The sequence below is a fragment of the Bacillus sp. FSL K6-2944 genome (assembly GCF_038005385.1).
GTDB classification, from domain to species: domain Bacteria; phylum Bacillota; class Bacilli; order Bacillales; family Bacillaceae_G; genus Bacillus_A; species Bacillus_A cereus.
Window position 1 is genome coordinate 288,357 of sequence record NZ_JBBOTE010000003.1, and the last position, 57,671, is coordinate 346,027.

The following is a 57,671-nucleotide window of genomic DNA, read 5'->3' on the forward strand; positions in this document are numbered from 1 at the left end:
GATTGCACAACTTAGAGCTGTCGTCCCTCCAAGCATATAACGGTGAATAACAGCAATTGATCCTACCCCAATTCCGACGATAGGACCACCAAGCAATCCACTAATTCCAACACCCATAATACGTGTATTTGCAATGGTACTCGATGATGAAACACCTTGTAACCAATTTTCATTCATAATCGTATTTCCTGCTATTTCAATCCCAGTGTAATTGCTTACAATTGTAAATACCGAAAAAATACAAATAAGCTTAAGCTTATCTACATAGCCATCCTGTTTATGAAGGAGGCGTCTGAAAGTTTTAATATGAGAGAGTAAAAATCCTAAAATAACTATAAGTCCGACTCGTTCAATCATCATGAGTACTAAATTTAGCATCTTTGATTCATTCCTTTTTATTTAGTTAGTTTTATTATGGGAAAATAATGAAGTCGGCGTCAAGAAGAACGAAATGTTTTTTGAAATATTTTACACATAATAACTTCCTCTTTATTTGACAATACATATAGAAGAGTGCTAAAAATAAAGTAATATAATACAGTCCTTTAACCCAACCCCGTGAGGTTGAGAAGGAAGTCGGAATACAATATACGTATGTTCTTTTCTTGGGGATACGTATGCTTTTTTGGCCTTCTCATCATATCAGGTGAGAAGGCCTTTTGTTATTCTTCCATAGCGACTGTAGAAAATAAGGAGGAGTAATAATGAACGTCACTACTGATGTACAACAAACAACAGAGGAGACAAAAGCGAAAAGATATAAAACATTATTTGGTTCTGCGCTAGGATATGCAGCAGAAGGTTTAGATATGTTGCTATTATCTTTCGTACTTGTCTATATTTTAAAAGAGTTTCACTTAAGTCCTGTTGAAGGTGGAAACTTAACTTTAGCTACCACAATAGGAATGTTAATTGGTTCTTATTTATTTGGATTTATTGCTGATTTATTTGGCCGTATTCGTACAATGGCCTTCACAATCTTACTGTTTTCACTAGCAACCGCACTCATTTATTTCGCAACAGACTACTGGCAATTATTAATTCTGCGCTTTTTAGTTGGAATGGGAGTTGGTGGTGAATTCGGAATCGGAATGGCCATCGTAACAGAAACATGGTCTAAAGAAATGCGCGCTAAAGCGACATCTGTTGTTGCACTTGGATGGCAATTTGGTGTACTGATTGCTTCACTCCTTCCAGCATTTATTGTCCCACACTTTGGATGGAGAGCCGTTTTCTTATTTGGATTAATTCCAGCTTTACTAGCTGTCTATGTCCGTAAAAGTTTAAGTGAACCGAAAATATGGGAGCAAAAACAACGCTACAAAAAGGAACTATTGCAAAAAGAAGCTGCAGGTAAATTAACAACTACTGAAGCAGAACAACTAAAACATATAAAAAAATTTCCACTTCGAAAGTTATTTACCAATAAAAAAGTAACAATTACAACAATTGGTCTTATTATTATGTCGTTCATCCAAAACTTCGGATATTACGGAATCTTCACATGGATGCCCACTATTTTAGCAAATAAATATAACTATACATTAGCAAAAGCAAGTGGCTGGATGTTCATTTCTACCATCGGTATGCTAATTGGAATTGCAATCTTTGGTATTCTAGCTGATAAAATTGGTCGCCGTAAAACTTTTGCAATCTATTATATTGGCGGTACAGTATACTGTCTCATTTACTTCTTCTTATTCACAGATTCAACATTATTATTATGGGGAAGTGCATTGCTTGGATTCTTTGCAAATGGAATGATGGGAGGATTTGGAGCAATTTTAGCTGAAAACTATCCTGCTGAAGCTCGCTCTACCGCCGAAAACTTTATTTTCGGTACAGGACGTGGGTTAGCTGGATTTGGGCCTGTTATTATTGGCTTACTTGCTACAGCTGGCAACCTACTTGGAGCATTGTCCTTGATTTTTATCATCTACCCAATCGGGTTAATTACAATGCTACTATGTGTACCAGAAACAAAGGGAAAAGTATTAGATTAAACGTAAAAGAGGAAGCATCTCATTTAAGATGCTTCCTCTTTTACGTTTTTATTTATTTTGATTTACTAGCCTTCTGAAATAAGAATGCAGTTTTATCTTCTTCTTTTACAATACCTTGTTTTAATGCTAATTCTCCCGCAACTTTAGGCGCTAACCATAGCATTGGGAATAACAAAATTGATACCGGAACTGCCGTCACCACGATAAACGATTGTAGCGCATTAATACTTCCTTCACCCATATATAAAAGAATTGCTGCAACTGCGCCCATAATAAGCGACCAAAAAATTCGCAAACTAATTCTAGGATCTCCGTCTCCAGTCACTGCCATTGAAATAGAATACGCCATTGAATCTCCTGTTGTCACTACAAATAAAATTGTTAATAAAAGAAATGCTGGTCCAATAATATTAGAAAGTGGCAATTGCCCTGTAATTGCAATCATAGCTGCCGGCATACCAGATTCACTTAATGCGTCCGAGATAGACCCAGGATTCATCAACTCATAAAACACGCCTGATCCACCTAATATAGTAAACCAAAATGTTGTAATAATAGGTGCGATAATTCCAATTGCAACGATGATTTCTCGAATCGTTCTCCCTCTTGAAATTCGACTCACTAAAATTGCCATCATTGGTCCGTATCCAATAAACCATCCCCAGAAAAAGATTGTCCAAGATCCTAACCAACTTGTATCACCACGGTATGTGCTCATCGGTATAAACTCATTTACATAAAATCCAAACGAAGAAACAAACGAATCAATAATAAATCCACCTGGCCCAAATAGTAATATGAATGCCATTAACACAATTGCTAATCTAACATTTAAATTACTTATAATTTGAATCCCTTTATCAATACCTGTTACTGCCGATATGGTAGACACGGCCACCACACAAACAATAATTGCTAATTGAGTAGTAAACACATCAGAAACTCCAAATAATTCTTGTAATCCATAACTTGCTTGTAAACCTAAAAATCCAATTGGGCCAATTGTACCTGCAGCTACTGCAATAATTGCAGCTGCATCAATTATCGTTCCAAGCAGGCTCTTTCTTAATTTTTCCCCAAAAATAGGATATAAAAGTGTTCGAGGTTTTAGCGGCATATCTTTATGATAATGTCCATACATCATAACTACCGCACTAATTGTACCTAAAATCGTCCATGCTAAAAATCCCCAATGCATATAACTTTGTGCTAAAGCAGGCATGACTGCTTCTTTCGTTCCAGCAGATATACCATCATGTATTGGTGGCACCGTCATCAAATGATACATTGGCTCTGCTGCTGCCCAAAAAACGCCACCTCCAGCAAGTAATGTAGACATAATAATAGCAAGCCATTTTGCCGTACTAATCTCAGGTTTTTCTAATCCCCCAAGCTTAACTCTCCCATATTTGGAGAAAGCCATACACATCGCAACAATAAATGTACCTAATAATAAAACTTGCCAGAAGGCACCGAAATATTTAATTGAAAAAGCGAAACTTTTATTAATCGCACTCTCTACATAATCCTTGTTCAAAAAAACTGCAATTACAAATAATAAAAGTGAACCACCACTAATAATAAATACAGGCCAATCAGTTTTTCGACTCTTCATCCTCATTTATACTTCCTCCTTCCTCAGCAATCTAAAAAAACAACTTTATTATGTTTTATTGTTTAAACCTAAAACATAATAATTATATATGCATAACATTTTATCGACTTCCCACATACTTATGTTGTCCCTAAAAATATGCCAAATCCCTTATTAAAAAGAAAAATTCTCTTCCTCTTACATAAAAAAGCAAAACAAAAGACCTTATATTTCTATAAGGTCTTCGAAACAGAAATTTGATTATAACATAAGGTACTCCTTGGTTCAAAAAGCCTCTTCCAAAAATAACCGAGAGTAAAGGCTTCCATTTGCTACATAACAGTAATTAAAAAAAATATATTTTGCAGAAAAAAACTGCACTAAATATTATTTATGAAAGAAATTTGGCTTCAAAATTTCATTCGGATACGGTTTATGATAAATGTGAGTGGTAGCTGGAGATAATGGCGGAATAAGCCATACCCAATTACCTGTTACAACACGACCACAAGCAGCTTCTTGCTTCTCAAATTGCTGAAATTGTTGTGCAGCAGTATGGTGATCAACAATACTAACTCCTTGTTTTTTAAAGGAGTGTAGTACGGCAATATTCAACTCAATTAGCGCCTTATCTTTCCATAAGGTACCGTTTCTCGATGTATCTAAATCCATCATCTCCGCAACAGCCGGAAGTAAATTATAACGATCATGATCTGCTAAGTTGCGCGCCCCAATTTCTGTTCCCATATACCATCCATTGAACGGAGCGGCTGTATAAGAAATACCGCCAATTTCTAAACGCATATCTGAAATCATTGGAACACCATACCATTTCACTCCAAGTGATGAAATAGGGTATTCTGGGTGTTCAATTGGCACTTCTTTTACTTCTTCTCTCGGAATTTCTTTATATGTAGGTGCCTTCCCGTTTATAGAGAACACAAGTGGCAATACATCGAAATTCGTACCTTCTCCTTGCCAACCAAGCCCCTGACAAAAGTCCGTAAATGTAGCGGAATGAGAATCACCAATCACTCCCGTTTCTGTTTTATATCCTGCATATCGAATCAATTGGTGATTATAAATTCTTATATTATTTTCTTCACCTTGATATTGCTTAAAAATCGTAATGGTTGGTTTAACTTTCCCGTCGTTCGTTGCATATTTAATATGATGAATTAATGCATTATATACACCCTCTTCATCATTTACTTCGCGCGCATCTAATATGTGCATCTTACTCCAAAATAGTCTTCCAATACATCTATTACTGTTACGCCATGCCATTCGTGAACCATGAACAAGTTCTTCAAATGTATGCTCATATGTCCCTGTCTTCTCTATCTCAATTTGAATTTCTTTTATACGTTCTTCTATCAATTGTTCTTTATGAAGCTCCTTATAACAAATCGTAATAAAATTACTTGCTTCTTCTATTAATTGTTTCGTTTTACTCATAAACAATCTCCTTCTATTTCAACAAAACCCTGCTACTTTACAGTATAAGCAAAAAGGATAGGAGTCACAAATGAAAGTGAGAGTGTTACTTTTATTGTAATATTTTTCAGAAAATTAATGGACTTACTATTGACTTATATGGAAAATGGGTGTATTTTTGACTCAGGTAAAGTATTTTTACCTAGACCAACTTTTTAAATAGAAAGACCTGCGGTAGTATGTCAACTGAGAAATAACAAAGTTTAAAGTTGCCAAAGGTCAATTTGTTTAAAAAAGGCATCACGAAACTAAACCAGTAACGAATGTAATTTACTGGAAAATAATGAAAGGTAGCGATGACAAAAATTTATGTCATTCTTTCACACACCTTCCAGGCGTAAAAAGTTGGTGGCTACGTAGTAGCGCATCCACCAATCGCACAAATTTTCTTGCGGTTAGAACGAGTGCACGTTTGTGTTGATGTTTTGGTACTTCATTATATTTTTTCACGTAATACTCTTGATAATCTGATACATGCTTTCTTACTGAATTGGCGGCTTCAACTAAGTAATAACGCAAGTAATGATTACCTGTACGGGATAATGAAGTATCTTCAGCTGTAAAACGACCAGATTGGTGCTTTCGCCAGTATAATCCAGCGTATTTGGCTATTTTTGTTTCATCGTCAAATCTTTCGATTTGGCCAATTTCAGCAATGATACCGGCAGCGAAAACAGGACCTACTCCAGGAATAGATTCAAGTGTTTGGGTCAAACCAGCCATGATTTTTTTAATAGACTTTTCTAATTCCTTGATTTGCTGTTGAAACGTACGAATGACTGCGATGGATGTACCTAAGATGACATCTATTGAATCTTCTACAACCTTATCCAAGCGATAAGAAGCTTTCACAGCTTTTTGAATGGATGCTGCTACGCATTTTGGATCACCAAAACGGTTTCGACTTTTTTCCTGTAGGAACTCAGCGAGTTCTTCTAAAGGCATATTAGCTAGTTCCTCTAAGCTGAATTTTTCAAGAAATAGTTCTGTCATGGCGCTACCAAATACGGAAGTATCCACCTCTTGTGAAAATGTATTACATTTAAAACTTAGGTGTTGAAGAAAGTGTTGTTTTTCTTTCGTTAACATTTTGACAAGTTGGTATCGTGATCGAGTTAATTGCTGCAGTGCCACGTACTGGCTTTCTTTTACGATAGACATTTGATTGCGGCCAAATCGTAAGTAATCAGCAATGACATAGGCATCAATCTCATCGGTTTTATTCATGTCAGAATAGCTTTTCTTAAAATTTGCGACTTGCTTTGGGTTTAGGAGAAATACTTTTGCTCCAAAACGCTGTAAATCTATATCATGGTGAAGAAACATAGAAGGATGAAAGCTGTAAACAGAGGTGGATTCTAGGCCAATCTTAAGGATGTCGACCTCTTTCCCTGCAACACACTGTAATAATTTTTCTTTGAGTGTAGTAGCTCCTGGTAGGTCATTACTGACCGAAAAAGAATCCAGTTTTTCTCCATCACCATTTAAAAAGCAAACTTTCATATCAAACGAACTTACATCTAAACCAACAAATAATCTCATGTAAGAGACCTCCCTTCTATATTAGAATCATTTCTTGGACGTCTCGAGATATCTCTAGTGTGTACGCCGACCAACAACCTCGTGTATGAGAGCTAGTCCTGAATCGAAAGCCGCCCTAGAGCTACTATCATCTAGGTTCGAGGGGCAGGCTGCTCAGCCTGCGAGTAGGGAGTCCCGCACGTTCACTGAGAAACACTCTTCAAATGTGGTAAATCCACAGGAGGTGAAAGAATTGTCCCAAATGATCCTACAATCATTATCTAGAAATATCTTGAGACGTCCAAGTATTTTTATTTATAGGGCTCTTATTAAGAAGAAAATCTAAGCCTGTAATAGGGCTTAAATATTAATATACGAGGAGGTAATGTTATGTCTTCATTTCAATTGCCAAAGCTTTCATATGACTATGATGAACTAGAGCCACATATTGATAGCAATACACTTTCCATTCATCATGGAAAGCACCATGCGACATACGTAAACAATTTAAATGCTACTTTAGAAAATTATACTGAATTACATAATAAATCTTTAGAAGAATTGCTATGTAATTTAGATACTTTACCGAAGGAAATTGTTACAGCTGTACGAAATAACGGTGGCGGTCACTATTGTCATAGTCTTTTTTGGGAAGTGATGAGCCCACGAGGTGGCGGTGAGCCTAATGGAGACGTTGCAAAAGTAATTGATTATTATTTCAATACCTTTGACAACTTAAAAGATCAACTTTCCAAAGCAGCTATTAGTCGTTTTGGAAGTGGCTATGGATGGCTTGTTCTTGACGGTGAGGAACTCTCTGTTATGAGTACACCAAATCAAGATACGCCTTTGCAAGAAGGGAAAATCCCCTTACTCGTAATTGATGTATGGGAACATGCTTATTATTTAAAGTATCAAAATAGGCGCCCAGAGTTTGTTACCAACTGGTGGCATACAGTAAACTGGGACCAAGTAAACGAGAAGTATTTACAAGCAATTCAATCACAAAAACATTAGTCGTACGTATAAGGTAAATTTGGTAATGTAAAATCAGTATTGTCGAAATCCTCCAGAATCCCCCGGATTGCCACCGGGGGATTTATGATTACTTCATTGTATTTATATAATGTTTTAAAACATTTTTCATTTCTAGTTTCAGCTCTCGGAACAAAAATCCGAATTCACGAGCCTTTCCATTATGTAATGTACAGTTAGTTACCTCATTATAAGGAGCTATATTTTCCCCAGCTTTCTGAATGAGTGCTTTTATTCCTGTCTTCTCTTCTATGAAATGAATAATTTCTTCCGTAGAAACTACCCCGTTACTACAGGCGTTAATTGGCCCTTTCACATTTTCCATTCCGCACCAAGCTAGAAACTCTCCTGCCTCTTTTTCATGTATAAATGACAAAGTTCCATCTACATGATCCACAACGATAGGTTTTTGGTTCACAATACATTCAACGTAAAATTGTAACCTTTTCGTATAATCGTTTTCTCCAATAACAACTGGAAAACGAACTGCAACAACTGGGAATGTTGCTTGTTGAAATACAACGGCTTCAGCTAATCTCTTTCCTTCACCATAATTGAAGTCATTCCTATCTCCATACGCGATTGCATAATCGTACGGATTAAAGTCTTCTTCTGATAAGCTTAGGGCAGGTTCATAGACGGCCATTGAAGATGTCATAACATATTTCTTCGTTTTCCCTCGTAACACTTCACATGTTATCTTCGCTGCATTCGAGCTATAGCATAAATTATCGTATACAATATCATAACTTTTTCCTTCTAGACACTTTTCTAGTAGCTTTCCATCTTCTCTATCAATAATTATTCTTTTTACTGCGCTACCAAAAGAATCTTCAGTAACTCCCCTCGTCGCAATCGTTACATCGTGCCCCTCTTGCAAAAGTGCTTCTACTAAATGTTTACCAAAAAATCTTGTTCCCCCTAGCACCAATACTTTTTTCAACTTCATCATCCCCATTTTAGCAAATTGTAAAATACTACCTCTCTATTATAAGTGCCAACATATAAAAAGCATGGAATTCGTTTAACGATTCCATGCTTTTCTACAGAAAATATATTAACGTACTCGATATTTATAAATACAATAACAGAAGTACAAAATAGAAATTACTGATACATAAACCCATAGTTCATATACAAATCCCTCTCCCCACACTCCCATAAAATAAAAGAGTGAAGGTAAAGTCAATGTTACCCATGATTGTACGAAGGCAATCCTTCCAAGATATTGATTAATGTTCTTCTTTTGTGTATTTAATACAAAGAATAAATACCAAAGTAATGCCCACATAAACCACGTTAACGCATTAACAACATCATGGAATTGAACAAATGAAACAACCATATAGAATAAGGCTATAATTGCTACCCAAATACAAAACCATCCTAGACCACTACTATCCATTCCTTTTATAAAAGTAACACCTACATATAAATAAGTTAATCCAAATAAGAAAGTAGCCGCATATGAATACACTGTCCAATTGCTTTGGTCAGAAATCATGATCAAATAAAACGGAATAATAATTTGTAGTGCACCCACAAATAAATTAAAAACACCCGCACTTTTCATCTCTGCTTTCCCTAATATAACAAGACTATTTAAAAATAAAGCTGCCCCTGAAAGTAATAATCCTACATAACCCATATATATTCGTGTGAAAATCTTTACCTTTCACACTTTTAACCTCCCCACACTATAAAGTGATACTTATATTATTTTTCTTCCCATTTAAAACTACATACATAATTTTTCATTCAAATAAGTCAGACCTCCTACCTCAAAAAGGAGCGAACTTAAAACGCTTTCAATAATAAATAATCCTATCAAAACATGAACTAGGATTCCTTGATTATAAACGGACTCTATCAATGATACAAGTGTTGGAATACTTTTCAATAATACGCTTTCAATTTCTATAAAAAATTAATAAAATAATACATTCCTCTATCTCATTCTACTACCTTCTAGCATAAGATATTGTAAAATCACATCGTAACTACTCAGCTTCTTCAAATAAAAAAACAGGCCAAATACATGTTTCCGATTCGAAAACATGAAAAGAAAATACTCCAATCAGAGAAAGAATCTATGCCAAATAGAGAAATTCTCTTATGAAGTCGTGTTATTCCAAGGAACCGTTCTAGTTTCTATGACTTGGTTTATCGCTTGTAAGACCGATTGTTTTTGTTTTTTCATGGTACTCATAAAGCTTCGTATCTGACAAAAAGATTCTGCGCCTTTCTTACTTCGGAAAGTCCCAGACACTTTCTGTTTTACTTTCGTCATCCGAATATCCCGTTCTGCTTGATTGTTATCAAATGGAATGGCTGGATGTTCTAAAAACGCTAGAATTCTGTCAGAATACTTGACGAAGCGATTCCATAAATTTTGAGAAGGCGTCTGCTTTCCTTTCTTCTTTTGTTTCGTGGAAAGAATCTGTTGTTCTTTCAATATGGATTGATACATAATAAACAGATTCTTTTGCGTCGCTTTTGGCATGGTACCTTCGGATTGCTTTTTCATCGTCAACGCTTGCGTTAGAAATTTCTGCATCTGTTGTGCCCATTGTTCTCCAGTACTATCTATAATTCCTTGTAAATCTCGTAAGAGATGGGCATTACATAAAACGTGACGACAATCTGTATACGCATCATACGATTTCCAACCATCATGCATCGCAATTCCAGAAAAAGATGGCAAGATTTCTCCAGCATCCATTGCTTCTTTTCCACGTTTTTGATGAATATGTTGCAATGTCACCTCCGGTGTACTGGCAGTATGTAACCATTGTGTTTTGTTTTCTACACGCATACCAGTTTCATCAAAATGGACAACAGGAGACTGCAGAATCTTTTCCTTTACTTCTTTTATGAATGGCTGCAATTGAGAAGCGAAAGCCTGTGTATGATTTACCAGGGTTCCTTCGCTTATAGAATGTCCAAAACAATCCTGAAAGAATTCTTTTGTTCGCTTCAAAGAAATGCATTGATAATGCGTTAAATAGGGAATCAGTCTTTTTATATTTGGACCATATTGAACAGGACGAGATACTGTCGAAGGAAATTGGGCTTCTTGGATAGAATGGCAATGTGGGCATTCTTTCTGTTCTACTTTATGTTCTGTCACTTCGATCTGAATAGGTGGTAAGTCATACACTTGGCGAATGCGATACCCTTTTACAGGCTCGTGGTTCAAGGAAGTATGACAACAAGTACAATATGTAGGAGAATGTGTAATCGTATGATCTGGAGTCGCTGTCAAACCAAGAGTATGTCCCTTGTGGCCCAACTGGCCACCCGTTTGACGATGAGACGGTTTGCGCAAACTTTTTGTAACGGGCTTACCCAAACCATCTGTAGAAGGTGGCTTATGACTATTTTTGGAGTTTTTTTTTGAAGCATTTTCTAGTTCTTGTATACGTTTTTCTAACTTAGAAAATGTTTCTTCAAATAAAGAAATAACAGCTTCAGGTCCTTTTTTATATGTATCTAAAATAATTTTTCGATCGACCATAAGATTCACCTCCCCTGTTTGATATACTCAGTATTTACAAATGGGAGGCATATGAAACTAGTAAAATTTAAAAAAGACACCGAAAGGTGGCTGAGTAGTTACATCACATCATTTAAAACAGCGAACGTTCTTTTCTAGGTTCGCTAATAAAATTAATAAAAAATGACCTCTTGCTTTTATGCAAAGGTCATTTTTTTATATTCATCATTAAACTTTTAAATAGCCATTTTTATTATTTGATTGCCATTTCCAAGAATCTGCACACATTTCTTCTAATCCGCGTGTTGCCTCCCAGCCTAATTCACGCTTTGCTTTCGATGCATCAGCAAAACATACTGCTACATCACCTGGGCGACGCTCTGTAATTTTATAAGGAACTTTCTTACCCGAAACTTTTTCAAACGCTTCAACCATCTCTAGTACACTATAGCCCATACCTGTTCCCAGGTTATAAGCATCTACTCCCGTTGTACTCAGTACTTTCTCAAGCGCCTTTACGTGACCATTTGCTAAGTCCACAACATGGATGTAATCACGGACTCCTGTTCCATCTTTCGTTGGATAGTCATTTCCGAATACGCTTAATTCTTTTAACTTACCTACCGCTACTTGCGTTACATATGGCATTAAGTTATTTGGGATTCCATTTGGATCTTCTCCGATACGCCCACTTTCGTGTGCACCAAATGGATTGAAATAGCGAAGTAATGCGATACTCCATTCTGCATCTGCAAATGCTACATCACGCATAATTTGCTCAATCATTAATTTCGTTTGACCATATGGATTTGTTGCACTTAATGGAAACTCCTCCGTAATCGGTGACGTTTCCGGGATACCATATACAGTTGCAGATGAACTAAAGATTATCTTCTTTACATTATGTTTCTGCATTACTTCACATAGCACTAACGTGCTTGTAATGTTGTTATGATAATATGTTAATGGAATCGCTACTGACTCCCCTACAGCTTTAAATCCTGCAAAGTGAATAACTGCTTCAATTGCATTTTCTTCAAAAATTGCGTCAAGCGCTTCGCGATTTAAAACATCTTCTTTATAAAACTTAAATTGTTTTCCTGTTATTTCTTTCACTCGATTTATAGATTCTACCGAGCTATTCGAAAGATTATCCACTACTATAACTTCGTAACCGCTATTTAGTAATTCTACACATGTATGACTACCAATATATCCTGCTCCACCTGTTACAAGTATTGCCATAATTATAGTCCTCCATATTTCATTCATTATAAACTTCTCAAAGTATATCACATATTTCTTATCCTATGTTTAACATGCGAACACAGAAACTTACATTTTATCCCATAATAAATTTATAACATATACGATTCTAATCAGGTAATAAAAAAACGCCACATAATTTTTATTATGTGGCGTTTTTTTATTAAATTACATAACAATATACACTTAGAAAATGCGCAAGACTACCTAATAATACAAAAACATGAAAAATTTCATGATGCCCCATATATTTAAACTCTAACCATTTTGGCTTTGTTCCATAAATAAATCCACCAATTGTATAAAAAATGCCCCCAAGTACTAAGAAAATAATGCCTCCTGTACTTAAATTCTCAGCTAACGGTGCAAAGAATAACACAATTAACCAACCCATCGTAATATAAATTGCTGTCGATAACCATCTTGGACAATTAAACCAAAACATTTTAAATACAATGCCACAAATCGCAGTTGCATAGACTAAACAAAATAATAGTAAACCACTTGCTGAATTTAATGTAATTAAGCAAAAGGGTGCATATGTACCTGCAATTAATATAAAAATCATAGAATGATCTAGCTTCCTAAAGAAGTAAATAACACGTTCATTGGCCACAACACTATGATACACAGCTGACGCCGTATAAAGGACCATCATTCCAATACCAAACAAAATAACAGCTGTAATTGCAGCAAATGATGGCATCTTGATAGAAACTTTCACAAGCATAGCTAATAAGGCAATAAATGATAATATTGCTCCACCTAAGTGAGTAAATGCATTAACCGGTTCCCTTACATAAGCATTCATAATAACACCCCTCATATAATTACATGTAGTTTTGATAACTACATGTAATTATATACACATTTCTTTTTAAGGTCAACATTTACAATTCATTTGTTTCGTAATACCATATTTAAAGATATATTAAACATTAAGTTCCACTAAGTTATAAAAGTGAGGGATTCTACGTGGAAAATATAAATGAATTACTTGAGACATTGCATTTAGAAAAAAACATTAAACTTGAGGATATTCCAAATGTTGACTTATATGTAGATCAAGTTGTTCAACTATTTGAGAATACTTATGCAGATACAACGAGAACTGATGATGAAAAAGTATTAACTAAAACCATGATTAATAATTACGCAAAAGGAAAACTATTCATCCCCATCAAAAATAAAAAGTATTCAAAAGAGCATATGATTTTAATTAGCCTAATTTATCAATTAAAGGGAGCTCTCTCCATTAACGATATAAAAAGTTCATTAGAAACTATAAATGACTCCTTATTAAATGATGATTCATTCGAATTAAATACGTTATACAAAAATTATCTTGCTCTTACTGAAAGCAATGTCGAAAGCTTTAAACAAGACGTAAATAACCGTGTTACAGAAGTAAATGAGATTTCTTCCTTAGAAGATACAAAGCTAGAAAAATTTCTACTACTAACATCCTTCGTGACTATGAGTAATATGTATAGACGTTTAGCGGAGCAACTAGTGGATGATTTAAAAGAATCATAAATAAAAAACTATCCACCTATTAAAGTGGATAGTTTTTTAGTAACTACTCAGCTTCTTCAAATAAAAAAACAGGCCAAATACATGTTTCCGATTCGAAAACATGAAAAGAAAATACTCCAATCAGAGAAAGAATCTATGCCAAATAGAGAAATTCTCTTATGAAGTCGTGTTATTCCAAGGAACCGTTCTAGTTTCTATGACTTGGTTTATCGCTTGTAAGACCGATTGTTTTTGTTTTTTCATGGTACTCATAAAGCTTCGTATCTGACAAAAAGATTCTGCGCCTTTCTTACTTCGGAAAGTCCCAGACACTTTCTGTTTTACTTTCGTCATCCGAATATCCCGTTCTGCTTGATTGTTATCAAATGGAATGGCTGGATGTTCTAAAAACGCTAGAATTCTGTCAGAATACTTGACGAAGCGATTCCATAAATTTTGAGAAGGCGTCTGCTTTCCTTTCTTCTTTTGTTTCGTGGAAAGAATCTGTTGTTCTTTCAATATGGATTGATACATAATAAACAGATTCTTTTGCGTCGCTTTTGGCATGGTACCTTCGGATTGCTTTTTCATCGTCAACGCTTGCGTTAGAAATTTCTGCATCTGTTGTGCCCATTGTTCTCCAGTACTATCTATAATTCCTTGTAAATCTCGTAAGAGATGGGCATTACATAAAACGTGACGACAATCTGTATACGCATCATACGATTTCCAACCATCATGCATCGCAATTCCAGAAAAAGATGGCAAGATTTCTCCAGCATCCATTGCTTCTTTTCCACGTTTTTGATGAATATGTTGCAATGTCACCTCCGGTGTACTGGCAGTATGTAACCATTGTGTTTTGTTTTCTACACGCATACCAGTTTCATCAAAATGGACAACAGGAGACTGCAGAATCTTTTCCTTTACTTCTTTTATGAATGGCTGCAATTGAGAAGCGAAAGCCTGTGTATGATTTACCAGGGTTCCTTCGCTTATAGAATGTCCAAAACAATCCTGAAAGAATTCTTTTGTTCGCTTCAAAGAAATGCATTGATAATGCGTTAAATAGGGAATCAGTCTTTTTATATTTGGACCATATTGAACAGGACGAGATACTGTCGAAGGAAATTGGGCTTCTTGGATAGAATGGCAATGTGGGCATTCTTTCTGTTCTACTTTATGTTCTGTCACTTCGATCTGAATAGGTGGTAAGTCATACACTTGGCGAATGCGATACCCTTTTACAGGCTCGTGGTTCAAGGAAGTATGACAACAAGTACAATATGTAGGAGAATGTGTAATCGTATGATCTGGAGTCGCTGTCAAACCAAGAGTATGTCCCTTGTGGCCCAACTGGCCACCCGTTTGACGATGAGACGGTTTGCGCAAACTTTTTGTAACGGGCTTACCCAAACCATCTGTAGAAGGTGGCTTATGACTATTTTTGGAGTTTTTTTTTGAAGCATTTTCTAGTTCTTGTATACGTTTTTCTAACTTAGAAAATGTTTCTTCAAATAAAGAAATAACAGCTTCAGGTCCTTTTTTATATGTATCTAAAATAATTTTTCGATCGACCATAAGATTCACCTCCCCTGTTTGATATACTCAGTATTTACAAATGGGAGGCATATGAAACTAGTAAAATTTAAAAAAGACACCGAAAGGTGGCTGAGTAGTTACGTTTTTTATTTACTTAATTGCTTCATGAACTTTTAGTTGTTTCCCTTTAATCGTTGTAGTCTTCATGACTTTCAAGACGAGTGGTCCTTTTCTATTTAATATTTCAACATAAGAAACATTATCTTGTATCGTAATAATACCTATATCTTCTGCTGTAACACCTTTAATTTTAGCAATTGTACCGACGAAATCTACCGCCCTAATTTTCTTTTTCTTCCCGCCATTAAAGTACAGCTTCATAATGCCTTTGTTGATGTCTGCATTTTTATCTTTCTTTATAATTGGTTTAGCATGTATCTTTTCTTCAAATGCAGCTTTCTCTTTCATAACTTCTTCTTTTGAAGGTCCAATTGCCTTTGGAATTTCAAATCCAATATACTCCTCAATCTCTTCTAAAAATCTATTTTCATATGGTGTTATAAATGTAATAGCTTTTCCACTATTTCCAGCTCGTCCCGTTCTTCCAGTACGATGTACATAGCTTTCTTTTTCAAGTGGAATATCATAATTAATAACATGTGTAATATTATCAATATCAATTCCTCTCGCAGCTACATCTGTTGCTACTAAATAGCGGAATTTTCCTTTTCTAAAATCATCCATGACTTCAAAACGATCTTCTTGTACCATACCACCATGTATTTTGTCACAGGGATAGTTAGCTCGTTTTAATTGTCTATATACATGATCTACATTTTCTTGTGTACGGCAAAAAATAATACAGCTATCAGGATTCTCAATCGTTGTTACATCTTTAAGTAGTGAAAGCTTCTCGTCTTCTATCACCTCAAAAAGAGTATGTTCAATTTTATCCGTCGTAATCCCAGCCGCTTTAATTTCAATATGAGTTGGTGAATTCATATATGTACGAGACAATTTCTCAACATCTTCTGGAAGTGTTGCTGAAAATAACATCGTCATTCTTTTTGTAGGTAATTCATCAATAATTGCCTCTACTTGATCGATAAAGCCCATATTTAGCATCTCATCTGCTTCATCAATAACTAAATACTTCAAACACTCTAAAGAAAGGGTACCCTTCTCAATATGATCCAACACACGACCAGGAGTCCCAACTACAATATGTGTCTTTTGCTTTAATTCTAATTTTTGACGTGCAAATGGAGATTTCCCATAAACTGCCGCAGCCTTAATCCTTTTGAATCGACCTATATTTGTAATATCTTCTTTTACCTGTACCGCAAGCTCTCTCGTTGGTGTTAAAACTAATGCTTGTGGTTTATTCTCTTCCCACTCCACCATTTCACAAAGTGGAATACCAAATGAAGCTGTTTTTCCACTTCCAGTCTGGGACTTCACAACAAGATCCTTCTTTTGTAATGCAACTGGAATAACCTCACCTTGTACTTCTGTTGGATGATCATACCCTAACCCAGTAAGTGCCCTTACAATTTCCTTACTTAATTTATAATCAGAAAAACTTTTTTTACTCATATATTAACCTCATTTTATTCTGTATTATTTTCTTTTTTATCTTTTGTATACGTTACTATCACCCTACTTATTATACTTGAAACCTCACATAAAAGGTGAATCATGCCAGATTCATCTTTTTATATAGAAATAAACCTTTTCATTTCATATCTTGTTCAACTACTTGATAACATCTTTTGCTCGTATTGTTAGCATTAACCTTTTTATAGTATCCTACATCCAATCAAAAAAATAAAAAGAATACATACAACCTTGTATAATTATCTTAATTTTTCAACCCTTCCCATAAACGAACAATAAAAACAAAAAAATGTTTTAAATTCGTTTTTAACGTTTTTTTTCAGATGTAAAATCTACTTTTTTAAAAAATGTTAAGAAATCCTTTGACTTCTTAATAAAAATAATGTAAATTATCCTATGGACGAACATTTTTGATTAATAAAAATAAAATATTCGTATTTTAGGGGTGTAAATGATGGAAAACGTATTTGACTATGAAGATATTCAATTAATTCCTGCAAAATGTATTGTAAATAGCCGCTCTGAATGTGATACAACTGTCACTTTAGGAAAACATAAATTTAAATTACCTGTCGTGCCTGCAAATATGCAAACGATTATTGATGAAAGAATTGCAACTTATTTAGCTGAGAACAACTACTTTTATATCATGCATCGTTTCCAACCAGAGAAACGAATCTCATTCATTAGAGATATGCAATCACGTGGATTAATCGCTTCTATCAGCGTTGGTGTAAAAGAGGACGAATATGAATTCGTACAACAATTAGCTGCTGAGCAACTTACACCTGAATATATCACGATTGATATCGCACACGGTCATTCTAATGCTGTGATCAACATGATTCAACATATTAAAAAACATTTACCAGAGAGCTTCGTTATCGCTGGAAACGTTGGAACTCCAGAAGCGGTAAGAGAATTAGAAAATGCTGGTGCCGATGCAACAAAAGTTGGTATTGGACCTGGTAAAGTTTGTATTACTAAAATTAAAACAGGCTTCGGAACTGGTGGTTGGCAGCTAGCTGCACTTCGCTGGTGTGCAAAAGCTGCAAGTAAGCCAATTATCGCTGATGGTGGTATTCGTACACACGGCGACGTAGCTAAATCTATTCGCTTTGGGGCAACTATGGTCATGATCGGTTCTCTATTTGCTGGTCACGAAGAGTCTCCAGGGGAAACAATTGAAAGAGATGGAAAACTTTATAAAGAATACTTCGGTTCTGCTTCTGAATTCCAAAAGGGTGAGAAGAAAAACGTTGAAGGTAAGAAAATGTTCGTTGAGCATAAAGGTTCTTTAGAAGATACGTTAATCGAAATGGAACAAGATCTTCAATCTTCTATCTCTTACGCTGGCGGAACAAAATTAGACGCTATTCGTACTGTAGATTATGTTGTCGTGAAAAACTCGATTTTCAATGGTGACAAAGTATATTAATTCTTAAATTAACTCGAAGGACAAGCATTTTCATGCTTGTCCTTCTTTTTTGTATATGAAAATGTAAAATATTTTAATTTAACTGAATTTTCTAGTATTATGTGTTTAGATAGTCTTAATAAGGGGGAGATACGACTTGAAAAATGTAATAGAAAATCGCCTTAATCGCGCAGAGGTACCCGCTGAACTAACATGGGATTTATCCGATTTGTATAATTCTGATGCCGAATGGCATACTGCATTAAACGCATTGGAAAATGATATACAGAAACTTGATTCATTTAAAGGGCATTTACATACTAGCTCCCACACTTTATTAAATTGCCTACTTTTAGAAGAAGAGCTTTTAATGACGTTAACAAAACTGTACTCATATGCAAATTTAAAAGAAGCTACTGATCGTACAAATCCAAGTATTCAAGCGAACTCTTCCAAAATTTCTGCTTTATGGACGAAAGTACATACTGCACTATCCTTTATTCATAATGAAATCCTCTCATTCGACGAAGGAACAATTGAAAGATGTTTAACTGAAGAAACAAAACTCGAACCTTTCCGTAAATCTTTACTAGAAATACTACAAAAAAGACAGCACACACTCTCTCCTGAAACAGAAGAAGCACTTGCTGCACTTGGCGAAGTTCATAGTTCTCCATACAAAATTTACGGCATGACTAAATTGGCCGATATGGATTTCACTTCTATACAAGACGAACAAGGAAACGAACTTCCTGTTTCATTCTCATTATTTGAAAGCAAATATGAATTTTCTCCAAGCACATATATACGTCGAAAAGCATATTCATCATTTGTTTCCACACTGAAACGATATAAAAATACAATTGCCACAACATATGCTACTGAAGTAAAAAAACAAGTAACACTTTCTCGTTTACGTAAATATGAATCCGTTACTCATATGCTATTAGAACCACAAAAGGTTCCACTTGAAATGTATAACAACCAACTTGATATTATTTATAAAGAACTAGCACCTCATATGCGCCGTTTTGCAGATTTAAAAAAGAGAGTATTAGGACTCGATCAAATGCTTTTCTGTGACTTACATGCACCTTTAGATCCCGAATTTAATCCGGCGATTACTTATGAAGAAGCAGGCACGCTCATTCAAGATTCTTTAAAAGTATTAGGCGATGAATATAGTTCCATAATCCAAAAAGGATTCAAAGAAAGATGGGTAGATCTTGCAGATAACGTAGGCAAATCAACAGGGGCATTTTGCTCAAGTCCATACGGCTCTCATCCCTATATTTTAATTACATGGCAAAATACGATGCGTGGATGCTTTACATTAGCACATGAATTTGGACATGCTGGTCATTTCTATTTAGCAAATAAAAACCAACGTATCATGAACGTACGCCCATCTATGTACTTTGTTGAAGCACCATCAACCATGAATGAATTACTATTAGCTCAGCATTTACTAGCGACTACTGACGATAAGAGAATGCGCAGATGGGTCATTCTACAACTACTTGGCACATATTATCACAACTTTGTTACTCATTTACTTGAGGGTGAATATCAACGTAGAGTATATGCTCTAGCAGAAAAAGGACAGGCCCTTACAGCTACAACTTTAACTGAAATTAAAACAAATGTCCTTTCGACATTCTGGGGAGATTCTGTAGAAATCGATGAAGGTGCGGGCTTAACTTGGATGCGTCAGCCTCATTATTATATGGGTCTATATGCTTATACATATTCCGCAGGCCTCACTGCATCCACTGCAGTAGCTCAAATGATTAAAGAGGAAGGACAACCTGCTATTGATCGCTGGTTAGATGTGCTTCGTGCTGGTGGTACAATGAAACCACTTGAACTAATGAAACATGCCGGAGTAGATATGTCAAAACCAGATGCAATCCGTAAAGCTGTTTCTTACGTTGGTTCATTAATTGATGAATTAGAGCATTCTTATCAAGAATAAAAAAATAAGCCCTCGCTTTAATGAGGGCTTATTTCATATTTACTTCCCAAAACGTTTGCGATATCCACATTTCCTGCAAAGTTCTTCAACCGCAACTCTTTTCGAAAATCCATCGACAATGTTTGTTGCCCTTTCACCTTCAATAATGTTAGAAAATGAATCATTATTAATATTCCCAAGGTTAATAATCCCTTCACCATCTAAACAACAAGGAATAACTGTTCCATTCGCTAAAATACCCGCTTGATTACGAAGTCCATGACAGAATCCTTTCCCATCATCCTCTTCCTCATGTAATGCTGGCCACTGGAATTCATAGTCTTGATTAATAAAGACACGTTCTGCAATTTTTATACCTTTTCCTGGTGTAAGCTTCTCTTCAATTTGATAAGCTAGATCAAATTCATTTTCAATTATAGATAATAACTCTCTATTTTTCTGGATTTCAGCATTTGTTTTATTATCCTGAGTTAAATTCCATAACCTTAACGATACAATTAAATCTGATTGACTTGTCGCTTCCCTAATGAAGGAAAGTATACTCCTTACATAGCCCTCTTTATCTTGCGAACCTGGATGTCCATCAAAACTATGCAGTGAAAAATTCATTTGTCTTAACGCAGGCTTATTTAACAGCCTATGTCTTCTCTTATTAATTAACGTTCCGTTCGTTGTAATATTAACTTTAAATCCTTTTTCATGACTTAAGTCTAATAGTTGATCTATTTTCGGATGGAGCAACGGCTCACCCTTCACGTGCAAATAAATGTAGTCTGTGTGAGGTTTAATTTGGTCTAATCTTTTAGCAAAATCCTCCACAGAAATGAATTGCTTCTGCCTTTCCGTCGGCGGACAAAAGCTACACGCAAGATTACATACACTCGTAATCTCCAAGTAAAACTTCTTAAACTTCTTCACCTTTAATTCCTCACTTCTCTAACTACTTATACTTTTTCCTCTTCATATTACAGCATATTTTTATGGAAATAGAAACATACTTATTTTAGGAAATCTACACACCATCTAATAATATTTAAAAGACCATCGGTAATTTTTGTCCAATGGTCTTTTTATCCTTTTATATACAAAGAATAAATTTATTTATGATACGGCTCATCGTAACTATTCTAAATAAGGTTATTTTTTATTATTTTCATAATTAAATTTAACAAAAAAGGTAGTGCCTTCCGATCCTGTTTGAATTTCTATTTTTGCATTATGGCGGGCAGCAATGGCATAACATACACCTAACCCCAATCCAGTTCCATTATCTTTGGTCGTGTAAAACGGCGTACCCAGTTTCTCTAATACTTCAGGCCTGATACCTTTTCCTTGATCCCGCACTGCAAGCACCACACAATTTTGACCTTCCTTGTAAGTGCTAATGGTTAGAACTTTCCCTGTATTCATCGCTTCTAAGCCATTACGATATAGATTCATTAATAATTGCCGTATCTCATTACGATTTAAAAGTAATTCTGGAATGTCATTTGTATCGACTTGAATATATTTATTTTGATTGTACGTATCAATCTTTATTAAAGGAATAATATCGCGGATAATTGAATTTAAATCTAACATCTGCAAATCCAATTTCCTTGTATTACCCATTGAGAGAAATTCAGTAATAATAGAATTGGCACGGTTAAGTTCTTCAATCATTAAATGAAAGTACTTATTATGTTTCTCATAGGTATTCTCTTCTTTTAATAACTGTAAAAATCCCAGTACTGTTGTCATTGGATTTCTAATTTCATGGCTGATACCTGCTGCCATTTGCCCTATTAAATCTATATTGGATAATCTTTTCAATTCCTGTTCATATTTCTTTTTTTCCGTTATGTTTTTAAAAATACAACAAATACCATCATCATATGGGTATGCAATAACTTCGTGCCAATATTCATCTGCAGTAGAAAGAAATTCGAAATGAACTGTAGTTCGCTCTGACATCGCACGATGAAATTCCTTATACATAACTGTTTCAATTTCACTCGGGAAAACATTCCATATATTCTTTCCTAATACATCTTTTGCTGTTTTTCTTTTCGGAAAATATTGGTGCTTATTTACGTACGTAAATTCCCATTTATTATTTAAAATAAAAAATCCATCCGTAATACATTCAATCACACTTGTAACTTTTTCATTAGCAGCAGCTAGCTCTCTCGTTCGCTCTTCCACTATGCTCTCTAGTTGATCCATATACAACAAATTCGAAAACGTAGGGGCTGTGGCATCAACGATAGATTTTGCTAGTTGAAGTTGGGAATCATCATAATTGTGAGCTTTTCCTTCTTTGCCAACGATGATTACCCCTAATACTTCTCCCATTGAAACCAATGGAATCATCAATAGACCCTTACTATCTATATTTTTTGTTTGAATAACCTCTTGGATCTTGGCTTCATAGCTTTTCTCTGTCCAATCCGCTTCTGTCCAATGACAGTCCTTACTTAATTTCGTTGTTTTAATTGTTGTTTTGTCTAGCGGATCTAGAAGATGAGCAGTCATATTTTTACTCTCTAAAATCTGTTCTAGGTAAAAAAAGCATTTATCAAAACTCTCCTGTATCGAGGAACACATCGATAAATCACGTGTAACATTTAGTAACAGTTGTTTCTCAGCAATAAGGTTTTCCTTTTGTTTTAAATTATTTGCGTTTTGAATTGCAACCGCAGCCATATTTACATAAGCTTCAACACTTTGAATTTCTGAATCTGTTAAGTTCATCGGAATTCCATAATCAAATAAAAAAACCAGACCAAATAACTCTTGCCCAAATGAGATAGGCAGAGCTAATAAGGACTTAATTTTGAATGCATTAACCGGTCTCGGATCTGGTCGATGATCCTTTGAGGTATCAGGAATATAGATGGTTCTTTTCGTTTCAATAACTTCTTTTGCCAGTAAGTCTATTTCAGGATCAATTACTTGAGTATCGAGCGTTACACCATTTATAGTCTCTGGTTTTCCTGCAAACCCTCTAAATGTTCCATCTTCCTGGGGTAAATAAATTCCAACAGCGTCGCACCTAACAATCTCCTCTGATATCGCCATTGTCACACGCTGCAATACGTCACGTAGTTCTAATTTCGTATTTATTATTTTTGTTATATTCGCGAGCCTAGAATATCTCGTCTGATCACTTACCATTCACATAGCCTCCAGTTATAGGCATAATAAAATAAATATGATAATATCAGTGTTTTATATAGAATACATTACTTATGATACGGTTCCCCACGATTAATCCGAAACGCTCTATACACTTGCTCAAGCAACACTAATCGCATTAATTGGTGTGGTAATGTCATCTTTGAAAAAGAAAGTGATTCATTTGAACGCTTCATCACTTCTGAGCTTAGTCCAAGTGATCCACCAATTACAAATGCGACTTTACTCTTTCCGTATGTAGCAAGGCGATCTAGACTTATCGCGAATTCTTCTGATGACTTTTGCTTTCCTTCTATAGCTAATGCAATCACATGTGTGTCATCAGAAATTTTATCCAGTATACGTATACCTTCTTTTTCCTTTACAATTAACATTTCTGCTTCACTTAAATTTTCTGGCGCCTTTTCATCAGGCAATTCAATTACTTCTACTTTTGCGTATGCAGATAATCGTTTTAAGTATTCTGCTATACCTTGTTTCAAATATTTTTCTTTTAATTTCCCAATTGAAATAATCGAGATATTCACACGTATCCTCCACCTTACAAACATGTTATCCACAAAACTTATCCACATATCCACAAATACTACCCACATATTGTGTGAGAATCTGTGTTCGATACAACATATGTCGCCTCATTTTGACAAAATTCACATGTTTTTTTCTCTTTTTCCGAGTTATCCACATTGTTGATAACTGGCGCAACTTCACACTCATCCACAATAATATCTAACGCTAATTCAACATGCTCTAAACAACAAGGTAAATTCATTTTCTTCACCTCACTTTTCTACAATAGAAAACAGGAGGTAGGCCCTCCTGTTTTTAATACTTTTGAATGCCTAATTTCACTGTTGTTGTTACTCTTTTTGTGCCACGATAAAACGTAAGAGTCATTTTATCATTAATTTCCTTATCATATAAGGCCGTACGGAATCCAATAATATCGCGAATCGGTTTTCCATCTACCGCCACAATAACATCATGTTCTCTTAAACCAGCATCCGCACCTGGCGAAGGACTTTTCACATCCAAAATACAAACTCCCTCTGTTACAGTACCTGGTAAATGTAATGTTTTTGACCAATAATAGTTTGGAATTTCATTTAATGACCTAAGTTCAATCCCAACATATGGTCTTCTTACTTTTCCATACTTCTCAAGTTCATTCATAATCGGAACAGCTCTAGTCACCGGAATAGCAAGGCCGATTCCTTCTACTTCTTTTGCAGCAATTTTCATTGAATTAATACCAATTAATTGTCCTGCTGCATTTACAAGCGCACCGCCACTATTCCCCGGATTAATCGCTGCATCTGTTTGTAACACTTCTACTTGCCAATCATAATGTCCATCTTGATCTAAATCTACAGGGACAATACGTTCATTAGCTGAAATAATACCTTGTGTAACTGTTCCAGAAAATTGCAGTCCAAGCGGGTTTCCAATCGCAATAACTGGCTCTCCTCTGCGAACAGTATTAGAATCGCCAATTTCAATTATTTTTTTCACATGCTTTGCATCTATTTCTAATACAGCTAAGTCTGTGACTACATCGGTTCCTAATACTTTTCCAGGAACCTTCTTACCGTCACTTAGACTTACTTCAATACGATTCGCTCCAGCTACAACATGATTATTCGTTACAATATAAGCTTGACCATCTGTCTTTTTATAAATTACTCCTGATCCTGTACCGGCCTCTGAATCTGCCTCTGAAAAGTTATCTCGTTGAATGTTAATAACACCCACAACAGCTTCAGATGCACGATCAACAGCATCTACAAAGCTAATCTGTTTAATCCCTTGAGTTTCGGCCATATTACTTCCGCTTGCTTCAGCTTGCGGAAGCGTATCAGCAGAATTTGAAAATAAAGGCGCTCCAAACGCGAATAAAGAAGCTCCTACAATTGTTCCCGCTATACTAGAAAGAACTATACCTTTGTGCTTCTTTTTTCCTGCACGTTTCATACGATAATTTTCTTCATCAATAAAGGACATATTTGTTCACCTATCTTCCTGAAAACAACTATATTCACCTTTATTGTTTACTAAAATGAAGAATTATACGTATTGAATTTTTGTAGGCATTTTTGGATCTGTATCGTGAATTTCAAAGGATTCACCCACTCCAAATCCTTTTTCCTCTAGTACTTGTGATACTGACATACGCGCTAGTTCTTTCATGTTATTATCTAAGCTTAAATGGGCTAAATAAATATGCTTTGTCTCATCTGTAATTACATCTGCCATCGCTAATGCAGCATCCTCATTACAAACATGCCCAACGTCACTTAAAATACGTCGTTTAATGCTCCATGGATAACGTCCCATACGAAGCATTTCTACATCATGATTACTTTCAAATACGAAAGCATTAGCTCCCTTAATAACGCCTTTCATACGGTCACTTACGTATCCCGTATCTGTAATAAGCGCTAACTTCCTATTATTGTTATGGAAAGCATAAAACATCGGTTCTGCCGCATCATGAGAAACTCCAAATGACTCGACTTCAATATCACCAAAGGTTTTCACATCACCAACTGAGAAAATAAACTTTTGTTCAGTTGGGATATTTCCTATTAAATGTTCCATTGCATTCCATGTTTTCTCATTCGCATAAACAGGTAAATCATATTTACGTGCCAGTACACCTAAACCTTTAATATGATCACTATGCTCATGCGTTACAAGAATACCTGATACATCATTTATATTCAGTTCTGCTTGTTTAAATAAAGCCTCTGTTGCTTTACCACTTAAACCTGCGTCGACTAGTAATTTTTTTTCATCGGTTCCTACGTATAGCATATTTCCTGTACTTCCACTTGCAAGTACGCTAAAATGCAACCCCATTCTTTCTCACTCCAGTATGTTCATCAACCACTTGATTTTCCTTTTCTCCTAATTCCATAACTTGTCCTTCAATTGCATTCACAAAGAAGTCCTGCTTCTGCTCCGTTTTCAAATTCCACGTTGGAGCCAGTACTTGGTTATTAGAAGTAGATGCGGTAAGAGTGGCATAACCAATTTGCGCTTCTTTAACATGCGTATTTCCATGAATTTTATTTTTTAAATACAAATTTTCTAAAGCTGTTTGAGCCGTAATAATTTCTTGCTCTTTCGTTTTTTCACCTTCGCCCATTTCTTTTAAATCAGTTAGCATTGTCTGCGTATATGAAACAAGTTCATTTTTTTCATTTAATTCCACAACAATCATCGCCTGATTATTATAGAAAATAGGCTTATCTTTATATTTTTGGAAGAAATAAATTTTAGAGTCTTTCACCGCTCCAAATTCATACTTTTGTCCATCCAATACATAGTTCTTCAAAAATTCATTATACTTATCTTTTGATAATGATTTCGTATTTAAAAAAGGCTCTTTTAGCTTACTTTCTATCTTGTACATATTTTGTATATGCACCGTTTGATTTTTCAAAGACTGTATATCTTCTTCTTTAAAAGCTTTATTTTCTGCTCTAATAAATGACTCTTTTTTCGGTTCTTTAGGGATATTTCCCATCGTAATTTTGTTTGCTTTTAATTCTTGATCTATCTTTGTTTCTGCAATAAGCTCCAATTGATTACTATCTTGCTTTTGAATGAATTGGAAAATGAGAAAGAGGTCCAAAACAAAAAAGGTCACAATAAATATGGTTTTAATCCGATCCCAATCCATTTAGTCCTCCCTCACTCCACTCATAGATTTTCTGTTTACCTGTTTCATCTTCAACAAGCTTTACATACCAAATTGGTTGTAATCGAACTACTTGTCCATCTAGTGATAACTTGTATCCAATACCAATATCCTTAATTACTTGTTTCTTTATCTCTGGATTATTTTCTAGGGATGCTATTACAACATGCCCTGACGGAAGAGTAACCTTCTGTTCTATACCTTTAGTATTTAAAGACAGCAACGGTCTTTCATATTCCATTACTTCTTCTGATCCCCATATTTGTCTCAATTCAGCTAATCCATCTTCATTGAATACTGAATATCCATCTTCATTTAAACGAAATACTGTCTCTCCTTTATTCATATAGTCCAAACGATATGAATCCAAACTTCCACTGTGACCACTTACGAATTCAAAGCTTTTTTGTAAAAGCATTAAATTATCTATCGTTTTCTCAGTTAAGACAGAAGAGTTTTTATACTTTAGCATGTGACGATCGTTTTCAATTTCCATGGATCTAATACCATCTGTAAATGTTTCTTTCGACATCTCGGTAATCGGACTTAAATAACGAGGATCACTAAACAGAGCATTCTTAAACGTATCAACTGCTAAATTAGATGAAATATATGTTATATTGTTTAACTCTGTCGTTCCATCTGGTAAAAATAACTTTTTCATATCATTAAGTTGATAATCAAAATAAGGCTTTGCTGATACTATAAATTGATTTTGGGCATTTACAATATCTTTTAAATACACGCCACTTAATTTTGCCTCGTATATTTTAAAGTTATCACCATCAGAAACAAAGTTAATTTTAATTTCTTGATCCTTACTTCGAGAAGGATCGAGGAGAATACGGTTAAAATGTTTAGGCTTATCTGTACTCTTCTCTTTCATGTTAAACATGGATTTTACTGCATCAAATGGGATATCGGTAGGGAAAACAAGTTCAACTTTCCCTTCACCATGCACATATGAAAGGAAATCACCCTTAGTGATTGATATCTCTTTAAAATCATGTAGTTCCCCTACTTCCAGAGGCTTATAGATTGATTCTATATCTGCCTCTCTTCTGCTCCCATAATGATTTTTATCTTTATGCACGATGATAGAAGTAGGACGGACAACATCGGAAATTTTAGTTTGGTTCATTCCTTCATTTCCCTGCACAAATTTCGCGTTTTGCATGGATGTAGAATCTGGCACATACGTCCATAGGTTAAAAGTAAGAAATAGGCTAATTACAACTAGGTTAATTAAAACTATTGTTTTAAAGTTTTCCATACTCATTCCCAATCGTCCTCTTCATCTGCTGCCATTGGTAACGTGAAATAAATAGTTGTCCCTTTTCCTTCTTCACTCTTCGCCCAAATAGAGCCACCATGTGCCTCAATCATTTCTTTTGCAATTGCTAATCCAAGCCCAGTACCACCCATTTGTCTTGAACGAGCTTTATCTACGCGATAAAAACGTTCAAAGATTTTATCAACGTTTTCTTTTGGAATACCCATTCCTTGGTCACTTACACTAATTTCTAATAAATCACCGCGATCACGTAAACGATATGTTACTGTTCCACCTTCTGGTGAATACTTTAATGCGTTAGAAATAATGTTATACAGCACTTGAGTAATTTTGTCAGTATCCATATCAATAAATCTAGATTTCTTAGAGAAAGATCGTTTGAAACTTACATTTTGCTCTTTAGACATTTCAAAGCGATCAATAATATTATTAAAGAAATCAGTAAAGTCGACCCATTCTTTCATTAAACGATGCTCTGTACTATCAAGTTTAGATAGCTGTAACAACGCATTTACAAGTCTAATCATTCTTTCTGTTTCTTCTTGTGTAACCGTTAAAAATTGTGGTGCAATATTTGGATCCTGCCATGCTCCATCTGTAAGTGCCTCTAAATAACTGCGCATCGTCGTTAATGGCGTCCTTAATTCATGAGAGACATTCGCCACAAACTCACGGCGTTCCCGTTCTATACGCTCCTGCTCTGTTACATCATATAGTACAGCAATTAAGCCGTTTGCCTTCCCTGTTTCTTTTTGAATAACAGAGAAACTAGCACGTAAAATATATGGTTCGTTTCTCGTACTAAAATCTAATAAAACAGAATCTGGCTCTTCATATAAATGATCGAGCGTAAATTCTTCCTGTATCCCTAATACCTCTAAAACAGATTGATCGAGCGCTGTTTCACGAGAAACATTTAACATCTTTTCCGCAGGATCATTTAGTAAAATAATATCCCCTTTTCGGTCAGTAGCAATTACTCCATCTGTCATATGTGATAAAACAGATGATAATTTACGCCTTTCACTTTCTGTAGAAGAACGAGCTTGTTGTAATTTTTTTGATAAATTATTGAAGGATAATGCCAGTTGTCCAATTTCATCATGGCTATGCACTTTTACTTTTCTCGAATAATTTCCTTTTGCCATTTCGATTGCTTGTCTCCGCATATCTGAAATTGGTCTTGTAATTGTTTGAGCCAATAAAATCCCAAGTACGGCCGTTACTAATAAAGCAATTACTGTTCCCGTAGCAAAAATTTGATTTATATCCTTCATTTGTTTATATACATCTTCCATAGATGCCACAATGTAAATAACACCAAGCGCATCCTTACCGTTATCATCTAGAATCGGAGTAAGCATAACTTGAACACGATGACCTGTACTACCATCCTTCTCAATTTTCACTTCCGGCTTTTTTTGTACTAACACTCGCTGAACAGCTATATCAGTTGATGTTCGATTCACCTTATTCTGCTTTGATTCATCTGAAATAGCCAGTAACTTTCTGTGCGAATCAAATACACTTACCTCTTGTATAACTTTCTTCTGATCAGAGGCAAATTTTCGAATTGAAGTTTTAATCGTTTCATCTGTTGACTCTGTTTCTGCTTTTGTATAACTTTTTTTAAACTCTTGCTTCAAATTATATGATAATAAGTTTGTTTGCTGCGTTAAAGAATCCCTAAAACCTTGTACTAAGCTCTTCTCTAATTCCCTTACGAAATATACTCCAATAACTTGCATCGCTATTAATATTAATAGCATATATATAAGCACAAATTTTAAATGAATAGATTGAAAAAAACCAACTTTCTTCATATACTATTCCTGCTCTGGGTCACGCAAGTAATACCCTACTCCACGTCTAGTTACAATTAAAGTAGGATGGCTTGGATTATCTTCAATTTTTTCACGCAAACGACGTACTGTAACGTCTACTGTGCGCACATCTCCAAAATAGTCATAACCCCAAACTGTTTGTAATAAATGTTCGCGTGTCATAACTTGTCCTAAATGTTTCGCTAAATAATGTAGCAACTCAAATTCACGATGTGTAAGCTCGATATTTTCCTCGCGCTTCGTTACACTATATGCATTTGGATTGATCACAATTGGTCCAATAACCATTTCTGTATTTTCTTCTTTTTCCGCAGCACCACCTTGTTGATGGCGGCGTAAATTCGCCTTCACACGAGCAAGTAATTCCCTCGTACTAAATGGCTTCGTTACATAATCATCTGCCCCAAGCTCGAGCCCTAATACTTTATCAATCTCAGAGTCCTTTGCTGTAAGCATAATAATCGGCATTTCTGAGCTTTTACGTATTTCACGGCAAACCTCTAAGCCATCTTTACCTGGTAGCATAATATCTAATAAAACCATATCTGGTTGCTCTTCATTAGCCTTTTCAATTGCTTCATCACCATCATGCGCCATTACTATTTCAAAACCTTCTTTTTCTAGGTTAAACTTCAAAATATCTGCAATCGGCTTTTCATCATCAACTACTAAAATTTTCTTTCCCATCATCGTCTATTTCCTCCTTATAAAAATATGGTCAATAATCCCTAAACATATTGATGTTTACATAGTATGTCCTATATGACCGCATCCTTTGTTTAAGTATTTTCTCCTCTATTCTCATAGACTCATGTATGATCCACTTTTACACGGCATCCTATACGATCTATAGAAAAACCTCTAGCTTCAACTGCTAGAGGCTCCTCGTTCTATTTTAAAATAACTACTCAGTTTTGTAAAATTACATAAATAAAAAGGATATTAAGTGGGCCCACTTAATATCCTGAGAGTGGCTCGGGACGGAATCGAACCGCCGACACGAGGATTTTCAGTCCTCTGCTCTACCGACTGAGCTACCGAGCCAAAACTATATATAAAACCACTAATGGTGGTATAAACAAAAGTGGCGGTCCCGACCGGGGTCGAACCGGCGATCTCCTGCGTGACAGGCAGGCATGTTAACCACTACACCACGGGACCAAAAATAAGCAAAAAAAAACATGACCCGTACGGGATTCGAACCCGTGTTACCGCCGTGAAAGGGCGGTGTCTTAACCACTTGACCAACGGGCCACGAAAAATAAAATGGTGAGCCATGAAGGACTCGAACCTTCGACCCTCTGATTAAAAGTCAGATGCTCTACCAACTGAGCTAATGGCTCATACTCACCAACGTCATATTTTCGTGACGACAAGATGTATCATAACATGTATTCTGTATTTATTGCAATACTTTTTTTGTTTTTTTATAAAAGAATAAGAAAAAAACTCATGCAGACATGAGTTTTTTTTCAAAAAATGTTAATTAAGCTTCGTATACGTTACGTACAATATTTGTTTGGTTACGATCTGGTCCAACTGAGAACATAGATATTTGAATTCCTGTTAACTCAGAAACACGTTCTACGTATTTTCGTGCATTTTCAGGAAGTTCATCTAATGATTTTACACCAGTAATATCTTCTTCCCAACCTGGAAGCTCTTCATATACAGGCTCACATTTCGCTAAAATGTTTAAGTTAGCTGGAACTTCATCAATAACTTCGCCATTGTATTTGTAAGCTACACAAATTTTAAGAGTTGGAATACCTGTTAAAACGTCGATAGAATTTAATGATAGATCCGTTAAACCACTAACACGACGTGCATGTCTTACAACAACGCTATCGAACCAACCTACGCGGCGTGGACGACCAGTTGTCGTTCCATACTCGCGACCAACTTCACGAATTTGATGACCAATTTCATCATGAAGCTCAGTAGGGAATGGACCATCACCAACGCGGCTTGTATATGCTTTACATACACCTACAACGCGAGTAACTTTCGCAGGACCAACTCCAGTTCCAACTGTTACACCACCAGCAATTGGGTTAGAAGATGTAACGAACGGGTACGTACCGTGGTCAATATCAAGCATAACACCTTGCGCACCTTCAAATAATACACGGTGATTATTATCTAATGCATCATTTAATACAACAGACGTATCACATACATATTGCGCGATTTGTTGCCCGTACTCGAAGTACTCTTCGAAAATTTCTTCTACAGTGAAACCTTCTGTATCGTACATTTTTTCAAATAAACGATTTTTTTCTACTAAATTGCGCTCAAGCTTCTCTTTAAATGCTTCACGGTCTAAAAGATCAGCCATACGAATACCAATACGAGCAGCTTTATCCATATATGCAGGACCGATACCTTTTTTCGTTGTACCGATTTTGTTATCACCTTTACTTGCTTCTTCTAACTCATCTTGTTTTAAGTGGTAAGGTAAAATAACATGTGCACGGTTACTTACACGTAAATTATCAGTACTTACACCACGATCGTGTAAGTATTTTAACTCTTCAAGTAATGCTTTTGGATCTACTACTAATCCGTTTCCGATTACACAAATTTTCTCTTTATAGAAAATACCAGATGGAATTAAGTGTAATTTATATTTAACTCCGCCGAAAACAATTGTATGTCCCGCGTTATTTCCACCTTGATATCTTGCAACTACTTCCGCATGCTCAGAAAGAAAATCAGTGATTTTACCTTTTCCTTCGTCGCCCCATTGTGTTCCTACAACTACTACTGAAGACATTATTAAAGCACCTCCGCAATTTTCAAACGATCTATTCAAACAATATAATTGTACCAAAACCGAAAGAGAAGTCAACCGAAAAGCGAACATTTTTTCACAAAAAAACATTTTCGTTCGTAAGAATTATATATTTAACTTATGAAAGCCTTATCTTTCTTATAAAAAAAAAGAAACACATCTTATTATAAGAAATGTGTTTCTTTTTTATACTGCCTTTATGCCGGTGGAGCATGTCCATCCTCAAAACGACGTTCTAAGTTAACGAACTTATTGAACTCTTTGACGAATGCAAGTTCCACTGAACCTACTGGACCGTTACGTTGTTTTGCAATAATAATTTCAATTGTATTTTTGTTTTCCGTTTCTCGATCATAGTAGTCTTCACGATATAGGAAAGCTACAATATCAGCATCCTGCTCAATACTTCCAGATTCACGAATATCAGACATCATCGGGCGTTTATCTTGACGAGATTCTACACCACGAGATAACTGTGATAAAGCAATAACAGGCACTTGCAATTCACGCGCAATCCCTTTTAAGGTACGAGAAATCTCAGATACTTCCTGCTGACGGTTTTCTCCTGATTTCCCACTTCCTTGAATAAGCTGCAAATAGTCAATCAAAATCATACCAAGACCTTGTTCTTGCTTTAATCTACGGCATTTTGCTCGAATCTCATTTACTTTAATACCTGGCGTATCATCAATATATATACCAGCATTTGAGAGACTCCCCATTGCCATTGTTAATTTTGCCCAATCATCGGAAGTTAATGAACCAGTACGAAGTCTTTGTGCATCAATATTCCCTTCTGCACAAAGCATACGCATAACAAGCTGATCAGCACCCATCTCCAAACTAAAAATCGCTACATTTTCATCCGTTTTCGTCGCTACGTTTTGTGCAATATTTAATGAAAATGCCGTTTTCCCTACTGATGGACGTGCTGCCACGATAATTAAATCATTTCGTTGGAAACCTGCTGTCATCTTATCTAATTCAGTAAACCCAGTTGGTATCCCAGTAACTTCACCCTTTTGATTATGCAAAAGTTCAATTTTGTCATAAGCATCTACAAGAACATCTTTAATGTTTTGGAATGCTTTTGCATTCGTTTGATGGGATACTTCTAATATTTTTTTCTCAGCCTCGTTTAAAAGACCATCCACATCATCTTCTCTCTCGTATCCATCCGATACAATATGAGTCGCCGTGCGAATTAAACGACGTAAAAGCGCCTTTTCAGCGATGATGCGTGCGTAATATTCTACGTTAGCTGCAGTTGGCACAACTTCTGCTAACTCTGCTAAGTAAGAAACCCCACCAACCTCTTCTAGTAATCCTTGATCAGCCATTGCTGATGTCATCATTACTAAGTCGATCGGCTCTCCCTTATCAGATAGCCCAAGCATGACTTCAAAAATCTTTTGATGTTTCGTTCGATAGAACGAATCAGGTACCAATAACTCTGATGCTGAAGTTAACGCATCTTGATCAATCAATATGGCCCCTAAAACCGCCTGCTCAGCCTCTATATTATGCGGAGGGGTACGATCAGCAAGTACATCACTCATACGCAATCCTCCTTGCTTAATTTATTTTTATTGTTCACTAACATGAACTTTTACTGTTGCTGTTACTTGTGGATGCAATTTCACAGTAACGTTTGTATAACCTAACGCGCGGATTGCATCGTCCATTTCAAATTTACGTTTATCAAGTTTAATCTTGTGTGATTTTTGCATTGCATCTACGATTTGTTTGCTTGTGATAGAACCAAATAAACGGCCACCTTCTCCAGATTTCGCCTTTAATTCTACAGTTAATTTCTCTAAAGTCTCTTTTAACTCTTTTGCATTTTCAAGCTCTGCTGCTGCATCTTTTTCTTCTTTACGCTTTTGAGCTTCTAAAGTTTTCATACTGCTATTTGTTGCTTCAGCAGCTAATCCTTGTTTTAGTAAGAAGTTGTTTGCATAGCCATCTGGTACGTTTTTTACTTCTCCTTTTTTACCTTTACCTTTTACGTCTTTTAGAAAAATTACTTTCATGATTGTGTGCCTCCCTGTAAATAGTCATCAATAACAAATCGAAGCTTCTCCTCAGCTTCATCTACTGTAACATTTTTCATCTGTGTGGCTGCATTCGTCAAATGCCCGCCACCGCCTAAGTTTTCCATAATTAGCTGCACATTCACTTCACCTAAAGACCTGCTGCTAATTCCAATGAGATTCTCGCCACGTTTCGCAACAACAAATGATGCAATAATCCCTGTCATCGTTAATAACGTGTCTGCCGATTGCGCAATAAGCACTTGATCGTAGTAATCATCACTATCAACTTTAGCAATCGCAATTCCATTTTTATAAATGTACGCATTTTTTATAGCTTTTGCAACCCGTAAATACTGATCCATATCTTCCTTTAAAAGTTCTTGTACAAGTACAGTATCTGCACCATGTGAGCGTAAATAAGAAGCAGCATCAAATGTACGAGCCCCTGTCCGGAATGTGAAACTTTTCGTGTCGACAATAATACCCGCTAACAATGCCGTCGCTTCTAACATTGTCATCTTTAAATTTTTAGGTTGATACTCAAGTAATTCTGTAACCAATTCTGCCGTTGAAGAAGCATATGGTTCCATATAAACTAGCAATGGGTCTTCAATAAAATCTTCTCCACGGCGATGATGATCAATAACTACTACATTTTCAATTTTATGTAACAGTTTTTGCTCCATCACCATAGAAGGTTTATGCGTATCGACAACAACAAGTAACGACTCATCATTTGCAAATTCCATCGCTTGCTCTGGAGTAATAAAATGAGACCATAACTCCTCATTTTGTTTCACTTTGTCCATCAAACGCTTAATTCCTTTATCGGAATCATTTTCATCTAACACAATATATCCTTTACGCTCATTTAATTGAGCCACTTTTAAAATACCAATCGCAGCACCAATTGCGTCCATATCGGGAGCCCTATGCCCCATAATAATGACATTACTACTTTCTAATACTAAATCCTTTAACGCATGCGAAATGACCCTGGCGCGTACACGGGTACGTTTTTCAACCGGATTTGTCTTACCTCCATAGAACTTAACTTTACCTGTCGCTTGTTTAATAGCTACTTGGTCTCCCCCACGCCCAAGCGCAAGATCTAAACCAGATTGAGCCATTGCTCCAAGCTCTGATAAAGGTAAATCACCTGATCCGACACCCACACTTAATGTAAGTGGTATATTCCTTTTAGATGTTTCTTCACGCACCTGATCTAAAATGCTAAATTTCCCTTTCTCCATCTGCGTCAAAATACTTTCATTTAGCACAACGAAGAATCTTTCTGAAGATGCACGTTTTAAATAAGCACCATACTTAAGTGCCCATTCATTTAGTCGCGATGTCACAAGACTTGTTATATTCGTACGTAATTGATCATCTAATCCTTGTGTAACTTCATCATAATTATCCAAATAGATGACAGCTAAAACAGTCCTTTGATCCTCGTACATCTTTTCGATTTCTGTTTGTTCCGTTACATCAAAGAAATAAATTAACTTTTCTTCTTTCCTTACAAAAACGCGAAACTTTCGATTATTTAAAGAGACTATATCATCAGAAGTTTCTCCTTTAATGAAAAGAAGTAATGTTTCTGATACATCGTAAAGGTGCCATCCAGCTAATGCGTGCTGTCCCAGACATGAAGATAAATAAGGATTTGCCCAATCAATCCCATAATCCTTATTGTATAACAAAATACCAATCGGCATTTGGTTAAATGCTTCATTACTTACTTTCTTTACTCTTGTAATCATATCTGTCGTATGCTTTTCGAAATTCCTTTGAAAATTAAGTTCAAATCGTATAACGATAAAGAATACGATACAAAAAATGACAAAAGCAGCTATACCCATAATTAAATGAAAATAACAGAGAATTGAAATGAGCACAAACACAAAAAATGCCAATACATAAACAGGATATAAAAACCACTGTTTCTTATCAAATTCAGGCATGTATACAACTCCTATAAAGTAAAACTAACTTACCTTCCAGTTAGTTAAACAGATTAAAATAGTATAAGGAATATTATTTTATCCCCCTATTTTAGAACGCAATGAAATCCCTAAGTCAATTATACCTAAGATTGTCACAAGAGGAAACAGCATCGGAATAAACATGCATGCAATAAAACTAATAATAGGAACCCCTTTAGTAAAACCTTTTCTATACGCTAAAAAGGCGATAAATGTCAGACCTTGCAGTACAAGCAATAGCGCAAATATGACATTTATGTTAGAAAATACCATATGTAAATATGATGTTGGTTCTACTTTTATAAAAGTTGCTAACAAAATAAATATAACGTAATACCAAATGATACTCTTTGGTAATTGTATATCTTTAAATTTAGGCCAAGATATAACTTCATGTTTTAACTTTTTCAAAACACTACCTGATATTATCACTGTAATCCAAGAAAAACATACTGAAACTAGCACAAGTATACTTGGAAGTAACGATTGTAATATATCATTCATTTGTGCAAGTAGCTCTTTTTGTTCCTTACTAATCGGCATACCTGTAGCACTTACTATCTTTTCGCTTTTCGCCATACTTTCACTAAACATACTTTGCATTTGCTTCATTATATCTATGTTGAAAAACTTTATACTCGCAACATAAATAAGTACAAAACCAATTAAGTATGCAAGCGTCCCCGCTATTAAGATTTCAACTGGCTTTTTTCTTGTTTTATACATATATCCTAAAACAATCCCTATCAATCCAAACATAATTGTCTTCACTAAATTCAGCGGTTGACTCACAATAATAGTAACAAAAAGTGCTGCTACAAAAACCACGAGCACATTAGATAGTTTATGTCTTATCATTAATAGTATAAATGGTAACGGCAACGCAAAAGTTACAACTGTACCCAAAATCGGAACATACATAGATATAAGCAATAAAATTGCATATATAGCTAATAATGCTGCACCTTCTGTAATAAACTTTGTTTGTTTCACATTTTAACCTCTCTTTCAAAAAGAAAAGCATAGCAAAATGCACAGTAGAGTCCGACTCTACTGTGCATTTCATACGCTATTATTCACCAACATATGGTAAAAGTGCCATTTGACGAGCACGTTTAATTGCAACTGTAAGTTTGCGTTGGTATTTTGCGCTTGTTCCTGTTACACGACGAGGTAAAATTTTACCACGCTCAGAAACGAAACGTTTTAATAAATCAACATCTTTATAGTCAATGCGAGTGATGCCGTTAGCTGTGAAGAAACACACCTTACGACGTTTCGCACGTCCACCTTTGCGTCCTGCCATGTCTATTTCCCTCCATTCTTTGTTAAAACTAACAAATTTACTGTATTAGAACGGTAAATCGTCGTCGGAAATGTCGATCGGTTGACCTACATTTGAAAATGGATCGTCATTCTTCGTAAATCCAGAGTTACCTTGGTTACCTGAATTACTAGATTGACCAAATGGGTTAGAGCCTTGGTTACCGAAACCAGCTCCTGATGGTTGCTGATTAAATGAACCACGTTGCTCCCCACCGCCATTACGCGGCTCTAAAAATTGCACGCTTTCCGCAAGAACTTCTGTTACGTATACACGTTTACCATCTTGTCCCTCGTAATTACGAGTTTGAAGACGCCCATCTACGCCTGCTAAGCTACCTTTTTTCAAATAATTTGCTACGTTTTCTGCTTGTTTACGCCATATTACACAATTAATAAAGTCAGCTTCACGCTCACCTTGCTGATTGGCAAATGCGCGATTCACAGCTAACGTAAAAGTAGCTACTGCGACACCATTGGGCGTGTAACGTAAGTCAGGGTCCTTAGTTAAACGACCAACGAGGATAACACGATTCATCAATCGAACCACTCTCCCTTATATATCAATTATTTTTCTTCTTCTTTAACAACGATATGACGAAGGATGTCTTCGTTGATCTTAGCTAAACGGTCGAATTCGTTAATCGCTTCTGCGTTAGATTTCACGTTTAAGATCATGTAGAAACCTTCACGTAAGTCGTTGATTTCGTAAGCTAAACGACGCTTACCCCACTCTTTCGTGTTAATGATTTCTGCACCATTGTTTGTTAAAACACCTGCAAAACGTTCAACTAAAGCTTTTTGAGCTTCTTCTTCAACGCCAGGACGAATGATGTACATAATTTCGTACTTTCTCATTACACTTTCACCTCCTTTTGGTCTAAACGGCCCGTAATGGGCAAGGAGCAATTAATTTATAGTAATTACTCACGAGTTTAGATTATATCATAGTAAGTTATATGAATCAACTCACCAATACATAAAAAACTTGGCAAACATATAATATATTTGCCAAGTTCATATCTTTATTTTTCCTAGGAAATATTAAATTAAACGTTAAAACGGAAGTGCATAACATCTCCGTCTTTTACGATATATTCTTTTCCTTCTAAACGTACTTTTCCAGCTTCTTTTGCAGCTGTCATAGAACCGTTTGTCATTAAATCATCGTAAGAAACTGTTTCTGCACGAATAAATCCACGCTCAAAGTCTGTATGAATAACACCAGCACATTGTGGTGCCTTCATTCCTTGTTTAAATGTCCAAGCACGTACTTCTTGAACGCCAGCTGTAAAGTACGTAGCAAGTCCTAATAGGTCATATGCTGCACGAATTAATTGATCTAAACCAGACTCTTCAATTCCTAATTCTTCAAGGAATACTTTTTTCTCTTCTTCGTCTAATTCAGCGATTTCTGATTCAATTTTTGCACATACAACGATTACTTGAGAATTTTCATTTGCTGCAAATTCTTTTACCATTTGTACGTATTTATTTTCCGAAGGATCAATAATATCGTCTTCACTTACATTCGCTACGTATAACATTTCTTTTGTTGTAAGTAAATGAAGGCCTTTAACAATCTTCATCTGCTCTTCTGTAAATTCAACAGTACGAGCTGGTTTTCCCTCTTCAAAAGCTTCTTTTAAACGAACTAAAATTTCATGCTCATATACCGCTTCTTTATCTTTTTGTCTTGCTAATTTCGCAACACGCTCGATACGCTTATCAACAGACTCTAAATCCGCTAAAATTAGCTCTAAATTGATTGTTTCAATATCATCAATTGGATCTACTTTCCCTGAAACGTGCGTAATATTTTCGTCTTCAAAACAACGAACAACTTGGCAAATTGCATCTACTTGACGAATGTGAGATAAGAATTTATTTCCTAAACCTTCACCTTTACTAGCACCTTTTACGATACCTGCAATATCAGTAAACTCGAATACAGTCGGAACAGTCTTTTTCGGTTCTACTAATTCCGTTAATTTATTTAAACGCTCATCTGGTACTTCTACAATCCCTACGTTTGGATCAATTGTACAGAATGGATAGTTCGCAGATTCTGCTCCTGCTTGTGTAATTGCATTAAATAAAGTGGACTTCCCTACGTTAGGTAATCCAACAATCCCAGCCGTTAATCCCATATTTTTCACTCCTATGTCTCAATCTTTCATCATTATAGATAGTAACGAAAAAAATGACAAGTTTCCGCCAAACGAAAAAAAGTAACAGTTACCTACTGTAACTGTTACTCTCCCTCTATTCTTCGTGCTTCACAAGTATTTTTTTCACCTTACGATCAAACTCTCTTCGAGGAATCATTACTGAATGGTCACACCCCTCGCACTTAATGCGGATATCCATTCCCATACGAATAATTTTCCAACGATTCTCGCCACATGGATGGGCTTTCTTCATTTCCACAACATCATACAAGTTATATTCCTTTTGCTCCATTCTCCAAACTCCTCTCCATACTAAATTGCTTTTCCACTAACTAATTCTTCACGATTATATAAAACCATACGTGGATATGGAATTTCAATTCCATGTAAATCAAGACGATTTTTAATCTCTTTACGAAGTGCCCTTGCAATAACTGCATGTTGCATCGGTTCTACTTCAGCAATAACACGTAATATAACTTCTGATGCAGCTAATGTTTGCACACCTAATAATTGAGGCGTTGTTACCATTTTTTCGTACTTTGAAGGTAATTCTACTAATAAATCTTCAATAACTTGCTCTGCTTTCGCAATATCAGCCTCATATGAAATAGATACATCAACAAACGCTACACTATTACTAACTGAGTAGTTAGTAACTTGAATAATACTTCCATTTGGTAAAGTATGAATTTCACCTGTCCAACTCTTTACTTTCGTTGTACGAAGTCCAATTTCTAAAACGACTCCTTCAAATTGACCGATTTTAACATAATCGCCAACTGAAAACTGATCCTCTAACAAAATAAATAAACCTGTAATAACGTCTTTCACTAAACTTTGAGCACCAAATCCGACTGCTAAACCAATTACCCCAGCACCCGCTAATAAACCTGATGCATTAATATCAAACACACCTAAAATCGCAATTAGCATAATGAACATAACAACGTACGCTACAATATTTTCAAGTAATTTCGCTACTGTAACTGTACGACGTTCTGAAATTTGAATTGGAGAACGACTCCCCATACGAAACGCATTTCGTACAACCGCCCTTGCAATTCGCACAACAACTGCACCAATTGTTAAAATAATACATATTTTTAATGTCGCAACTCCAATATGAGCCCAACGATCAGCATCTAATAAATACTGTTTCATAGAATTAAACCACTTCGCTAATAAATCCATGTACCTCTACCTCTCTAGCTAAAATTTCTTTTTAGTTACCCTTATTATTGTATCAGAAGTCCCCTAATTGCTGAAAAAATTTTATGATTTTAATCCTATTTTATCCCCGACATCCAGGTATAAAATGGAACGAATATATATATACTAGTACTATTATTTCCGTTTTCATTCACATTTTGCAAAAATTACGCACTTATAACTTTCCATTTTCCTCACCATATAACATATATTGAAAATTTATTAAAAGGATGGGTGCTTCATGAATATTGGAAGTTTTCGCTTACCATTTTTTGAGAAAGAAACTCAAAACGTTATGCACCAAGATCTAGAAGCCTCTGAGATAATCAGTAATTTCTTACTTACCCATATTCCTATTAAAACTAATATACCACTCATTCTCGTTTGTATCGGCACAGATCGCTCTACAGGTGACGCACTCGGCCCATTAGTTGGTACAAAACTTGAACAAATAGACATCCAAAACCTCCAAGTATTCGGTACACTAGATGAGCCAGTACATGCGCTAAATTTAGAGGAGAAAATTCAGAATATACAGAAAGAATATCCTACTGCATTTATAATTGCTGTTGATGCATGTTTAGGAAAGTCCCAAAATATCGGATCAATCACTACTGGAAAGGGACCTAGTAAACCTGGAGCTGCTATGAATAAGAAATTACCTGCAGTTGGTGATTTGCACATACACGGTATCGTCAATCTAAATGGGTTTATGGAGTTTTTCGTTCTTCAAAATACAAGATTAAGTTTAGTCATGAAAATGGCTGATGTAATCGCAAAAAGTATAAAAGAGACGGATCAAAAATTATCCGCATTAAAAAAAGCAAACCATCTATAAATAATAAGATGGTTTGCTTTTTAATTTTTCTGTGCTAATAGTTCTAAAATACGATTTAAATCTTCTTTATTAAAAAATTCAATTTCGATTTTACCTTTTTCTTTTTTCGTCTCTTTAATTTTCACATCTGTGCCAAACTTTTCTCTTAAGAACGTTTCACGTTCTACGAAAAATATATTTCGCTCTTTTTTCACTTTTTTTGTTTCACGTGAAACGTGTTGATTAATCTCTTGGACGATTTTCTCTAATTGACGAACATTTAATCCTTCTTTTTCAATGCGTTTCAATAAGGACTTCAATTGTTCTTCATCTTTTATCGTAAGTAAAGTTCTCCCATGAGCCATTGAAAGTTGACCATTTGCAATCATATCTTGTACGAAAGAAGGTAGGCTTAATAACCGAGTATAATTTGCAATGTAAGGTCTGCTTTTACCAAGACGTTTCGCTAATTGTTCTTGCGTTACATTTAGCTCATTCATTAACATCTGGTATGCCATTGCCTCTTCCATAGGATTTAAATCTTCTCGTTGTAAGTTTTCTAACAAAGCAAATTCCATCATTTGCTGTTCAGTTAATTGTCTTACAACCGCAGGTACTTTTTCTAAACCAGCCTCTTTTGCAGCACGAAATCGTCTTTCACCTGCAACAATTTCATATCCTTTAATACTCTTCCTAGCAATTAATGGTTGTAGAATACCGTGTTCCTTAATCGAAATTGCTAATTCCTGAATCGCCTCTTTATTAAAGTGTTTACGCGGTTGATATGGATTCGGCCTTAATTCAGTTACAAGAATCTCCTGAATTGTTTCCTCTTCTTGCACATCTAAATCAGGAAAAAACACATTAATTCCTCTTCCTAATCCTTTAGCCACCTGCAATCACTTCCTCTGCTAAATCTATATACACTTCTGCTCCTCTTGATTTAGCGTCATACTGCATAATAGGTTTCCCATGACTTGGAGCCTCGCTCAAGCGTACATTACGCGGAATAATCGAGCGATATACTTTATCCCTAAAATACTTTTTCACTTCATCTATAACTTGAATCCCTAAATTTGTACGGGCATCCAACATTGTTAACAATACACCTTGAATTGCTAAATTTTTATTTAAATGTTTTTGTACAAGTCGAACTGTATTTAATAGCTGACTTAACCCTTCTAGTGCGTAATATTCACACTGTACAGGAATAATAACAGAATCTGCTGCTGTTAATGCATTAATCGTTAATAACCCTAAAGATGGGGGACAGTCGATAATAATATAGTCATATTCATCACGAACTGGCTGTAATGCTCTTTGCAAACGTACTTCCCGGGAAATAGTCGGTACCAATTCAATTTCAGCACCAGCCAATTGAATTGTAGCGGGTAGAACATCTAAGTTTTCAGTTGCGGTTTTCTGTATAACCCCTTGAACATCTGCATCTTCCACAAGAACGTTGTAAATACATTGATCTAATTCAGATTTTTCAATTCCCACACCAGTCGTTGCATTTCCTTGAGCATCAATATCTACAAGAAGGACTTTTTTACCTACTTGCGCCAATCCAGCCCCTAAATTAACAGATGTTGTTGTTTTTCCAACACCGCCTTTTTGATTAGCAATAGCAATGATTTTTCCCATGATGTCACCTACTTTCAACCTTTCTATCTTATTCTAGTAACAATTACGTTTATTGTAACATGAAATAAAACTTTTTCTTTTACGTCCTTTATTAAACTTCAAAATTTATTTCTAAACTCCTTCTTCATTTAACAAGAAAATATAGTAAAAGAGACCTCTCCAATAGGATAAGGTCTCTAGCACGTCATTATTATTTTTTCTTTGGAATTTTAATTGTAATTTGATAGTACTCATCAAATTCTTCTTCCTCAGAATTAACATTCAAACCACTTTCAGTAACCATTTGTAAAGATTGTCTAATTGTATTCATAGCAATCCTCGTATCTCGACTTACTGCTTTTTGCTTTGCCTTACGCTTCGGTTTCGCTTCCTCTAGTAACTTCGCAATTCGTTCTTCTGTTTGCTTTACATTTAGTTGTTTCTCAACAATTTCCTGTAAAACCTTCAGTTGTAATTCCTCATTTTTTAAAGGAATGAGAGCGCGGGCATGACGTTCTGTAATGCTTTTTTCTAATAATGCACTTTTTATTTCTTCAGGCAACTTTAACAAGCGCAACTTATTTGCGATTGTAGATTGTCCTTTTCCAAGTCGTTGTGCCAATGCTTCTTGTGTTAAATTATGTAACTCAATCAGCTTTTGATATGCCACAGCTTCCTCGATTGCCGTTAGTTCCTCACGTTGCAAGTTTTCAATTAAAGCTACAGAAGCTGTCTCTGTATCATTTAAATTCTTTATAATTGCAGGAACCTTTTCCCAACCTAACTTTGTTGCCGCGCGAAAACGTCTTTCTCCAGCAATAATCTCGTACTTATCATCCTCATATTGCCTTACAACAATCGGTTGAATAAGTCCATGTGTACGAATTGTTAATGCTAGCTCATCAATACGCGCATCATCAAAAACTGTTCTTGGTTGATAACGGTTAGGGGTAATATTTACTATCGGAATTTCTTGTATTTCTTCATATACCTTTTTATCTATCTCTTCATGGCTTTCGTCTTGTAATTCGAATTCGCTCTCTTTATCTCCAAAGCCAAATAAACGAGAAAACGTATTTTTCATACATATTCCACCACCTTTTAGGCCTATTGACTATTCTCCATAAAATGTTTCCTATGAAACATTTACGTTTTCATTTATATAATTTAATCTTACGTCTAATAAGATTTATTTTTCAATAGGTAATTTATTGGGTGTTCCCGGTTTGCGTGGATATTTCTTTGGTGTCTTGCGCTTTTTCTCGATTAATAAAATATTACGTTCACTCTCTTCAAACGGCAATTGGAACGTAGACATCTCTTTTAACTCTCCGCCTAGCACCTCTAAAGCATACTTGCCATTTTCAATTTCTTCGTTTGCTGCTGCACCTTTCATTGCAATGAATGTTCCTCCAACTTTTACAAGTGGTAAACATAGCTCACTTAATACAGAAAGACGCGCAACTGCACGTGCCATTACAATATCGTATGATTCACGTACACCTTCTTTTTTCCCAAATGTTTCAGCACGATCGTGACAAAATGCAACATCACTTAATTCTAACTTTTGGGCTAAGTGATTTAAGAAATTAATACGTTTTTGCAATGAATCTACAATTGTTACTTTTAAGTGCGGGAAACAGATTTTTAAAGGAATACTTGGGAATCCAGCCCCTGCACCAACATCACAAATTGAGAATGGTTTTGAAAAATCATAATAAAAAGCAGCTGTAATGGAATCAAAAAAGTGTTTTAAATATACTTCTTCTTTTTCTGTAATAGCCGTTAAGTTCATTTTTTCATTCCACTCTACTAATGTTTCAAAGTAGATTTTGAACTGCTCTAACTGTCTAGAAGAGAGGGTGATTCCCTTCTCTTCTAGCATAGATTGAAATTGTTCTATGTTCATCTAGCAATATCTCCTTACTATTTATTGGTTCGATACGCGTGCAATTTTTCCTTGTTCTATATACACAAGTAAAATGGAAATATCCGCTGGATTTACGCCAGAAATACGTGAAGCCTGCCCCATTGAAAGTGGACGAACATCTTTCAATTTCTGTCTAGCTTCTGAAGCAAGGCTAGAAATCGCATCATAATCAATATCTACAGGGATTTTTTTACTCTCCATTTTCTTCATACGCTCTACTTGCTGTAAAGATTTTTCAATATACCCTTCATACTTAATCTGAATTTCAACTTGTTCTTTAACTTCATCACTTAATTCTACTTCACTTGGTACTAAAAGATGAATATGCTCATATGTCATCTCTGGACGACGTAATAAGTCACTTGCACGTATTCCATCTTTCAATTCACTTCCGCCAATATTGCGAATTAATTCTTGAACTTCAGGACGTGGTTTAATAATAATGCTGCTTAAACGTTCCTTTTCCTGTTCAATTTGTAATTTTTTATTTGTAAATCGCTCATAGCGCTCTTCTTTAATTAATCCAATTTCACGACCAACTTCAGTTAAACGAAGATCAGCATTATCGTGGCGTAATAATAGACGGTATTCTGCACGAGACGTTAATAAACGATATGGTTCATTTGTACCTTTCGTTACAAGATCATCAATTAAGACGCCAATATAAGCATCCTCGCGACCTAAAACAACTTCTTTTTTACCTAAAGAACGGCATGCTGCATTAATTCCAGCCATAAGCCCTTGTCCGGCCGCCTCTTCGTAACCAGAAGTTCCATTAATTTGTCCTGCTGTATATAAATTTTTAATCTTTTTCGTTTCAAGTGTTGGCCATAGTTGTGTTGGCACAATTGCATCATATTCAATTGCATAACCTGTACGCATCATTTCAACATTTTCTAGGCCTGGAATTGTTCTAAGCATGTCACGTTGTACATCTTCTGGTAAGCTTGTGGATAAACCTTGTACATATACTTCTTGTGTATTACGCCCTTCTGGCTCTAAGAAAATTTGATGGCGTGGTTTATCATTAAATCTTACTACTTTGTCTTCAATAGAAGGACAGTATCTAGGGCCTGTTCCTTTAATCATACCAGAATACATAGCTGAACGATGTAAATTTTCATCTATTAAACGGTGTGTTTCTGTACTTGTATATGTCAACCAACATGGAATTTGATCCATAATAAATTTCGTTGTTTCAAAAGAGAACGCACGTGGCTTATCATCACCTGGTTGAATTTCTGTTTTACTGTAGTCAATTGTATTACTGTTTACACGCGGAGGTGTCCCTGTTTTAAATCTAACAAGATCAAATCCAAGTTCCTCTAAATGCTCAGATAATGTAATAGACGGTTGCTGATTATTTGGACCGCTTGAATATTTTAAGTCGCCCATGATAATCTCGCCGCGTAAAAATGTTCCAGTTGTAATTACAACAGTTTTTGCTGTATATTCTGCACCAGCTTGTGTAACTACCCCTTTACATACACCTTCTTCAACGATTAAACGCTCTACCATTCCTTGGAACAACGTTAAGTTTGGTGTTTCTTCAATTGTTTTCTTTAATTCATGTTGGTAAGCGAATTTATCAGCTTGCGCTCGAAGTGCACGTACGGCTGGTCCCTTACCTGTATTTAGCATACGCATTTGAATATGAGTTTTATCAATATTACGTCCCATTTCTCCGCCTAATGCATCAATTTCACGAACAACAATCCCTTTTGCTGGTCCACCAACAGAAGGGTTACATGGCATGAATGCTACCATATCCAAATTAATTGTTAACATTAATGTTTTTGAGCCCATTCGTGCTGCCGCAAGACCAGCTTCACATCCTGCATGACCTGCACCGATTACTATGACATCGTATGAACCGGCATTGTATCCCATTGTTTATTCCTCCTAATAATCTCTATCTTTCTACAACTTCACTATATTATTTTCCTAAACAAAATTGAGAGAACAACTGGTCAATTAAGCTTTCATGCACTGTGTCCCCAGTAATTTCACCAAGTATTTCCCACGTTCTTGTTAAATCAATTTGTACCATATCAATTGGTACACCATTTTCAATCGCCTCAACTGCATCACCGATTGTTTTTCCTGCTTGTGTTAATAATCCAATATGTCTCGCATTAGAAACATATGTCATATCTGCAGAATCGATTGTTCCTTCAAAGAATAAATCAGCTATTGCCTTTTCTAGTTCAGCTATTCCTTGTTCCTCAATTAAGGATGTTGTAATAACACGATTTCCCGCGGCTAACTCTGTAACACGTTCCATATCAATCGCTTGCGGTAAATCAGTCTTATTCACAATAACAATAAAGTCTTTTCCTTGTACCGCACGGAATAGATCTTCATCCTCATTTGTTAAAGCCTCGCTATAGTTGACAACAACTAATACTAAATCCGCTTGGCTCATCATTTCTTTTGAACGTTCCACACCAATTCGTTCAACAACATCTTCTGTCTCCCGAATACCGGCTGTATCTATAAGTTTAAGAGGTACACCACGCACGTTAACGTACTCTTCAATAACATCACGAGTTGTTCCTGCAATATCAGTTACAATTGCCTTTTTCTCCTGAACAAGACTATTTAATAACGATGATTTCCCAACGTTAGGTCTACCGATAATTGCTGTAGCAATACCTTCACGTAAAATTTTCCCCTGTTTTGATGTTTCTAATATTTTTTCGATTTCCGAACGAACATGCGTCGCTTTCTCAATTAAAATATTATGTGTCATCTCTTCTACATCATCGTATTCTGGATAATCTATATTTACCTCAACATGAGCTAATGTTTCTAATATTTCTTGACGCAAAAGACCAATTAATTTAGATAATCGCCCTTCCATTTGATTAATTGCTACATTCATCGCACGATCTGTTTTTGCTCGAATCAAATCCATAACAGCTTCTGCTTGTGATAAGTCGATACGTCCATTTAAAAAAGCACGTTTTGTAAATTCGCCCGGTTCTGCCAATCGTACTCCTTGTGCTAGAATAAGTTGCAATACTTTATTTACTGAAACAAGTCCACCGTGACAGTTAATTTCCACTATATTTTCACGTGTAAAAGTCCTTGGTGCGCGCATAATAGACACCATAACTTCTTCAATAACTTGATTTGTATCTAAATCAACAATATGACCATAATGAATAGTGTGAGAAGGAACCTCTGTTAAATCCTTCCCCTTAAAAATACGATCAACTTTCTCAACCGCATCATCCCCACTTACTCGAACAATGGCAATTGCACCCTCTCCAAGCGCTGTGGAAATCGCAGCAATTGTATCAAATTCCATGTCCTTTCACCTCACTTGCTTATTTATCTCTATTTCAACATGATTATTTCTTTCACTAAATTATTAGGATACCATAACGAACCTATCTACAAAAGAAGAATAACTCATTTTATTATATCCCCATGTAAAAAACACTAAACTTATTCACAGTGGATAAGTTTAGTGTTTTTTAGTTATCCACATCTATTTTCCGCTCAAAAAAACCGGCACTCATTTGAGCAACCGGTCATTTAGGAGATATTACAACATGCCGATGTGGTTCATTTCCTTCAGAAGTTGTATTGATACCTTGATGATTTGATAATGCCTGATGAATAATTTTTCGTTCAAAAGATGGCATCGGTTCTAAAATAACTCTTTTTTTCGTATTAAATACTTGTTTCGCTAATCGATAAGAAAGTGATTCTAACGTACTTTTTCTTTTACTACGATAATTTTCAGCATCTAGTGTAATACCGATATACTGCTTCGTGTTACGATTCGCGACAAGTTTTGTTAAATACTGTAAAGAGTTCAATGTATTACCTCTTTTCCCAATTAAAACACCTACATTATCACCAGAAATTGTGAATTCGATTTCGCGTCCTTTTACAATTTTACTAATCTCGACTTCCACACCCATATCGTGAATAACCTTTCTTAAATATTCTTCACATTCTTGAATTGGATCTTTCTTCAATACAACTTCTACTACTGCAGGGCGATTCCCAAATAAACCTAAGAATCCCCTTTTACCCTCATCGACAATATTTATATCTACTCGATCTTTTGATGTATTTAATTGCCTTAAAGCATCCTCTACTGCCAGCTCGACTGTTTGTCCTTTAGCAGTAATTATACTCACTTGCTTGAGCCTCCAGCTTTGTTAGCCTTAATCTCTGGCCCTTTGATAAAGTACATTTGAGCAATACCAAAGATATTACCAACAACCCAGTAAAGTGATAATGCAGCTGGGAAGTTAATTGCAAAGATTAAAATCATAATCGGCATAAGCCAAATCATCATTGCCATTTGTGGATTTTGACCAGCAGTTCCTGCCATTGCAAGCTTTTGCTGAATAAATGTCGTAATCGCTGCAACAACCGGTAAGATATAGTAAGGGTCTGCCTGTCCTAAATCAAACCATAAAAATGTATGTTTACTAATTTCTGATGTTCTCATAATCGCATGATAAAATGCGAATAAAATAGGCATCTGAACAAATATTGGTAAACAACCGGCTAATGGATTTACACCATTTTTTTGATATAGCTGCATCATTTCTTGTTGTAATTTTTGCTGTGTTGCTTGGTCTTTCGAGCTATATTTCTCTTTTAACTTTACCATTTCTGGTTGTAACGCCTGCATAGCTTTCGTACTCTTCGTTTGCTTAATCATTAATGGTAATAATGCAAAACGAATAATAAGGGTCGTAATAACGATCGCTAAACCGTAATTATCACCAAGCCATGTCGCAAAATACGTGATTAACTGAGAAAGCGGGTATACGAAATATTCATTCCAAATCCCAGTGCTCTTCGATGTAATCGGCTGACCCGTTTCACTACAGCCGGTAGCAATTGCCATTAATGTAATAACCATGGCCAGTAAACCTATTTTCTTTTTCAAAGCCTGCTCCTCCTTGTTTCGGTATGTATATAGTGTAATTCATTTCCTTACGCTACTTTTTTATTCTTTTCATACCAGAGCGTTTAAAGACATGAATTAAGCTTTTCTTTACTTCTTCATATGTCATCTCTGCACAAGGCTTCCTTGCTATTATAACAAAATCTTTTCCAGAATCTATCTCATCTTTTAGCTCTGTAATAGCCTGACGGACCATGCGCTTAATTCGATTACGAACTACTGCATTTCCTATTTTTTTGCTAACAGAAAGGCCGATGCGAAAGTTTGGCTGTTCTTCTTTATCTAATTGGTATACAACAAACTGACGATTCGCATTTGATTTTCCTTTTTGAAAAACCGCCTGGAATTCATCATTCTTCTTTATACGATGTTTTTTCTTCATATCAATTGACACTCCTGTATTTCATCAGCGGAAATTCACTATTATTAGAAAAAAAGACCACTGAACGATCAGTGGTCTACGCAGATAATACTTTTCTTCCTTTACGACGACGAGCTGCTAGCACTTTACGTCCGTTCGCTGTGCTCATACGGCTGCGGAAACCATGTACTTTGCTGCGCTTACGTTTATTTGGTTGGTAAGTTCTTTTCATTATATGACACCTCCCTGAGGAATATCTGTTAAAGACAGTCCTATAAATTATAGTTAATTAACTAGGAAAATGTCAATGGTTCTAGAAATTTTCATCAAATATTCATTTTGAACCTATTCACATACTTTTTCACAGCACCTATATTTCCTTGTGGATAAATATTTTTTCGCGTTTTTTATATCCACAAACTTTTTTCACACTTTTACACAGTATATCGTGTTGTGGACAAGTTTATTCCACAAGGTATTGATTTTGTGGATAACTTTCTTAAATTCATTGCTATAGCCACTTTTTTTTGATATTATAGTTGTGTTTTCACTTTGAATAAGTTTTCCACATCTTTATCTTATCCACAATTTGTGTATAACATGTGGACAGTTTTAATCACATGTGGGTAAATAGTTGTCCACATTTACTTTTTTTGTCGAAAACCCTATCTCATATACAAACGACGTTTTTAGGTTTTAAAATACGTTTCGTATAAATATACATTTTATATTTATTAGGTTGTACATTTGTTGCGCAACCTTATTCTTTTACCAACTTAGTAAAGGAGGGACACCTTTGGAAAATATCTCTGATTTATGGAATAGTGCCTTAAAAGAATTAGAAAAAAAGGTAAGCAAGCCTAGTTATGAGACATGGTTAAAATCCACAACGGCTCATAACTTGAAGAAAGACGTATTAACGATTACAGCTCCGAATGAATTTGCTCGTGACTGGCTAGAATCTCATTACTCCGAACTAATTTCAGAAACACTATACGATTTAACAGGGGCAAAATTAGCAATTCGCTTTATTATTCCCCAAAGTCAAGCTGAAGAGGACATTGATCTGCCTCCAGTTAAGCCGAATCCAGCACAAGATGATTCAGCTCATTTACCACAGAGCATGTTAAATCCAAAATATACATTCGATACATTTGTTATTGGCTCTGGTAACCGTTTTGCCCATGCAGCTTCATTAGCTGTAGCTGAGGCGCCAGCTAAAGCGTATAATCCACTCTTTATTTACGGAGGAGTTGGACTTGGAAAGACACATTTAATGCATGCAATTGGTCATTATGTAATTGAACATAATCCAAATGCAAAAGTTGTATATTTATCATCAGAAAAATTTACAAATGAATTTATTAACTCTATTCGTGATAATAAAGCTGTTGATTTTCGTAATAAATATCGCAACGTAGATGTTTTATTGATAGATGATATTCAATTTCTTGCTGGAAAAGAACAGACTCAAGAAGAGTTTTTCCATACATTTAATGCATTACACGAAGAAAGTAAACAAATTGTAATTTCTAGTGACCGACCACCAAAAGAAATTCCAACTTTAGAAGATCGTCTTCGTTCCCGCTTTGAATGGGGACTTATTACAGACATTACGCCACCAGATTTAGAGACACGAATTGCGATTTTACGCAAAAAAGCAAAAGCTGAAGGGCTTGATATACCAAATGAAGTTATGCTTTATATCGCAAATCAAATTGATTCAAATATTCGTGAATTAGAAGGTGCACTTATCCGAGTTGTAGCTTATTCATCTTTAATTAATAAAGATATTAATGCTGATTTAGCAGCTGAAGCACTTAAAGATATTATTCCAAATTCTAAGCCGAAAATTATCTCTATTTATGATATTCAAAAAGCTGTCGGGGACGTTTATCAAGTGAAATTAGAAGATTTTAAAGCGAAAAAACGTACAAAATCAGTTGCGTTTCCTCGCCAAATTGCAATGTATTTATCGCGCGAGCTTACAGATTCCTCTTTACCAAAAATAGGTGAAGAATTTGGTGGACGTGATCATACAACAGTTATCCATGCCCATGAAAAAATCTCTAAACTACTAAAAACCGATACGCAATTACAAAAGCAAGTTGAAGAAATTAATGGTATTTTAAAGTAGTAGCTGAATAGTGTGAATAACTTACCTTGTTTTACGCACAGTCTATCCACATGTAGATAGACTGTTTTTACATCCTTTAGCGGGGTTATCCACATATCCACAAGCCCTATTACTATTACTACTATTTTTTATCTTTATTAATTAAATAAAATCTTATACTTACCGGAGGTTTTTCTTTATGCGTTTTACAATACAAAAAGACTATCTTGTAAGAGGTGTACAAGATGTAATGAAGGCAGTTTCTTCTCGTACAACAATCCCAATTCTTACGGGAATTAAAGTTGTAGCAACTGAAGAAGGAGTTACATTAACAGGAAGCGATGCTGATATTTCTATTGAATCGTTTATTCCAGTCGAAGAAGATGGAAAAGAAATCGTAGAAATAGCTCAATCAGGAAGCATTGTTTTACAGGCAAAATATTTTAGTGAGATTGTAAAAAAACTACCTAAAGACACTGTCGAAATTTCTGTAGAAAATCATTTTATGACAAAAATAAAATCTGGAAAATCAGAGTTTAACTTAAATGGTTTAGATTCTGCAGAATATCCGTTATTGCCACAGATTGAAGAACATCATGTATTTAAGATACCAACAGATTTACTTAAACATATGATCAGACAAACTGTATTTGCAGTTTCTACTTCTGAAACAAGACCAATCTTGACAGGTGTAAACTGGAAGGTATATAACAGCGAGTTAACTTGTATTGCAACAGATAGTCATAGGCTGGCACTTCGAAAAGCAAAAATTGAAGGACATAATATTGCAGATGAATTCCAAGCTAATGTTGTTATCCCAGGTAAGAGCTTAAATGAATTAAGTAAAATTTTAGATGAGTCTGAAGAAATGGTAGATATCGTTATTACGGAGTATCAAGTATTATTCCGTACAAAACATTTATTATTCTTCTCAAGATTGTTAGAAGGGAATTATCCTGCTACGACACGTTTAATTCCGGCAGAGAGTAAAACGGATATTTTTGTGAATACAAAAGAATTCCTACAAGCAATTGATCGCGCTTCACTATTAGCAAGAGATGGCCGCAATAACGTTGTTAAATTATCAACTTTAGAGCAAGAAATGCTAGAGATTTCTTCGAATTCACCAGAAATCGGAAAAGTTGTCGAAGAAGTACAATGCGAAAAAGTAGATGGAGAAGAGTTAAAAATATCTTTTAGTGCAAAATATATGATGGATGCATTGAAAGCTTTGGATAGTACAGAGATTAAAGTTAGCTTTACTGGGGCGATGAGACCGTTCTTAATTCGTACAGTAAATGATGATTCAATTATTCAATTAATTTTACCGGTTCGTACTTACTAGGTAAGGAATAAGGGTTGCTAGTTTAAAGATGCTAGTGGCCCTTATTTGATTTTTGGGTATTACTTTCCTAATGCTAGTTTATTTAGTACAATGAAAGAATGAACACTTTCAGAAAGTGAGCGATTTTATGAAACGTATTAAAATTTCAACAGAGTATATTACACTAGGACAATTTTTAAAGTTAGCTGATGTAATTGATACAGGTGGCGCTGTAAAATGGTTTTTACAAGAATATGAAGTGTACGTGAACAACGAACTTGAAAATAGAAGAGGTCGCAAACTATATGCGAATGATGTTATTGAAATTCCAGGAAGCGGAACTTTCCAAGTTCAGGCATAAAGGGGGAGCCCTTTGTTTATTTCAGAAATACAATTAAAAAACTATCGCAATTATGAAAAATTAGAGCTTTCCTTTGAAGATAAGGTAAATGTAATTATCGGCGAAAATGCGCAAGGGAAAACAAATTTGATGGAAGCTATTTATGTTTTAGCGATGGCGAAATCTCATAGAACCTCTAATGATCGCGAACTTATCCGCTGGGATGAAGATTTTGGTCAAATAAAAGGGAAATTACAAAAAAGAAACAGTTCTTTGTCTTTGGAATTAAATATTTCGAAAAAAGGTAAAAAGGCAAAATTAAATCAACTTGAACAACAAAAGTTAAGTCAATATATTGGCGTGATGAACGTTGTCATGTTTGCCCCAGAAGATTTAAATCTTGTAAAAGGAAGCCCTCAAGTAAGAAGACGCTTTTTAGATATGGAATTAGGACAAATAGCTCCTGTATATTTGTATGAATTAAGTCAATATCAAAAGGTGCTCACGCAACGAAATCACTTGTTGAAAAAAATGCAAGGGAATAGTAAGAATGAGGAAACGATGTTGGATGTATTTACACTTCAACTAATTGAGCATGGTGCGAAAATACTGCAAAAACGTTTTGAATTTTTGCATTTGCTACAGGAATGGGCAGCTCCAATTCATCGAGGTATAAGCCGTGGATTAGAAGAGTTAGAAATTGTCTATAAACCAAGTGTAGATGTATCAGAATCAATGGATTTGTCGAAAATAAAAGAAGTATACTATGAAAGTTTTCAATCTGTGAAACAACGTGAAATTTTCCGTGGTACGACTTTAATTGGTCCTCATCGTGACGATTTACAATTCTTCGTTAATAGTAAAAATGTTCAAGTCTTTGGTTCGCAAGGACAACAACGAACGACCGCACTATCCCTAAAATTAGCTGAAATTGAATTGATTTATTCAGAGGTTAAAGAATATCCAATCCTTTTGTTGGATGATGTTTTATCAGAATTAGATGATTATCGTCAATCACATCTTTTAAATACAATTCAAGGAAAAGTGCAAACATTTGTTACAACGACGAGTGTCGACGGAATTGAACACGAAACATTAAAAGAAGCGAAAACAATTCATGTAACGAACGGCACTGTAGATTGTGAAATAGATAGGGAATAACCCCTGTTTAAATGGAAAAGTAGGTGATCTTTGTGTCAATGGAACAAAAGCAAATGCAAGAAAATGCATATGATGAAAGTCAGATACAGGTGCTTGAAGGACTAGAGGCAGTTCGGAAACGCCCTGGTATGTATATTGGATCTACAAGTGGAAAAGGGCTTCACCATCTTGTTTGGGAAATCGTAGATAATAGTATTGATGAAGCACTTGCAGGTTATTGTGATGAAATTAATGTTAGTATCGAAGAAGATAATAGTATTCGTGTAACGGATAATGGGCGTGGTATTCCGGTTGGTATACAAGAAAAAATGGGACGTCCAGCTGTAGAAGTTATTATGACTGTTCTCCACGCCGGTGGTAAATTTGGCGGTGGCGGTTATAAAGTTTCTGGTGGTTTACATGGTGTTGGGGCATCGGTTGTAAATGCTCTATCAACAGAATTAGAAGTATTTGTACATCGTGAAGGTAAAATCCATTATCAAAAATACGAAAGAGGTATTCCGGTTGCGGATTTAAAAGTCATTGGTGACACCGATCAAACAGGAACAATAACTCGATTTAAACCAGATCCGGAAATTTTCCAAGAAACAACAGTATACGATTTTGATACGCTAGCAACTCGTATGCGTGAATTAGCGTTTTTAAATCGTAATATTAAATTAACAATTGAAGATAAACGTGAACATAAGCAAAAGAAAGAATTCCATTACGAAGGTGGAATTAAATCATACGTTGAGCATTTAAATCGCTCAAAACAACCGATTCATGAAGAGCCTGTGTACGTAGAAGGTTCAAAAGATGGTATTCAGGTTGAGGTTTCTCTTCAATATAACGAAGGATACACAAATAATATTTACTCATTTACGAATAACATCCATACGTATGAAGGTGGTACACATGAGGTAGGTTTTAAAACAGCTTTAACTCGTGTAATCAACGACTATGGTCGTAAAAATAGCATTTTAAAAGATGCGGACAGTAATTTAACTGGTGAGGATGTTCGTGAAGGTTTAACAGCAATTGTATCAATCAAGCAT

53 protein-coding genes and 4 tRNA genes (2 of these 57 cut by a window edge) are annotated in these 57,671 nt (G+C 35.5%); 11 read left to right on the top strand and 46 right to left on the bottom strand.

Annotated features, from left to right (window positions below; all coding sequences use genetic code 11):
- Nucleotides 1-378, bottom strand: the 5' end (the start) of a protein-coding gene (lytS, locus tag MHH55_RS27930) for a two-component system sensor histidine kinase LytS (RefSeq protein WP_078187557.1). 1,392 nt of this gene lie to the left of the window's left edge; the window shows 378 of its 1,770 coding nt (coding positions 1-378); the start codon lies at nt 376-378; the stop codon falls past the left edge of the window.
- Between the two features lie 326 nt (nt 379-704).
- Between lytS and MHH55_RS27935 the strand changes: the two genes are divergently transcribed.
- Nucleotides 705-2,003, top strand: coding sequence for an MFS transporter (locus tag MHH55_RS27935; protein WP_078187558.1), 1,299 nt, complete (start codon nt 705-707; stop codon nt 2,001-2,003).
- Nucleotides 2,004-2,055: 52 nt separating this feature from the next.
- On the opposite strand, the gene MHH55_RS27940 is transcribed toward MHH55_RS27935, so the two are convergent.
- The 3 genes from MHH55_RS27940 to MHH55_RS27950 form a co-directional block, all read right to left on the bottom strand.
- The gene (locus MHH55_RS27940; RefSeq protein WP_001242445.1) at nt 2,056-3,624 is read right to left on the bottom strand and encodes a BCCT family transporter; all 1,569 of its coding nucleotides are present in this window, start codon (nt 3,622-3,624) and stop codon (nt 2,056-2,058) included.
- Between the two features lie 360 nt (nt 3,625-3,984).
- Nucleotides 3,985-5,055 carry a nitric oxide synthase oxygenase gene (locus MHH55_RS27945; RefSeq protein ID WP_000047627.1) on the bottom strand — a complete coding sequence of 357 codons (1,071 nt, stop codon included), beginning with the start codon at nt 5,053-5,055 and terminating at the stop codon, nt 3,985-3,987.
- A gap of 351 nt (nt 5,056-5,406) precedes the next feature.
- Nucleotides 5,407-6,636, bottom strand: a complete 1,230-nt coding sequence (locus MHH55_RS27950) for an IS110 family transposase (RefSeq protein WP_340880302.1) — start codon at nt 6,634-6,636, stop codon at nt 5,407-5,409.
- Nucleotides 6,637-7,005: 369 nt separating this feature from the next.
- On the opposite strand from MHH55_RS27950, the gene sodA reads away from it, so the two are divergent.
- Nucleotides 7,006-7,632 (top strand): superoxide dismutase [Mn], encoded by a 627-nt coding sequence (gene sodA / locus MHH55_RS27955; RefSeq protein WP_000094042.1) that lies wholly within the window; start codon nt 7,006-7,008, stop codon nt 7,630-7,632.
- A gap of 88 nt (nt 7,633-7,720) precedes the next feature.
- Here the strand turns inward: sodA and MHH55_RS27960 are convergent, their stop codons facing one another.
- The 5 genes from MHH55_RS27960 to trhA form a co-directional block, all read right to left on the bottom strand.
- Complete coding sequence (locus MHH55_RS27960) at nt 7,721-8,608, bottom strand: NAD-dependent epimerase/dehydratase family protein (RefSeq protein WP_002195968.1); 888 nt, start codon at nt 8,606-8,608, stop codon at nt 7,721-7,723.
- Between the two features lie 99 nt (nt 8,609-8,707).
- On the bottom strand, nt 8,708-9,298 hold the full coding sequence (locus MHH55_RS27965; protein ID WP_000542569.1) for an AmiS/UreI family transporter: 591 nt from the start codon (nt 9,296-9,298) through the stop codon (nt 8,708-8,710).
- A gap of 465 nt (nt 9,299-9,763) precedes the next feature.
- Nucleotides 9,764-11,167: an IS66 family transposase gene (tnpC, locus tag MHH55_RS27970; RefSeq protein WP_100910632.1), complete on the bottom strand. Its 1,404-nt coding sequence runs from the start codon at nt 11,165-11,167 to the stop codon at nt 9,764-9,766.
- A 207-nt stretch (nt 11,168-11,374) separates the two neighbouring features.
- The gene (gene galE, locus MHH55_RS27975; RefSeq protein WP_000996541.1) at nt 11,375-12,391 is read right to left on the bottom strand and encodes a UDP-glucose 4-epimerase GalE; all 1,017 of its coding nucleotides are present in this window, start codon (nt 12,389-12,391) and stop codon (nt 11,375-11,377) included.
- 184 nt (nt 12,392-12,575) lie between these two features.
- Nucleotides 12,576-13,223: a PAQR family membrane homeostasis protein TrhA gene (gene trhA / locus MHH55_RS27980; RefSeq protein WP_000995363.1), complete on the bottom strand. Its 648-nt coding sequence runs from the start codon at nt 13,221-13,223 to the stop codon at nt 12,576-12,578.
- Nucleotides 13,224-13,387: 164 nt separating this feature from the next.
- On the opposite strand from trhA, the gene MHH55_RS27985 reads away from it, so the two are divergent.
- On the top strand, nt 13,388-13,948 hold the full coding sequence (locus MHH55_RS27985; RefSeq protein WP_000427879.1) for a DUF1836 domain-containing protein: 561 nt from the start codon (nt 13,388-13,390) through the stop codon (nt 13,946-13,948).
- A gap of 156 nt (nt 13,949-14,104) precedes the next feature.
- On the opposite strand, the gene tnpC (MHH55_RS27990) is transcribed toward MHH55_RS27985, so the two are convergent.
- A complete protein-coding gene (gene tnpC / locus MHH55_RS27990) occupies nt 14,105-15,508 on the bottom strand; it encodes an IS66 family transposase (protein ID WP_100910632.1) in 1,404 nt (467 codons plus the stop codon).
- Nucleotides 15,509-15,619: 111 nt separating this feature from the next.
- Nucleotides 15,620-17,065: a DEAD/DEAH box helicase gene (locus MHH55_RS27995; protein ID WP_340881840.1), complete on the bottom strand. Its 1,446-nt coding sequence runs from the start codon at nt 17,063-17,065 to the stop codon at nt 15,620-15,622.
- Nucleotides 17,066-17,540: 475 nt separating this feature from the next.
- Between MHH55_RS27995 and guaC the strand changes: the two genes are divergently transcribed.
- Nucleotides 17,541-18,524, top strand: a complete 984-nt coding sequence (gene guaC / locus MHH55_RS28000; protein ID WP_000432447.1) for a GMP reductase — start codon at nt 17,541-17,543, stop codon at nt 18,522-18,524.
- A gap of 136 nt (nt 18,525-18,660) precedes the next feature.
- Nucleotides 18,661-20,478 (top strand): oligoendopeptidase F, encoded by a 1,818-nt coding sequence (gene pepF / locus MHH55_RS28005; protein ID WP_000800003.1) that lies wholly within the window; start codon nt 18,661-18,663, stop codon nt 20,476-20,478.
- Nucleotides 20,479-20,517: 39 nt separating this feature from the next.
- Here the strand turns inward: pepF and MHH55_RS28010 are convergent, their stop codons facing one another.
- The 25 genes from MHH55_RS28010 to MHH55_RS28130 all read right to left on the bottom strand — a co-directional run bounded on the left by MHH55_RS28010 (nt 20,518) and on the right by MHH55_RS28130 (nt 42,002).
- Entirely contained in the window at nt 20,518-21,396 is an 879-nt protein-coding gene (locus tag MHH55_RS28010) for a radical SAM/SPASM domain-containing protein (RefSeq protein WP_000713630.1), read from the bottom strand.
- A gap of 219 nt (nt 21,397-21,615) precedes the next feature.
- Nucleotides 21,616-23,634 (bottom strand): GAF domain-containing sensor histidine kinase, encoded by a 2,019-nt coding sequence (locus tag MHH55_RS28015; RefSeq protein WP_047792071.1) that lies wholly within the window; start codon nt 23,632-23,634, stop codon nt 21,616-21,618.
- Nucleotides 23,635-23,702: 68 nt separating this feature from the next.
- Complete coding sequence (gene rlmH / locus MHH55_RS28020) at nt 23,703-24,182, bottom strand: 23S rRNA (pseudouridine(1915)-N(3))-methyltransferase RlmH (RefSeq protein ID WP_001027000.1); 480 nt, start codon at nt 24,180-24,182, stop codon at nt 23,703-23,705.
- A gap of 59 nt (nt 24,183-24,241) precedes the next feature.
- Nucleotides 24,242-24,427: a CxxH/CxxC protein gene (locus MHH55_RS28025; protein ID WP_001052827.1), complete on the bottom strand. Its 186-nt coding sequence runs from the start codon at nt 24,425-24,427 to the stop codon at nt 24,242-24,244.
- Nucleotides 24,428-24,480: 53 nt separating this feature from the next.
- Complete coding sequence (locus MHH55_RS28030) at nt 24,481-25,656, bottom strand: S1C family serine protease (RefSeq protein ID WP_000008033.1); 1,176 nt, start codon at nt 25,654-25,656, stop codon at nt 24,481-24,483.
- 63 nt (nt 25,657-25,719) lie between these two features.
- Nucleotides 25,720-26,514 carry an MBL fold metallo-hydrolase gene (locus MHH55_RS28035; RefSeq protein WP_000522837.1) on the bottom strand — a complete coding sequence of 265 codons (795 nt, stop codon included), beginning with the start codon at nt 26,512-26,514 and terminating at the stop codon, nt 25,720-25,722.
- The gene (locus MHH55_RS28040) at nt 26,498-27,340 is read right to left on the bottom strand and encodes a two-component system regulatory protein YycI (protein ID WP_000383740.1); all 843 of its coding nucleotides are present in this window, start codon (nt 27,338-27,340) and stop codon (nt 26,498-26,500) included. The genes MHH55_RS28035 and MHH55_RS28040 overlap by 17 nt, the downstream gene beginning before the upstream one ends.
- Nucleotides 27,321-28,637 (bottom strand): YycH family regulatory protein, encoded by a 1,317-nt coding sequence (locus MHH55_RS28045; protein ID WP_000061560.1) that lies wholly within the window; start codon nt 28,635-28,637, stop codon nt 27,321-27,323. The genes MHH55_RS28040 and MHH55_RS28045 overlap by 20 nt, the downstream gene beginning before the upstream one ends.
- Nucleotides 28,634-30,475, bottom strand: a complete 1,842-nt coding sequence (gene walK, locus MHH55_RS28050; protein WP_000755367.1) for a cell wall metabolism sensor histidine kinase WalK — start codon at nt 30,473-30,475, stop codon at nt 28,634-28,636. The genes MHH55_RS28045 and walK overlap by 4 nt, the downstream gene beginning before the upstream one ends.
- A 3-nt stretch (nt 30,476-30,478) precedes the next feature.
- The gene (gene walR / locus MHH55_RS28055; protein WP_000971865.1) at nt 30,479-31,186 is read right to left on the bottom strand and encodes a cell wall metabolism DNA-binding response regulator WalR; all 708 of its coding nucleotides are present in this window, start codon (nt 31,184-31,186) and stop codon (nt 30,479-30,481) included.
- 281 nt (nt 31,187-31,467) lie between these two features.
- Nucleotides 31,468-31,540: transfer RNA gene (locus MHH55_RS28060), tRNA-Phe, on the bottom strand.
- Nucleotides 31,541-31,581: 41 nt separating this feature from the next.
- Nucleotides 31,582-31,657, bottom strand: a tRNA-Asp gene (locus MHH55_RS28065).
- Nucleotides 31,658-31,678: 21 nt separating this feature from the next.
- Nucleotides 31,679-31,750: transfer RNA gene (locus tag MHH55_RS28070), tRNA-Glu, on the bottom strand.
- A 13-nt stretch (nt 31,751-31,763) separates the two neighbouring features.
- Nucleotides 31,764-31,839 (bottom strand) — tRNA-Lys (locus MHH55_RS28075).
- A 143-nt stretch (nt 31,840-31,982) separates the two neighbouring features.
- The gene (locus MHH55_RS28080; protein ID WP_000100238.1) at nt 31,983-33,272 is read right to left on the bottom strand and encodes an adenylosuccinate synthase; all 1,290 of its coding nucleotides are present in this window, start codon (nt 33,270-33,272) and stop codon (nt 31,983-31,985) included.
- A 215-nt stretch (nt 33,273-33,487) separates the two neighbouring features.
- Nucleotides 33,488-34,849 (bottom strand): replicative DNA helicase, encoded by a 1,362-nt coding sequence (gene dnaB, locus MHH55_RS28085; protein ID WP_001286148.1) that lies wholly within the window; start codon nt 34,847-34,849, stop codon nt 33,488-33,490.
- Between the two features lie 27 nt (nt 34,850-34,876).
- Nucleotides 34,877-35,323, bottom strand: coding sequence for a 50S ribosomal protein L9 (rplI, locus tag MHH55_RS28090; RefSeq protein WP_000864228.1), 447 nt, complete (start codon nt 35,321-35,323; stop codon nt 34,877-34,879).
- Nucleotides 35,320-37,293, bottom strand: coding sequence for a DHH family phosphoesterase (locus MHH55_RS28095; protein WP_001113785.1), 1,974 nt, complete (start codon nt 37,291-37,293; stop codon nt 35,320-35,322). Before MHH55_RS28095 ends, rplI begins: the two co-directional genes overlap by 4 nt.
- 78 nt (nt 37,294-37,371) lie before the next feature.
- Nucleotides 37,372-38,307: a YybS family protein gene (locus MHH55_RS28100; RefSeq protein ID WP_078186677.1), complete on the bottom strand. Its 936-nt coding sequence runs from the start codon at nt 38,305-38,307 to the stop codon at nt 37,372-37,374.
- 79 nt (nt 38,308-38,386) lie between these two features.
- Nucleotides 38,387-38,620, bottom strand: a complete 234-nt coding sequence (gene rpsR / locus MHH55_RS28105; RefSeq protein ID WP_000918873.1) for a 30S ribosomal protein S18 — start codon at nt 38,618-38,620, stop codon at nt 38,387-38,389.
- 45 nt (nt 38,621-38,665) lie between these two features.
- The gene (gene ssb / locus MHH55_RS28110; RefSeq protein WP_000981966.1) at nt 38,666-39,178 is read right to left on the bottom strand and encodes a single-stranded DNA-binding protein; all 513 of its coding nucleotides are present in this window, start codon (nt 39,176-39,178) and stop codon (nt 38,666-38,668) included.
- A 26-nt stretch (nt 39,179-39,204) separates the two neighbouring features.
- Nucleotides 39,205-39,495, bottom strand: a complete 291-nt coding sequence (gene rpsF, locus MHH55_RS28115; protein WP_001233778.1) for a 30S ribosomal protein S6 — start codon at nt 39,493-39,495, stop codon at nt 39,205-39,207.
- A 191-nt stretch (nt 39,496-39,686) separates the two neighbouring features.
- Nucleotides 39,687-40,787: a redox-regulated ATPase YchF gene (ychF, locus tag MHH55_RS28120; RefSeq protein ID WP_000524657.1), complete on the bottom strand. Its 1,101-nt coding sequence runs from the start codon at nt 40,785-40,787 to the stop codon at nt 39,687-39,689.
- A 115-nt stretch (nt 40,788-40,902) separates the two neighbouring features.
- Nucleotides 40,903-41,100, bottom strand: coding sequence for a DUF951 domain-containing protein (locus tag MHH55_RS28125; RefSeq protein ID WP_000435485.1), 198 nt, complete (start codon nt 41,098-41,100; stop codon nt 40,903-40,905).
- A gap of 20 nt (nt 41,101-41,120) precedes the next feature.
- Nucleotides 41,121-42,002 carry a mechanosensitive ion channel family protein gene (locus MHH55_RS28130; protein WP_000364814.1) on the bottom strand — a complete coding sequence of 294 codons (882 nt, stop codon included), beginning with the start codon at nt 42,000-42,002 and terminating at the stop codon, nt 41,121-41,123.
- A gap of 259 nt (nt 42,003-42,261) precedes the next feature.
- Here MHH55_RS28130 and yyaC point away from each other — a divergent pair, with 259 nt between their 5' ends.
- Nucleotides 42,262-42,858 (top strand): spore protease YyaC, encoded by a 597-nt coding sequence (yyaC, locus tag MHH55_RS28135; RefSeq protein ID WP_001020714.1) that lies wholly within the window; start codon nt 42,262-42,264, stop codon nt 42,856-42,858.
- A 20-nt stretch (nt 42,859-42,878) separates the two neighbouring features.
- Here the strand turns inward: yyaC and spo0J are convergent, their stop codons facing one another.
- From spo0J to rpmH, 10 genes are all read right to left on the bottom strand, one after another.
- Nucleotides 42,879-43,730: a stage 0 sporulation protein Spo0J gene (gene spo0J, locus MHH55_RS28140; RefSeq protein ID WP_078186678.1), complete on the bottom strand. Its 852-nt coding sequence runs from the start codon at nt 43,728-43,730 to the stop codon at nt 42,879-42,881.
- Nucleotides 43,723-44,484 carry a sporulation initiation inhibitor protein Soj gene (soj, locus tag MHH55_RS28145; RefSeq protein ID WP_000516114.1) on the bottom strand — a complete coding sequence of 254 codons (762 nt, stop codon included), beginning with the start codon at nt 44,482-44,484 and terminating at the stop codon, nt 43,723-43,725. Before soj ends, spo0J begins: the two co-directional genes overlap by 8 nt.
- Before the next feature lie 190 nt (nt 44,485-44,674).
- Nucleotides 44,675-45,547 (bottom strand): nucleoid occlusion protein, encoded by an 873-nt coding sequence (gene noc / locus MHH55_RS28150; RefSeq protein ID WP_000799016.1) that lies wholly within the window; start codon nt 45,545-45,547, stop codon nt 44,675-44,677.
- A 105-nt stretch (nt 45,548-45,652) separates the two neighbouring features.
- On the bottom strand, nt 45,653-46,372 hold the full coding sequence (rsmG, locus tag MHH55_RS28155) for a 16S rRNA (guanine(527)-N(7))-methyltransferase RsmG (RefSeq protein WP_001019628.1): 720 nt from the start codon (nt 46,370-46,372) through the stop codon (nt 45,653-45,655).
- Between the two features lie 21 nt (nt 46,373-46,393).
- On the bottom strand, nt 46,394-48,283 hold the full coding sequence (gene mnmG, locus MHH55_RS28160) for a tRNA uridine-5-carboxymethylaminomethyl(34) synthesis enzyme MnmG (protein ID WP_000541031.1): 1,890 nt from the start codon (nt 48,281-48,283) through the stop codon (nt 46,394-46,396).
- A gap of 46 nt (nt 48,284-48,329) precedes the next feature.
- Nucleotides 48,330-49,706: a tRNA uridine-5-carboxymethylaminomethyl(34) synthesis GTPase MnmE gene (gene mnmE, locus MHH55_RS28165; protein ID WP_074555682.1), complete on the bottom strand. Its 1,377-nt coding sequence runs from the start codon at nt 49,704-49,706 to the stop codon at nt 48,330-48,332.
- 226 nt (nt 49,707-49,932) lie between these two features.
- Nucleotides 49,933-50,550 carry an RNA-binding cell elongation regulator Jag/EloR gene (gene jag / locus MHH55_RS28170; protein ID WP_078186679.1) on the bottom strand — a complete coding sequence of 206 codons (618 nt, stop codon included), beginning with the start codon at nt 50,548-50,550 and terminating at the stop codon, nt 49,933-49,935.
- Complete coding sequence (spoIIIJ, locus tag MHH55_RS28175) at nt 50,547-51,314, bottom strand: YidC family membrane integrase SpoIIIJ (protein ID WP_000726764.1); 768 nt, start codon at nt 51,312-51,314, stop codon at nt 50,547-50,549. Before spoIIIJ ends, jag begins: the two co-directional genes overlap by 4 nt.
- 52 nt (nt 51,315-51,366) lie before the next feature.
- On the bottom strand, nt 51,367-51,714 hold the full coding sequence (gene rnpA / locus MHH55_RS28180) for a ribonuclease P protein component (protein ID WP_000726621.1): 348 nt from the start codon (nt 51,712-51,714) through the stop codon (nt 51,367-51,369).
- A gap of 76 nt (nt 51,715-51,790) precedes the next feature.
- Nucleotides 51,791-51,925, bottom strand: coding sequence for a 50S ribosomal protein L34 (rpmH, locus tag MHH55_RS28185; RefSeq protein WP_000831901.1), 135 nt, complete (start codon nt 51,923-51,925; stop codon nt 51,791-51,793).
- A 564-nt stretch (nt 51,926-52,489) separates the two neighbouring features.
- Here rpmH and dnaA point away from each other — a divergent pair.
- From dnaA to gyrB, 5 genes are all read left to right on the top strand, one after another.
- A complete protein-coding gene (gene dnaA, locus MHH55_RS28190) occupies nt 52,490-53,830 on the top strand; it encodes a chromosomal replication initiator protein DnaA (protein ID WP_000428017.1) in 1,341 nt (446 codons plus the stop codon).
- A gap of 178 nt (nt 53,831-54,008) precedes the next feature.
- Entirely contained in the window at nt 54,009-55,154 is a 1,146-nt protein-coding gene (gene dnaN, locus MHH55_RS28195) for a DNA polymerase III subunit beta (protein ID WP_078186680.1), read from the top strand.
- A 127-nt stretch (nt 55,155-55,281) separates the two neighbouring features.
- The gene (yaaA, locus tag MHH55_RS28200) at nt 55,282-55,494 is read left to right on the top strand and encodes a S4 domain-containing protein YaaA (protein ID WP_000821364.1); all 213 of its coding nucleotides are present in this window, start codon (nt 55,282-55,284) and stop codon (nt 55,492-55,494) included.
- 12 nt (nt 55,495-55,506) lie between these two features.
- On the top strand, nt 55,507-56,634 hold the full coding sequence (gene recF, locus MHH55_RS28205) for a DNA replication/repair protein RecF (RefSeq protein WP_000470745.1): 1,128 nt from the start codon (nt 55,507-55,509) through the stop codon (nt 56,632-56,634).
- 38 nt (nt 56,635-56,672) lie between these two features.
- Nucleotides 56,673-57,671, top strand: partial view of a DNA topoisomerase (ATP-hydrolyzing) subunit B gene (gene gyrB / locus MHH55_RS28210; RefSeq protein WP_000435982.1) — the 5' portion only. It continues 924 nt past the right edge of the window; only the first 999 of its 1,923 coding nucleotides appear in the window; its start codon is at nt 56,673-56,675; the stop codon falls past the right edge of the window.

Coding starts and splice junctions, on each gene's coding strand:
- MHH55_RS27940 (WP_001242445.1), bottom strand. CDS start 3,624: ATGAGGATGAAGAGTCGAAAAACTGATTGGCCTGTATTTATTATTAGT.
- rpsF (WP_001233778.1), bottom strand. CDS start 39,495: ATGAGAAAGTACGAAATTATGTACATCATTCGTCCTGGCGTTGAAGAA.
- MHH55_RS28125 (WP_000435485.1), bottom strand. CDS start 41,100: ATGGAGCAAAAGGAATATAACTTGTATGATGTTGTGGAAATGAAGAAA.
- rpmH (WP_000831901.1), bottom strand. CDS start 51,925: ATGAAAAGAACTTACCAACCAAATAAACGTAAGCGCAGCAAAGTACAT.
- rsmG (WP_001019628.1), bottom strand. CDS start 46,372: ATGAACATAGAACAATTTCAATCTATGCTAGAAGAGAAGGGAATCACC.
- MHH55_RS27950 (WP_340880302.1), bottom strand. CDS start 6,636: ATGAGATTATTTGTTGGTTTAGATGTAAGTTCGTTTGATATGAAAGTT.
- MHH55_RS28130 (WP_000364814.1), bottom strand. CDS start 42,002: ATGGATTTATTAGCGAAGTGGTTTAATTCTATGAAACAGTATTTATTA.
- walK (WP_000755367.1), bottom strand. CDS start 30,475: ATGAAGAAAGTTGGTTTTTTTCAATCTATTCATTTAAAATTTGTGCTT.
- tnpC (WP_100910632.1), bottom strand. CDS start 11,167: ATGGTCGATCGAAAAATTATTTTAGATACATATAAAAAAGGACCTGAA.
- MHH55_RS28015 (WP_047792071.1), bottom strand. CDS start 23,634: ATGGTAAGTGATCAGACGAGATATTCTAGGCTCGCGAATATAACAAAA.
- guaC (WP_000432447.1), top strand. CDS start 17,541: ATGGAAAACGTATTTGACTATGAAGATATTCAATTAATTCCTGCAAAA.
- rnpA (WP_000726621.1), bottom strand. CDS start 51,714: ATGAAGAAAAAACATCGTATAAAGAAGAATGATGAATTCCAGGCGGTT.
- MHH55_RS28095 (WP_001113785.1), bottom strand. CDS start 37,293: ATGCCTGAATTTGATAAGAAACAGTGGTTTTTATATCCTGTTTATGTA.
- rpsR (WP_000918873.1), bottom strand. CDS start 38,620: ATGGCAGGACGCAAAGGTGGACGTGCGAAACGTCGTAAGGTGTGTTTC.
- MHH55_RS28040 (WP_000383740.1), bottom strand. CDS start 27,340: ATGGATTGGGATCGGATTAAAACCATATTTATTGTGACCTTTTTTGTT.
- rplI (WP_000864228.1), bottom strand. CDS start 35,323: ATGAAAGTAATTTTTCTAAAAGACGTAAAAGGTAAAGGTAAAAAAGGA.
- ychF (WP_000524657.1), bottom strand. CDS start 40,787: ATGGGATTAACGGCTGGGATTGTTGGATTACCTAACGTAGGGAAGTCC.
- MHH55_RS28045 (WP_000061560.1), bottom strand. CDS start 28,637: ATGAGTATGGAAAACTTTAAAACAATAGTTTTAATTAACCTAGTTGTA.
- yaaA (WP_000821364.1), top strand. CDS start 55,282: ATGAAACGTATTAAAATTTCAACAGAGTATATTACACTAGGACAATTT.
- MHH55_RS27945 (WP_000047627.1), bottom strand. CDS start 5,055: ATGAGTAAAACGAAACAATTAATAGAAGAAGCAAGTAATTTTATTACG.
- MHH55_RS28080 (WP_000100238.1), bottom strand. CDS start 33,272: ATGTCTTCAGTAGTAGTTGTAGGAACACAATGGGGCGACGAAGGAAAA.
- tnpC (WP_100910632.1), bottom strand. CDS start 15,508: ATGGTCGATCGAAAAATTATTTTAGATACATATAAAAAAGGACCTGAA.
- galE (WP_000996541.1), bottom strand. CDS start 12,391: ATGGCAATACTTGTAACAGGTGGAGCAGGATATATTGGTAGTCATACA.
- sodA (WP_000094042.1), top strand. CDS start 7,006: ATGTCTTCATTTCAATTGCCAAAGCTTTCATATGACTATGATGAACTA.
- soj (WP_000516114.1), bottom strand. CDS start 44,484: ATGGGAAAAATCATTGCTATTGCTAATCAAAAAGGCGGTGTTGGAAAA.
- mnmE (WP_074555682.1), bottom strand. CDS start 49,706: ATGGAATTTGATACAATTGCTGCGATTTCCACAGCGCTTGGAGAGGGT.
- yyaC (WP_001020714.1), top strand. CDS start 42,262: ATGAATATTGGAAGTTTTCGCTTACCATTTTTTGAGAAAGAAACTCAA.
- MHH55_RS27935 (WP_078187558.1), top strand. CDS start 705: ATGAACGTCACTACTGATGTACAACAAACAACAGAGGAGACAAAAGCG.
- dnaN (WP_078186680.1), top strand. CDS start 54,009: ATGCGTTTTACAATACAAAAAGACTATCTTGTAAGAGGTGTACAAGAT.
- MHH55_RS28035 (WP_000522837.1), bottom strand. CDS start 26,514: ATGGGGTTGCATTTTAGCGTACTTGCAAGTGGAAGTACAGGAAATATG.
- MHH55_RS28030 (WP_000008033.1), bottom strand. CDS start 25,656: ATGTCCTTTATTGATGAAGAAAATTATCGTATGAAACGTGCAGGAAAA.
- trhA (WP_000995363.1), bottom strand. CDS start 13,223: ATGAATGCTTATGTAAGGGAACCGGTTAATGCATTTACTCACTTAGGT.
- MHH55_RS27995 (WP_340881840.1), bottom strand. CDS start 17,065: ATGAGTAAAAAAAGTTTTTCTGATTATAAATTAAGTAAGGAAATTGTA.
- dnaB (WP_001286148.1), bottom strand. CDS start 34,849: ATGAGTGATGTACTTGCTGATCGTACCCCTCCGCATAATATAGAGGCT.
- MHH55_RS27965 (WP_000542569.1), bottom strand. CDS start 9,298: ATGGGTTATGTAGGATTATTACTTTCAGGGGCAGCTTTATTTTTAAAT.
- MHH55_RS27960 (WP_002195968.1), bottom strand. CDS start 8,608: ATGGGGATGATGAAGTTGAAAAAAGTATTGGTGCTAGGGGGAACAAGA.
- MHH55_RS28025 (WP_001052827.1), bottom strand. CDS start 24,427: ATGAATTTACCTTGTTGTTTAGAGCATGTTGAATTAGCGTTAGATATT.
- mnmG (WP_000541031.1), bottom strand. CDS start 48,283: ATGGGATACAATGCCGGTTCATACGATGTCATAGTAATCGGTGCAGGT.
- noc (WP_000799016.1), bottom strand. CDS start 45,547: ATGAAAAATACGTTTTCTCGTTTATTTGGCTTTGGAGATAAAGAGAGC.
- walR (WP_000971865.1), bottom strand. CDS start 31,186: ATGATGGGAAAGAAAATTTTAGTAGTTGATGATGAAAAGCCGATTGCA.